Origin of the sequence: Micromonospora sp. NPDC023956, from assembly GCF_040639195.1 — a bacterium.
Lineage (GTDB): Bacteria > Actinomycetota > Actinomycetes > Mycobacteriales > Micromonosporaceae > Micromonospora.
In genome coordinates this window covers 230,687-288,047 of sequence record NZ_JBEZZN010000008.1, presented here as the reverse complement: position 1 = coordinate 288,047, position 57,361 = coordinate 230,687, and the positions used below count along the sequence as shown (strand labels likewise).

The 57,361-nt window shown below is 74.1% G+C and carries 49 protein-coding genes, 1 pseudogene and 1 riboswitch (2 of these 51 cut by a window edge); of the genes and pseudogenes, 15 read left to right on the top strand and 35 right to left on the bottom strand.

All coding sequences use genetic code 11. The annotated features are described in order from the left end of the window. From AB0F58_RS18180 to AB0F58_RS18165, 4 genes and pseudogenes are all read right to left on the bottom strand, one after another. A pseudogene (locus AB0F58_RS18180) lies at window positions 1–1,083 on the bottom strand (MFS transporter) (its annotated part extends 230 nt beyond the left edge of the window); the annotation flags it as partial. 72 nt (window positions 1,084–1,155) lie between these two features. After that, window positions 1,156–2,298, bottom strand: a complete 1,143-nt coding sequence (locus AB0F58_RS18175) for an acyl-CoA dehydrogenase family protein (protein WP_357143748.1) — start codon at window positions 2,296–2,298, stop codon at window positions 1,156–1,158. Between the two features lie 130 nt (window positions 2,299–2,428). Beyond that, on the bottom strand, window positions 2,429–3,136 hold the full coding sequence (locus tag AB0F58_RS18170; protein WP_357143745.1) for a UdgX family uracil-DNA binding protein: 708 nt from the start codon (window positions 3,134–3,136) through the stop codon (window positions 2,429–2,431). A 121-nt stretch (window positions 3,137–3,257) separates the two neighbouring features. Then, window positions 3,258–4,598, bottom strand: coding sequence for an aminotransferase class I/II-fold pyridoxal phosphate-dependent enzyme (locus AB0F58_RS18165; protein ID WP_357143743.1), 1,341 nt, complete (start codon window positions 4,596–4,598; stop codon window positions 3,258–3,260). A 38-nt stretch (window positions 4,599–4,636) separates the two neighbouring features. Here AB0F58_RS18165 and AB0F58_RS18160 point away from each other — a divergent pair, with 38 nt between their 5' ends. Together AB0F58_RS18160 and leuE are read left to right on the top strand one after the other, a co-directional pair. After that, window positions 4,637–5,881, top strand: a complete 1,245-nt coding sequence (locus AB0F58_RS18160) for a bifunctional pyridoxamine 5'-phosphate oxidase family protein/GNAT family N-acetyltransferase (RefSeq protein ID WP_357143741.1) — start codon at window positions 4,637–4,639, stop codon at window positions 5,879–5,881. 10 nt (window positions 5,882–5,891) lie between these two features. Beyond that, a complete protein-coding gene (gene leuE / locus AB0F58_RS18155) occupies window positions 5,892–6,551 on the top strand; it encodes a leucine efflux protein LeuE (RefSeq protein WP_357143739.1) in 660 nt (219 codons plus the stop codon). Window positions 6,552–6,625: 74 nt separating this feature from the next. Here leuE and AB0F58_RS18150 read toward each other — a convergent pair whose 3' ends face one another. The 10 genes from AB0F58_RS18150 to AB0F58_RS18105 all read right to left on the bottom strand — a co-directional run bounded on the left by AB0F58_RS18150 (window position 6,626) and on the right by AB0F58_RS18105 (window position 16,809). Then, the gene (locus AB0F58_RS18150; RefSeq protein ID WP_357143816.1) at window positions 6,626–7,564 is read right to left on the bottom strand and encodes a sporulation protein; all 939 of its coding nucleotides are present in this window, start codon (window positions 7,562–7,564) and stop codon (window positions 6,626–6,628) included. A gap of 7 nt (window positions 7,565–7,571) precedes the next feature. After that, entirely contained in the window at window positions 7,572–8,636 is a 1,065-nt protein-coding gene (locus tag AB0F58_RS18145; RefSeq protein WP_357143737.1) for a hemolysin family protein, read from the bottom strand. Continuing rightward, window positions 8,633–9,976: a hemolysin family protein gene (locus AB0F58_RS18140; RefSeq protein WP_357143735.1), complete on the bottom strand. Its 1,344-nt coding sequence runs from the start codon at window positions 9,974–9,976 to the stop codon at window positions 8,633–8,635. Before AB0F58_RS18140 ends, AB0F58_RS18145 begins: the two co-directional genes overlap by 4 nt. A gap of 148 nt (window positions 9,977–10,124) precedes the next feature. Next, entirely contained in the window at window positions 10,125–10,460 is a 336-nt protein-coding gene (gene mnhG, locus AB0F58_RS18135) for a monovalent cation/H(+) antiporter subunit G (RefSeq protein WP_357143733.1), read from the bottom strand. Next, entirely contained in the window at window positions 10,457–10,720 is a 264-nt protein-coding gene (locus AB0F58_RS18130; protein WP_357143731.1) for a monovalent cation/H+ antiporter complex subunit F, read from the bottom strand. Before AB0F58_RS18130 ends, mnhG begins: the two co-directional genes overlap by 4 nt. After that, window positions 10,717–11,298 (bottom strand): Na+/H+ antiporter subunit E, encoded by a 582-nt coding sequence (locus AB0F58_RS18125; RefSeq protein ID WP_357143729.1) that lies wholly within the window; start codon window positions 11,296–11,298, stop codon window positions 10,717–10,719. Before AB0F58_RS18125 ends, AB0F58_RS18130 begins: the two co-directional genes overlap by 4 nt. 41 nt (window positions 11,299–11,339) lie before the next feature. After that, the gene (locus AB0F58_RS18120) at window positions 11,340–12,836 is read right to left on the bottom strand and encodes a Na+/H+ antiporter subunit D (RefSeq protein ID WP_357143727.1); all 1,497 of its coding nucleotides are present in this window, start codon (window positions 12,834–12,836) and stop codon (window positions 11,340–11,342) included. Then, a complete protein-coding gene (locus AB0F58_RS18115) occupies window positions 12,833–13,459 on the bottom strand; it encodes a Na(+)/H(+) antiporter subunit C (protein ID WP_357143725.1) in 627 nt (208 codons plus the stop codon). The genes AB0F58_RS18120 and AB0F58_RS18115 overlap by 4 nt, the downstream gene beginning before the upstream one ends. After that, window positions 13,456–16,290: a Na+/H+ antiporter subunit A gene (locus AB0F58_RS18110; protein WP_357143723.1), complete on the bottom strand. Its 2,835-nt coding sequence runs from the start codon at window positions 16,288–16,290 to the stop codon at window positions 13,456–13,458. Before AB0F58_RS18110 ends, AB0F58_RS18115 begins: the two co-directional genes overlap by 4 nt. Before the next feature lie 108 nt (window positions 16,291–16,398). Further along, entirely contained in the window at window positions 16,399–16,809 is a 411-nt protein-coding gene (locus AB0F58_RS18105; protein ID WP_357143721.1) for a hypothetical protein, read from the bottom strand. Window positions 16,810–17,005: 196 nt separating this feature from the next. Here AB0F58_RS18105 and AB0F58_RS18100 point away from each other — a divergent pair, with 196 nt between their 5' ends. Continuing rightward, the gene (locus tag AB0F58_RS18100; protein WP_357143814.1) at window positions 17,006–21,598 is read left to right on the top strand and encodes an ATP-dependent helicase; all 4,593 of its coding nucleotides are present in this window, start codon (window positions 17,006–17,008) and stop codon (window positions 21,596–21,598) included. Window positions 21,599–21,628: 30 nt separating this feature from the next. On the opposite strand, the gene AB0F58_RS18095 is transcribed toward AB0F58_RS18100, so the two are convergent. Beyond that, the gene (locus AB0F58_RS18095) at window positions 21,629–22,228 is read right to left on the bottom strand and encodes a hypothetical protein (RefSeq protein WP_357143719.1); all 600 of its coding nucleotides are present in this window, start codon (window positions 22,226–22,228) and stop codon (window positions 21,629–21,631) included. A gap of 170 nt (window positions 22,229–22,398) precedes the next feature. Here AB0F58_RS18095 and AB0F58_RS18090 point away from each other — a divergent pair, with 170 nt between their 5' ends. The 4 genes from AB0F58_RS18090 (at window position 22,399) to AB0F58_RS18075 (ending at window position 28,281) form a co-directional block, all read left to right on the top strand. Continuing rightward, window positions 22,399–23,184, top strand: coding sequence for an SAM-dependent chlorinase/fluorinase (locus AB0F58_RS18090; RefSeq protein WP_357143716.1), 786 nt, complete (start codon window positions 22,399–22,401; stop codon window positions 23,182–23,184). Between the two features lie 48 nt (window positions 23,185–23,232). Beyond that, window positions 23,233–23,475, top strand: a complete 243-nt coding sequence (locus AB0F58_RS18085; RefSeq protein ID WP_357143714.1) for a CPCC family cysteine-rich protein — start codon at window positions 23,233–23,235, stop codon at window positions 23,473–23,475. A gap of 135 nt (window positions 23,476–23,610) precedes the next feature. After that, window positions 23,611–24,453: a DNA-formamidopyrimidine glycosylase family protein gene (locus AB0F58_RS18080; protein WP_357143712.1), complete on the top strand. Its 843-nt coding sequence runs from the start codon at window positions 23,611–23,613 to the stop codon at window positions 24,451–24,453. 129 nt (window positions 24,454–24,582) lie between these two features. Further along, window positions 24,583–28,281: a hypothetical protein gene (locus AB0F58_RS18075; RefSeq protein ID WP_357143710.1), complete on the top strand. Its 3,699-nt coding sequence runs from the start codon at window positions 24,583–24,585 to the stop codon at window positions 28,279–28,281. Here the strand turns inward: AB0F58_RS18075 and AB0F58_RS18070 are convergent. The 7 genes from AB0F58_RS18070 to AB0F58_RS18040 form a co-directional block, all read right to left on the bottom strand. Then, window positions 28,278–29,063: a hypothetical protein gene (locus AB0F58_RS18070; protein WP_357143708.1), complete on the bottom strand. Its 786-nt coding sequence runs from the start codon at window positions 29,061–29,063 to the stop codon at window positions 28,278–28,280. The genes AB0F58_RS18075 and AB0F58_RS18070 overlap by 4 nt on opposite strands. A gap of 23 nt (window positions 29,064–29,086) precedes the next feature. After that, window positions 29,087–29,950: a PspA/IM30 family protein gene (locus AB0F58_RS18065; protein ID WP_357143706.1), complete on the bottom strand. Its 864-nt coding sequence runs from the start codon at window positions 29,948–29,950 to the stop codon at window positions 29,087–29,089. A gap of 189 nt (window positions 29,951–30,139) precedes the next feature. After that, window positions 30,140–30,574 carry a helix-turn-helix transcriptional regulator gene (locus tag AB0F58_RS18060; protein WP_357143704.1) on the bottom strand — a complete coding sequence of 145 codons (435 nt, stop codon included), beginning with the start codon at window positions 30,572–30,574 and terminating at the stop codon, window positions 30,140–30,142. A gap of 159 nt (window positions 30,575–30,733) precedes the next feature. Beyond that, window positions 30,734–31,288 (bottom strand): CinA family protein, encoded by a 555-nt coding sequence (locus tag AB0F58_RS18055; protein WP_357143702.1) that lies wholly within the window; start codon window positions 31,286–31,288, stop codon window positions 30,734–30,736. A gap of 49 nt (window positions 31,289–31,337) precedes the next feature. Continuing rightward, window positions 31,338–31,928, bottom strand: a complete 591-nt coding sequence (gene pgsA / locus AB0F58_RS18050) for a CDP-diacylglycerol--glycerol-3-phosphate 3-phosphatidyltransferase (protein WP_357143700.1) — start codon at window positions 31,926–31,928, stop codon at window positions 31,338–31,340. A gap of 68 nt (window positions 31,929–31,996) precedes the next feature. Next, entirely contained in the window at window positions 31,997–33,490 is a 1,494-nt protein-coding gene (gene rimO / locus AB0F58_RS18045) for a 30S ribosomal protein S12 methylthiotransferase RimO (RefSeq protein ID WP_357143812.1), read from the bottom strand. Between the two features lie 232 nt (window positions 33,491–33,722). Beyond that, a complete protein-coding gene (locus AB0F58_RS18040) occupies window positions 33,723–34,649 on the bottom strand; it encodes an ornithine cyclodeaminase family protein (RefSeq protein ID WP_357143698.1) in 927 nt (308 codons plus the stop codon). 107 nt (window positions 34,650–34,756) lie between these two features. After that, a riboswitch (guanidine-III (ykkC-III) riboswitch) is annotated at window positions 34,757–34,824 on the top strand. A gap of 60 nt (window positions 34,825–34,884) precedes the next feature. Between AB0F58_RS18040 and AB0F58_RS18035 the strand changes: the two genes are divergently transcribed. Together AB0F58_RS18035 and AB0F58_RS18030 are read left to right on the top strand one after the other, a co-directional pair. Then, window positions 34,885–35,199: an SMR family transporter gene (locus AB0F58_RS18035; protein ID WP_357143696.1), complete on the top strand. Its 315-nt coding sequence runs from the start codon at window positions 34,885–34,887 to the stop codon at window positions 35,197–35,199. Between the two features lie 99 nt (window positions 35,200–35,298). Continuing rightward, the gene (locus tag AB0F58_RS18030) at window positions 35,299–35,541 is read left to right on the top strand and encodes a hypothetical protein (protein ID WP_357143694.1); all 243 of its coding nucleotides are present in this window, start codon (window positions 35,299–35,301) and stop codon (window positions 35,539–35,541) included. 126 nt (window positions 35,542–35,667) lie between these two features. On the opposite strand, the gene AB0F58_RS18025 is transcribed toward AB0F58_RS18030, so the two are convergent. Then, on the bottom strand, window positions 35,668–38,148 hold the full coding sequence (locus AB0F58_RS18025; protein WP_357143692.1) for a DNA translocase FtsK 4TM domain-containing protein: 2,481 nt from the start codon (window positions 38,146–38,148) through the stop codon (window positions 35,668–35,670). Window positions 38,149–38,272: 124 nt separating this feature from the next. Between AB0F58_RS18025 and AB0F58_RS18020 the strand changes: the two genes are divergently transcribed. Together AB0F58_RS18020 and AB0F58_RS18015 are read left to right on the top strand one after the other, a co-directional pair. Then, complete coding sequence (locus tag AB0F58_RS18020) at window positions 38,273–38,743, top strand: YbjN domain-containing protein (RefSeq protein WP_357143690.1); 471 nt, start codon at window positions 38,273–38,275, stop codon at window positions 38,741–38,743. Continuing rightward, complete coding sequence (locus tag AB0F58_RS18015) at window positions 38,740–40,419, top strand: YbjN domain-containing protein (RefSeq protein WP_357143688.1); 1,680 nt, start codon at window positions 38,740–38,742, stop codon at window positions 40,417–40,419. The genes AB0F58_RS18020 and AB0F58_RS18015 overlap by 4 nt, the downstream gene beginning before the upstream one ends. Before the next feature lie 79 nt (window positions 40,420–40,498). Here the strand turns inward: AB0F58_RS18015 and AB0F58_RS18010 are convergent, their stop codons facing one another. The 5 genes from AB0F58_RS18010 to AB0F58_RS17990 all read right to left on the bottom strand — a co-directional run bounded on the left by AB0F58_RS18010 (window position 40,499) and on the right by AB0F58_RS17990 (window position 45,928). Then, window positions 40,499–42,187, bottom strand: coding sequence for a ribonuclease J (locus AB0F58_RS18010; RefSeq protein WP_357143686.1), 1,689 nt, complete (start codon window positions 42,185–42,187; stop codon window positions 40,499–40,501). 55 nt (window positions 42,188–42,242) lie between these two features. Beyond that, on the bottom strand, window positions 42,243–43,166 hold the full coding sequence (gene dapA, locus AB0F58_RS18005) for a 4-hydroxy-tetrahydrodipicolinate synthase (protein WP_357143683.1): 924 nt from the start codon (window positions 43,164–43,166) through the stop codon (window positions 42,243–42,245). 101 nt (window positions 43,167–43,267) lie between these two features. Next, a complete protein-coding gene (thyX, locus tag AB0F58_RS18000; protein ID WP_357143810.1) occupies window positions 43,268–44,011 on the bottom strand; it encodes an FAD-dependent thymidylate synthase in 744 nt (247 codons plus the stop codon). A gap of 110 nt (window positions 44,012–44,121) precedes the next feature. Then, window positions 44,122–44,652 (bottom strand): DUF2752 domain-containing protein, encoded by a 531-nt coding sequence (locus tag AB0F58_RS17995; RefSeq protein ID WP_357143808.1) that lies wholly within the window; start codon window positions 44,650–44,652, stop codon window positions 44,122–44,124. A 46-nt stretch (window positions 44,653–44,698) separates the two neighbouring features. Further along, a complete protein-coding gene (locus tag AB0F58_RS17990; protein ID WP_357143681.1) occupies window positions 44,699–45,928 on the bottom strand; it encodes a crosslink repair DNA glycosylase YcaQ family protein in 1,230 nt (409 codons plus the stop codon). A 115-nt stretch (window positions 45,929–46,043) separates the two neighbouring features. Here AB0F58_RS17990 and AB0F58_RS17985 point away from each other — a divergent pair, with 115 nt between their 5' ends. Next, window positions 46,044–46,598, top strand: a complete 555-nt coding sequence (locus AB0F58_RS17985) for a GNAT family N-acetyltransferase (RefSeq protein WP_357143679.1) — start codon at window positions 46,044–46,046, stop codon at window positions 46,596–46,598. Here the strand turns inward: AB0F58_RS17985 and AB0F58_RS17980 are convergent. Further along, a complete protein-coding gene (locus tag AB0F58_RS17980; RefSeq protein WP_357143677.1) occupies window positions 46,494–47,780 on the bottom strand; it encodes a glycosyltransferase family 87 protein in 1,287 nt (428 codons plus the stop codon). The two genes, AB0F58_RS17985 and AB0F58_RS17980, sit on opposite strands and share 105 nt — an antisense overlap. A 35-nt stretch (window positions 47,781–47,815) precedes the next feature. On the opposite strand from AB0F58_RS17980, the gene AB0F58_RS17975 reads away from it, so the two are divergent. Continuing rightward, entirely contained in the window at window positions 47,816–48,397 is a 582-nt protein-coding gene (locus AB0F58_RS17975) for a GNAT family N-acetyltransferase (RefSeq protein ID WP_357143675.1), read from the top strand. A gap of 116 nt (window positions 48,398–48,513) precedes the next feature. Further along, on the top strand, window positions 48,514–48,891 hold the full coding sequence (locus AB0F58_RS17970; RefSeq protein WP_357143673.1) for a VOC family protein: 378 nt from the start codon (window positions 48,514–48,516) through the stop codon (window positions 48,889–48,891). A gap of 48 nt (window positions 48,892–48,939) precedes the next feature. Here AB0F58_RS17970 and AB0F58_RS17965 read toward each other — a convergent pair whose 3' ends face one another. From AB0F58_RS17965 to AB0F58_RS17950, 4 genes are read right to left on the bottom strand one after another with little or no spacing between them, the layout of a single operon-like run. Beyond that, window positions 48,940–49,839, bottom strand: coding sequence for a carbohydrate ABC transporter permease (locus AB0F58_RS17965; RefSeq protein ID WP_357143671.1), 900 nt, complete (start codon window positions 49,837–49,839; stop codon window positions 48,940–48,942). Window position 49,840: 1 nt separating this feature from the next. Then, entirely contained in the window at window positions 49,841–50,962 is a 1,122-nt protein-coding gene (locus AB0F58_RS17960) for a sugar ABC transporter permease (protein WP_357143668.1), read from the bottom strand. A 4-nt stretch (window positions 50,963–50,966) separates the two neighbouring features. After that, window positions 50,967–52,211, bottom strand: coding sequence for an extracellular solute-binding protein (locus tag AB0F58_RS17955; RefSeq protein ID WP_357143666.1), 1,245 nt, complete (start codon window positions 52,209–52,211; stop codon window positions 50,967–50,969). Between the two features lie 36 nt (window positions 52,212–52,247). Continuing rightward, complete coding sequence (locus tag AB0F58_RS17950; RefSeq protein WP_357143664.1) at window positions 52,248–53,243, bottom strand: LacI family DNA-binding transcriptional regulator; 996 nt, start codon at window positions 53,241–53,243, stop codon at window positions 52,248–52,250. 140 nt (window positions 53,244–53,383) lie between these two features. On the opposite strand from AB0F58_RS17950, the gene AB0F58_RS17945 reads away from it, so the two are divergent. Continuing rightward, window positions 53,384–55,504 (top strand): glycogen debranching N-terminal domain-containing protein, encoded by a 2,121-nt coding sequence (locus AB0F58_RS17945; RefSeq protein WP_357143662.1) that lies wholly within the window; start codon window positions 53,384–53,386, stop codon window positions 55,502–55,504. A 104-nt stretch (window positions 55,505–55,608) separates the two neighbouring features. On the opposite strand, the gene dapB is transcribed toward AB0F58_RS17945, so the two are convergent. Both dapB and AB0F58_RS17935 read right to left on the bottom strand, forming a co-directional pair. Then, a complete protein-coding gene (dapB, locus tag AB0F58_RS17940) occupies window positions 55,609–56,373 on the bottom strand; it encodes a 4-hydroxy-tetrahydrodipicolinate reductase (protein ID WP_357143660.1) in 765 nt (254 codons plus the stop codon). 85 nt (window positions 56,374–56,458) lie between these two features. Next, window positions 56,459–57,361: the 3' portion of a pitrilysin family protein gene (locus AB0F58_RS17935; RefSeq protein WP_357143658.1), read on the bottom strand. The gene runs 507 nt beyond the window's last position; only the last 903 of its 1,410 coding nucleotides appear in the window; the start codon falls outside the window, past its right edge — the gene reads right to left on this strand; it ends in the stop codon at window positions 56,459–56,461.

Below are 57,361 nucleotides of genomic sequence, written 5' to 3'. Positions count from 1 at the left end.
ACCGGCGACCATGGTGGCCGACCAGCCCAGCCCGAGCAGGACCAGGCCGACCGAGAGCAGCACCGTGTGGTGCCCGGCGGAGCCGGCCACCGCGCAGGCGGCCAGCAGCAGGGCGGTGCCGGCGAGGATCACCGGCCGGCGACCGAACCGGTCGGTGAGCCAGCCGACCACCGGGGCCAGCGCGTACATCCCGGCGATGTGCAGGCTGAGTACGACGCCCACCACCCGCAGCACGTCGGCGTCGCCGTGCGACTCACCGAGGTGCACCGGGGTCATCGCCATCACCCCGACCATGACCAGGTGGCCCATGGCGACCGCGGCCATGCCCAGCCGGGCGGCCGGCCGCTGCCGCACGACCCGCCAGGCCGACCACATACCGGCGGCGCGAGGTCGGACCGGCACCCGCCCGCCGCCGGGCTCCGGGACCGCCTCGTCCGCCGCGAGCCGGCGGGCGGTGAGCAGCGGGTCGGGACGGAGCAGCGTGAAGATCACCACGGCGGCGCAGGCGAAGGCGACGGCACTGAACGCGAACGGTCCGGCCAGCGTCGGCACGCCCCAGCGGCCGGTGGTGGCGTCGGCGAGATCGGCGAAGTTCGGCGCGGCCACCGCCCCGATCGTGGTGGCCCAGACGATCAGGGAGAGCTGCCGGCCCCGGCGGGCCGGTTCGGCGAGGTCGACGGCGGCGTACCGGGCCTGGAGGTTGGCCGCGCTGCCGCCGCCGAAGAGGAGCATGCCGAGGAAGAGCAGGGGCACCGAGCGGGAGGCCGCGGCGGTCACCACCAGCAGTCCGCCCAGCGCGCCGGTCAGGTACGCCAGGACCAGGCCGGGGCGGCGGCCGTGCCCGGTCATGATTCGGGTGATCGGGACGGCGAGCAGCGCGCCACCGACCACTGCGGCGCTCTGCGCCAGGCCGGCCACGGCCGCGCCCGCGATCCGCTCGGCGAGCAGCGCGCCCACGGAGATGCCGATGGTGACCCCGACGCCGCCGATGATCTGGGTGGCGAAGAGCAGCCGCAGGGTGCGCCGCTGGATCGGGGCGACGTCCGGGCGCAGAGCGACCGGGGCGGTCAGATCGGTGGTCATCCGCGAACTCCTCGGGAGGGGGCGGCCACCATCCTGGCGCACCCGTCGCGGTGGCCGACGCCCGCCGTCCCGCTACAGGCCGAGGCCGCGACCGATGATCTCCTTCATGATCTCGGTGGTGCCGCCGTAGATGGTCTGCACCCGCCCGTCCAGCCAGGCCCTCGCCACCGGGTACTCCAGCATGTAGCCGTACCCGCCGTGCAGTTGCAGGCAGCGGTCGGCGACCCGGTTCTGCAACTCGGTCGTCCACCACTTGGCCTTCGCCGCGTCGACCACGGTCAGCCGGCCGGCGTTGAACTCGGTGACGCAGTGGTTGACGAAGGTCCGCGCGATGGTGACCTCGGTGTCCAGTTCGGCGAGGAGGAACCGGTTGTGCTGGAAGGAGCCGATCGACCGGCCGAACGCCTCCCGGCCCCGGACGTGGTCGAGGGTGATCGCGAGCAGCCGCTCGGCGGCGGCGACCGCGGCGACCGCGATGCCGAGCCGCTCGCGGGGCAGGTTCGCCATCAGGTGGTAGAAGCCGTGGTTCTCGGTGCCGAGCAGGTTCGCCACCGGCACCCGGCAGCCGTCGAAGAAGAGTTCGGCGGTGTCGCTGGCCTTCAGACCCACCTTGGCCAGTCGGCGGCCCCGGTCGAAGCCGGGCGTGCCGCTCTCCACGGCGATCAGGCTGACCCCGTGCGCGCCCTGCCCGGGTGCGGTCTTGGCGACCACGACGACCAGGTCGGCCTGCTCGCCGTTGGTGATGAAGGTCTTCTGCCCGTCGAGCACCCACTGGTCACCGTCGCGGACCGCGGTGGTGCGGATGCCGGCCAGGTCGGAGCCGGCACCCGGCTCGCTCATCGCGATGGCGGTGACGATGTCGCCGGAGCAGAAGCCGGGCAGCCAGCGCCGGCGCTGCTCCTCGGTGGCCAGCTCGCAGAGGTACGGCGCGACGACGTCGTTGTGCAGGCCGAAGCCGAGCCCGGAGCAGCCGGCGGCGACGACCTCCTCGGCCAGCACGGCGTTGAACCGGAAGTCCCGCTGACCCCCACCGCCGTACTCGGGGTCGACGTCGGTGCCGAGCAGCCCGGCGGCGCCCGCCTTCCGCCACACGTCCCGGTCGACGATGCCGTCGGCCTCCCAGCGGTCGTGGTGCGGTACCGCCTCCCGGGCGAGGAACTCCCGGCAGAGGTCCCGGAACTCTTCGTGCACGGGCTCGTAGAGATGCTGCTCCATGGCGGCCAGTGTGGCACCGGCCCGCGGTCCTGCCCAGGGCCGACCGGGGAGGCGTCGACACCGGCCGGCGGCCGGGTCGGGTGCGGGTCGACGGCGGGTGGGCGCGGCGGCGGGGCCGACCGGGGAGGCGTCAGCCGGGCAGCAGGGCCCGGGCGGCGACGGTGAGGTCGGCGACCAGTCCCCGGTAGGCGATCTCCTGGTTGTCGGCGCGCAGCACGGCGGAGGGGTGGATGGTGGCGAGGAGTCGGGCCGGTGGCGCGTCGGCGACCCGGCCGGCGGAGTCGACCGGCACCCGGGTGAAGTCCTCGGGGTGCTGCGCCGAGGCCGGCCAGGGCAGCAGTTCACCGCGCTGGCGGGTGACCCGGAACGCCGGGCCGAGCAGGGCCTTCGCGGCGGTGGCCCCGAGCACCACCACGATCTCCGGACGGAGCCGGGCGAACTCGGCGACCAGCCAGGGCCGGCAGGCGGTGATGTGCACCTGGTCGGGCGTCTGGTGGATGCGTCGTCTGCCGCGTACCTCGAACCGGAAGTGCTTGACCGTGTTGGTGAGGTAGAGCCGGGTGGGGTCGAGACCGGCGTCGTCGACCGCCCGGCGGAGCACCCGACCGGCCGGTCCGACGAACGGGAGGCCCTTCTGGTCCTCCAGGTCGCCCGGCTGCTCGCCGACGAGGACCACCCGGGCGTCCGCACCGCCCCGGCCGAAGACGGTCTGCGAGGCGTCCCGGTAGAGCTCACAGCCCTGGCAGTCGGCTGCGGCGGTCCGCAGTTCGTCGATCGTGTCGGCTCGGGGTGGAATGAACCGCTGGGCACCCGGGGCGGTCTCGGTCTGCTCGGACATGGCGACTGTTCTACCCGCACGCGTCCCGGTCACGCGGTGTTCCCTGGTCGGCCCGGCGCGTCGCTCCCGGTCGGTCAGCCGGTGAACGGATCAGGCGCCGGCCGGTCAGGCGGTGGAACGGTCAGGCGGTGAAACCGGCCGGCCGGGCGGGCCGGAGCGCGTGGGCGACCGCGTCGGCGAGGGCCGGGATCTCCGCGTCGTCGAGAGGGCTGACGGTCAGCCGGACGGCCGGGGGCGCGCCGATCCGGAAGAGCCCGCCGGGGGCGACCGCCCAACCGGCGTCCCGCAGGGCGGTCACCGCGCTGGTCTCGTCGGGCACCGGCACCCAGACGTTGATGCCGCTGCGGCCGTGAGCGGGGAGGCCGTGCCCGGCGAGCGCGGCGAGCAGAGCGACGCGCCGCCGCTGGTAGCTCTCCTCCGCCCGAGCGACCAGGTCGGTGGTCGCCGGGTCCTCCCAGAGCGCCAGCACCAGGCGTTGCAGCAGGGTGGAGACCCAGCCGGGACCGACGCTCATCCGGCCGGCCACCCGGGCCACGGTCGTCTCGTCCCCGGCGAGCAGGGCGAGTCGCAGATCCGGGCCGTAGGGCTTGCTCACCGAGCGGACGAAGGCCCAGGACCGCGTCGCCCCGGCCAGCGTGTGCAGCGGCCGGCGGGCCAGTTCGGCGGCGTGGTCGTCCTCGACGAGCAGGACGTCGGGACGGCCGGCGAGCAGGGCGCGCAGCGCGGCGGCCCGGCCGGCGGAGACGGCGGCGCCGGTCGGGTTCTGCGCCCGGCTGGTGACGATCAGGGCCCGCGCCCCGAGGGCCAGCGCGTCCCGGACCCCGGCCTCGGTCGGGCCGTCGTCGTCGAGGGGCACGGAGACCGGCCGCAGGCCCAACGCGGCGACCAGGTCGAGCAGGTTGGCCCAGCCCGGGTCCTCCACCGCGACCGGGTCGCCGGGGCGCAGGTGGGCGGCGAGCAGGCGCTCGATGCCATCCAGCGCCCCGCTGGTGACGGTGAGCCCGTCGACCGGTACCCCGTCGGCGGCGAGCCGACGGCGGGCGGCCCCGGCCAGCTCGGGCAGGACACCGGCGGTCGCGTAGTCGGCGGGTGGGCCGATCCGGTCGGCGAGCCGGGCCAGATGCGGGCCGAGCGGCGGCAGCAGCCGGAGGTCGGGTTGCCCACGGGAGAGGTCGCGGACGCCGGGGCCCGGGACCGGATACCGGTCGGCGCGGCGGGTGGCGACCGGCGGCCGGGGGCGGACCCGGGTGCCGTGCCGGCCGGCGGTCGCCACCAGGCCGCGTTGGCGCAGCTCCTGATAGGCGCGGGCGACGGTGGCCGGGCTGACCGCGAGGGCGGCGGCCAGGGCGCGGACCGGGGGCAGGGCGCTGTCCGGCGGAAGCGCTCCGCTCCGGACGCCCGTCTCGACGCTCGCCGAGATCTCGGCGGCCGTACCGCCGGTGATCTGATAACGTACTGCCACAGTTCGGAGATTGTACTAGTACGAAGGCGGGATGTCACATGTACACGCCGACCGCCCGGACCATCCCCCACCGCTCACGGGAGCGGATGAGCTACGACCGGGCCGCCGCGCACGCCGTGCTCGACGAGGCGTACCACTGCACGCTCGGCTTCACCGTCGACGGCGAGCCGCGCCTGCTGCCCACCCTCCACGTCCGCCTGGGCGACACCCTCTACCTGCACGGCTCCACCGGCAGCCGGCCCCTGCTGGCCGCCCGGGGCCCGGACGGGCTCCCGGTCTGCGTCGGCGTCACCCTGCTCGACGGGCTGGTCTACGGCCGCTCCCAGTTCCACCACAGCGCCAACTACCGCTCGGTGGTCGCGCACGGCGTCGCACGTACGGTCACCGACCCCGGGGAGAAGTCCGCGGTGCTGACCGCGCTGGTGGAGAAGGTCGGCTCCGGCCGCAGCGCGGAGAGCCGCCCACCGAGCCGACGGGAACTGGCCGAGACGACCGTCCTGGCCCTGCCCCTGCGCGAGGTGTCGGTCCGGGCCCGCACCGGCGGGGTCCGCGACGACCCGGCCGACCTGACCCTGCCGTACTGGGCCGGGGTGGTGCCGCTGCGGCTGACGCCGGGGCTGCCCGAGTCGGACGACGGGGTCACCGCACCGGTCCCGACGTACCTGCGTCCGCCCCGCTCGCCGTGGCGCGAGGCGGCTTCGATGCGCGGCGCGCACGTGGTGCTGGAGGCCCTCGACGTCTCCCATGCCGACGGACTCTTCGAGGCCACCGACGACCCGGAGGTCTGGCGACACCTGGGCGGCCCCCGGCCGACGGGCGTCGCCGACGTACACCGGCTGGTCGCGGAGGCGCTGTCTGCCCACCACCGGGGCGAGCGGGTGCCCTGGGTGCAACGCTGCGCGGTGACCGGGGCGGTGATCGGCACCACCTCGTACTACGAGATCGACCCCGGCCGGGGGACGGTGGCGATCGGCTACACCTTCCTCGGCCGGCCGTGGTGGCGCACCGGGGTCAACACCGAGGCGAAGCTGCTCCTGCTCACCCGGGCGTTCGAGGAGTTGGGGGCTCACCGGGTGGTCTGGCACACCGACGTCCACAACGAGCGTTCCCAACGGGCCATCGAACGGCTCGGCGCCACCCGGGAGGGGGTGCTCCGGATGGACCGGCAGCGCGCCGACGGTTCCTGGCGGGACAGCGTCCAGTATTCGATGATCGTCGACGAGTGGCCGGAAGCACAGCGCCGATTGCGGGAAAAGCTTCGCTCGGGGGCGCCGATGACGTGATGATGGCCGCGTGCTGGGCATCACCGACTTCTGGACGTTTGTGCTGGGTACCGTGGCGATCGTTCTGCTGCCCGGACCCAATTCGCTCTTCGTGCTCTCGGCCGCGGCGCGGCGCGGGGTGGGTGCCGGTTACCGGGCCGCCGCCGGGGTGTTCGTCGGCGACGCCGTGCTCATGGTCCTCTCTGCGGCCGGGGTGGCCTCGCTGCTCACCGCGTACCCACCGCTCTTCCTGGTGATCAAGTACGTCGGGGCGGCGTACCTCGGCTACGTGGGGCTGAGCATGCTGCGCGGTGCCTGGCGGCGGTGGCGTACCCGGCACGATCCGACCGCACCGCGTCTGGTCGACGCCGCGGAGCCGGCGGCGGTCCGCGCGCCGTTCCGGCGCGCCCTGGTGGTGAGCCTGGTCAACCCGAAGGCGATCCTCTTCTTCGTCTCCTTCTTCATCCAGTTCGTCGACCCGACCTACCCCTGGCCGGCGCTCTCCTTCCTGGCACTCGGCCTGGTCGTGCAGGTGACCAGCGTGCTGTACCTGACTGCGTTGATCTTCGCCGGCACCTTCCTGGCCGGCCAGTTCCGGGCCCGCCGCCGGCTGGCCGCCACCGCCACCACCGGGGTCGCGGCGCTCTTCCTCGGCTTCAGCGTCAAGCTCGCCACCGCCACCGCCGGCTGAGGTCGGGGGCCACGGTCCGCGCCCACCGGAAGCACCGGCGGCGGCGCGCGCCCTCGCCGGAGCCACCGGCGGTGTCAGGTGCCGTCGCCGGATCCGCCGCCCGAACTGCCGCTGCCGCTGCCGTCACCGCCGGTGCCGCCACCCAGCCCCTCGGTCGGGTCCACCGGGTGCTCGGGCGGGCGGCTGACGTGGGCCGACCCGGTGATGTGGGCCGACCACTCGGCGTGCGCCGCCGTCTGGGCGTGCCGGTCGATCGCCGCCCGCAGCCAGCCGTCCACCAGGCTGGCCCAGTCCCGCTGACCGGCGTCGACGTGCCACACCTTGAACCGGCTGATGCTCTGGTGGGTCACGCCGGCCAGGGAGAGGCGGCGGTCCATCCAGAGGACCACCTCGAGGGCCGCCGGGTCGGCCACGAAGATCAGTTCCAACTCGGTGACCGGACCGGCGTAGAGCGGACCCACCCAGTAGTTGATCCGCTGGTGCACGGGGAGGGTCTGGGTGACCCCGGGCAGCCGAGCGGCCTGGAGTCCCACCTGGCGCAGGGTGAAGCCGAGGGTGTCGAGGGCGGCCAGCACGTGCTGCTGGGTGGGGAGGGGATGGACGAAGACCGGCACCATCGCGCCCTGGTCCAGCAGGCCGTCCAGCGCGACCTCGGTGCGCAGCCCGGTACGGAGACTGAGCAACGGCACCCCGCCGAAGACGGTCACCGGCGTCTCCCACGGCAACGGCAGCGCGAACGTCACCGACCGTCGCCGACCGGCCGGCAGGACGAACCCGCCGGCCACCGCCGCCTGGTGGAACTGCACCAGACGGCGGGGCTGGTCCGGGTCCTCCGGCTCGGCCGTGCCGACCAGTCCCAGCCGGATGTGCCCGACCGGCACGTCGGTCGGCCCGGCGGTGAGCGTCACCCGCCCCGGCAGACGCAGGCCGGGGCGGGTGCTCGGGTTGGTCACGGAGGTGTGCACGGTCAGCCCGGTTCCGCCGGACGCCGGTGACACCCCCGTGAACCGCACCATGGCCCTACCGCATCCGCCGCCCGCGGGGCACCGGGTCGGTCTCGTCGTCGAACTCGCCGATGACCTCCTCCAGGAGGTCCTCCAGCGCGACGAACCCGATCGGCCGGGTCGGGCCGCCACCGTTGCGCACCAGCGCGAGCTGTGCCTGGACCCCCCGCATCGCGGCCACCGCCTCGGTGACCGACGCCGTGGCGGGCAGGGTGAACGCGTCGGTCATCAGCTCACCGGCGGTCGCCGACCGGCCGGTGGTGGTGACCCGGACGGCCTCCCGTACGTGCACCAGTCCCACCACGTCGCCGGCGGGGTCGACCACCGCGAGACGGGACCGGCCGCTGTCCCGGCAGACCGCCTCGATCCGCTCGGCGGGGTCGTCCCGGCGGACCGTGACGATCTGCCCGAAGGGTTCCATCACGTCGGCCACCTTGGTGCCCTGCAACTCCAGCATGCTGGTGAGCATCTGGTGCTGGTCGGCACCGAGCAGCCCGTGCTCGCGGGACTGTTCCAGCAGCATGCGCAGTTCCTCCGGCCCGTGTACCTGGGCGAGCTGGTCCTGCGGGTTGACCCGGACCAGCCGGAGCATGGCGTTGGCCACCGCGTTGAGCACGGAGAGCACCGGACGGGCCACCCGGGCGAAGGCCCGGAACGGCAACGCCAGCAGCAGTGCCGACCGCTCCGGATCGGTGATCGCCCACGACTTCGGGGCCATCTCGCCGACCACCAGGTGCAGGAAGGTGACCAGGCTCAGCGCGATGACCAACGCGATGACGTGGCTCGCCGTCGTCGGCAGGCCGACCAGGTGCAGCAGCGGACTGAGCAGGTGCTCGATCGCCGGTTCGGCGAGCGCGCCCAGGCCCAGCGTGCAGAGGGTGATGCCGAGCTGCGCACCGGCCAGCATCAGGGACAGCTCGCGGACGCCGTCGAGCGCCGCGCGGGCCGCCCGGCCGCCACCGGCCGCGGCGTGTTCCAGCCGGTACCGCTTGCTGGCCACCAGAGCGAACTCGGCGGCCACGAAGAACGCGTTCAGCGCCAGCAGCACGACCGAGGTGAGCAGCGCGAGTTGGGTGCTCATGCCGCCACCTCACTCGTGCCGATGACCCGCAGCCGGACGGAGTCGGCGACGTGCCGGTCCACCGCGAGCACCTCGACCAGGGCCCGGGGAGCGGGCTCGCCGTCCTCGGCGGGCAGCCCGATCTCCAACAGGTCACCCACCTCGGGGACCCGGCCCAGCTCCCGCATCACCAACCCGGAGACGGTGTCGTACTCGGGCCCCTCGGGCAGCGCGATGCCGGTGCTGTCGGCCACCTCGTCGATCCGCCAGCGGGCCGGCACCACCCAGGACCCGTCGTCCTGCCGGGCGGGCGCCCGCTCCGGTGGGTCGTCCTCGTCCCGGATCGGACCGACCAGTTCCTCGGCGATGTCCTCCAGCGAGATCACGCCCGCGAACCCGCCGTACTCGTCGACCACGCAGGCGAGCTGCCGGTGCCCGACCCGCAGCCGGTCGAGCACCGTCGGCAGCGGCAGCGTCTCCGGCACCAGCAGGGGCGGTACGGCCACCGCGCTCACCGGCGTCGACCCGCGCTCCGCCGGGGGCACGCCGAGCACGTCGGCGATCCCGACCACTCCGACCAGGTCGTCGACGCCCTCGGCACCCCGCACCGGGAACCGGGAGTGGCCGGTGTCGAGCAGCTCGACCACCCGGCTGATCGATTCGTCGGCCCGGACGGTGTGCACGTCGACCCGGGGCACCATGGCCTCCCCGGCGGTCAGCTCCCGGAAGTCCAGCCCCCGGTCGAGCAGGTCGGACATGGCCGCGTCGAGGTGTCCCTCCTCGCGGGACTCGGCGATGATCTGCTCCAGGTCCTTCGGGGTCGCCCCGCTGGGCAGTTCCTCGATCGGCTCGATGCCGACCCGGCGGAGCAGTCGTACCGCGGCCCGGTCGAAGAGTTTGATCAGCGGACCGGCCACGGCGAGGTAGATCAGGGTGGAGCGGCTGAGGGACCGGGCCAACGGCTCGGGCCGGGCGATGGCGAGGTTCTTCGGTGCCAACTCACCGAGGACCATCTGCACGACGGTCGCGATGGTCAGGGCCAGGGCCACCGACAGGGGAAGGCTGACCGCGGTGGAGATGCCGGCCAGTCCGAGCAGCTCGGCCAGTCCGGCACCGAGGAAGGGCTCCGCGACGTACCCGACGAGCAGGGCGGTGACGGTGATGCCGAGCTGGGCGCCGGAGAGCATGAAGGAGAGCCGGCTGGTGACCTGGAGGGCACGGGCGGCGGCGGGGTCGCCGTCGTCGGCCATCTGCCGCAGTTTGCCGCGGTCGACGGCGACGTAGCCGAACTCCTGGGCCACGAAGTAGCCGGTGGCGGCGGTAAGAAGGATGATCAGGGTGAGTCCGACGACGATCAACACGGGAGGCTCAGGGCTCCCGACATCGCCGACAGGGGAAGCCGGGTCGTACCCGGCCGGCTACTGCTGCCCTCCGGGGCAGAAGAGTCGATCATGCGGGTCATTTTATCGGCCCCGGCTGTGCGCCGCCCGGAGGTCGGAGGAAGCGATCTCACTCGTCGGCGAGCTCGTCGACGTCCAGAAGGTCCCGGTCGAAACGGCCGGACCGGTAGACGGCCCGGCCGATCATCTGCGCGGTGACCGGCGCGGTGGCCACCTGGAAGAGTCCGACCAGCAGGATCATGCCCAGGTGGGTCGGGCTGCGCAGGCGTAGCGCGAGGCCCAGCAGGATCAGCAGCACCCCCAGCACCTGCGGCTTGGTGACCGTGTGCATCCGGTCGAGGGCGTTCGGCAGGCGCAGCACCCCGATCCCGGCGGCCACGCTGAGCAGCGCACCGGCGAGCAGGCAGGCGGAGGCGAGCAGGTCGGCCAGCCCGGCGACGTTCACGATTCCTCCCCGACGGCGAACCGGACCAGCGCCACCGAGCCGAGGAACCCCAGCAGTGAGAGCACCACCAGCACCGGCAGGGTCGTGGTCTGCCGGTGCACCGCCGCCTCGGTGCCCACCGCGGCGATCATGGTGGCCAGCAGCAGTTCCGTGGCGGCCAGCCGGTCGAGCAGGGACGGGCCCCGCACGATCCGGACCAGCGCGAACAGCGCGGTGGCGGAGAGCAGGACGGTGAGAACGACGATCACGGCCAGGTTCATGGTGCGGTTCCCTTCTCGACGGGGGTGGTCTCCAGCAGCCGGACCTCCGCGGGAGAGCCGACGGCACGGACGATGCGCCGCTCGACGTCTCCGATCCGTCGTCGGGCGAGGGACAGGTCCTGCGGTCCGCGGACGTCGAAGACATGGACGTAGAGCAGGCCGGCGTCCCGGTCGACATCGATGATCAGGCTCCCCGGCACCAGGGAGATCACCTCGGCGGTGAGGGCCAGGTTCAGGTCGGTCCGCACCCGCAACGGGACCGCGATGATCGCGCTGCGCGGCCGGTACCACGGGCGGACGGCGACCCAGGCGACGTGGATACTCGCGCCGACCAGTTGCCCGGCGAACCGCACCGCGAAGCGCAGCAGCGGGCCGGGGCGGAGCCGGCTGTCCAGGGTGACCGGGGGCAGCGGGAAGAACACCAGCACCACCACCGCGGCAGCCACCCCACCGAGGAGGTTGCCGACGGTGAACCGTCCCCAGAGCAGGTTCCAGATCAACACCATCCACCCGGCGGCGATCAGCCGTTCCCGCCAGCGCGCGGCGCGGGCACGACCGGGGGCCGTCCCGGGGACCAACCGCCGACGGGGGCCGGACGCGGGCGTCGACGGGTCCGGGTTCACGGGGCGCCCTCGGGCAGGACGGCCCGGACGTAGGGGGTACGCCGGGTGAGATCCTCCGCCGCGTTCCCGGTCACCGCGAAGAGCGGCCCGGCGGCCAGGCTGAACGCCACGCCGAGCGCCACCAGGGCCACCGTCGTGCCGACCATCAGGCGGGGCAGGGGGGCGGTCTCGCCGGTGGGCCGGGGTGACCGCCAGAACGCGATGTTCCACACCCGGGAGGCGGCGTAGAGCGTGCACAGGCTGGTCACCGCCCCGGCGGCCACCAGAGTCCAGGGCAGTGCCCCGCCGACCGCCGCGCCGGCCTGGAAGAGGCCGAGCTTGCCGAGGAAACCCGGGAACGGAGGGATACCGGCGAGGTTCATGGCCGGGACGAAGAACAGCACGGCGACCAGCGGGCTGACCCGGGCCAGCCCGCCGAGACGGCGCAGGTCGGTGCTGCCGGCGCGCACTTCGATCAGGCCGGCCACGAGGAAGAGCGTGGTCTGGACGGTGATGTGGTGCATCACGTAGTAGATCGCGCCGGTCAGTCCGGCCACCGTGCTCAAGCCGATCCCGAAGATCATGAAGCCGATGTGGCTGACCAGGGTGAAGGAGAGCAGCCGTTTCAGGTCCGACTGGGCCACCGCGCCCAGGATGCCGACCAGCATGGTCAGCCCGGCCACCACCATCAGCAGTGCGTCGGCCTGCCCGCCCGGGAAGAGCAGCGTCTCGGTCCGGATGATCGCGTACACGCCGACCTTGGTGAGCAGGCCGGCGAAGACCGCGGTGACCGGGGCGGGTGCGGTCGGGTAGCTGTCCGGCAACCAGGCCGACAGGGGGAAGACGGCGGCCTTGATGCCGAAGGCCAGCAGCAGCATCAGTTGCAGTGCCAGCCGCAGGTCCGCCGGCAGGGTGTCGAGCCGGCCGGCGAGCTGCGCCAGGTTCACCGTGCCGGTCGCCGCGTAGACCAGCCCCACCGCGCTCAGGAAGATCATCGACGCGAGGATGCTGACCACCACGTACGTCGAACCGGTGCGGATCCGGACGTCCGTGCCGCCCAGGGTGATCAGCACGTAGCTCGCGGTCAGCAGCATCTCGAACCCGACGAAGAGATTGAACAGGTCGCCGGCGAGGAACGCGTTGGTGACACCGGCGGTCAGCACCAGGTAGGTGGGGTGGAAGATGCTGACCGGGGTGCCCTCGCCGAGGTCGGACTGCCCCTGGCCGATGGAGTACAGCAGCACGCAGAGCGTCACCGCCGTCGAGATGGTCAACATCAGCGCGGCGAGCTGGTCGGCGACCAGCACGATCCCGCCCGGTGGCGCCCAACCACCGATCCGGACCACCAGCGGCCCCTCGGCGTACACGTCGACCAGCAGCACCGCCGAGACGGCGAGGGTGGCGGTCAGGACGCACACGCTGACCGCCCGCTGCGCCCGCGCCCACGGCAGCACCAGGGTCAGCGCCGCGCCCAGCAGCGGCATCAGCACCGGCAGGGGGACCAGGGCGGTCATCGGCGAAGCCCAGGATCGCCCGGCGCGCCGCCGTCGGTGTCGGTGTCGGTGTCGGTGTCGGTGTCGGTGTCGGTGTCGGTGTCGGTGTCGGTGTCGGTGTCGGTGTCGGTGGGAGTGTCGCCGTCCGCGCGGCGGGGGTCGACCGCGCCGCGCCCGGCCGGGTGCGACGGTTCGGGCGCGTCCGGTGAGTGGTCCCCCCGCTCGGGGCCGTCCCCCGGGCCCTCTCCGCCCTGGTCCGCCACCGGCGGGGCGCCGCGGTCGGCGAGCCCTACGAGCTGCCGGTCCTCCGGGTCGTCCCGGACCTCGTCGTGCGCGGTGAGCAACCAGCTCCGGTACGCCACGGCCAGCAGGAACGCGGACAGCCCCAGGGTGATCACGATGGCGGTGAGGATCATGGCCTGGGGCAGCGGGTCGCTCATCTGGTCCGCCGGGGTGGTGTCGGCCAGCGGCGCCTCGCCGGCCGGGCTGCTGAGCAGGATGAGCACGTTGATCCCGTTGCTGAGGAGGATCACGCCGAGCAGGATCCGGGTGAGGTTGCGCTCCAGCAACAGGGTGACACCGGTCGCGGCGAACACCCCGACGACGAGCGCCAGCACCAGTGTGGGTCCGTCCGAGTCGGTCACCCCTGCCCTCCCCGCCGGTCGGCCGCCAGCCCCCGCGCCGACTGACCCGCGTTCTGGATCTGGCGGTCCACCTCGGCGCCGAGGGTGCGCAGGGCGTCCAGTGCCAGGCCGATGACGACGAGGTACACACCGATGTCGAAGACGAGCGAGGTGATCAGGTAGAAGTCGCCGATCACGGGCAGGCTCAGGTCGACCCGGACGCTCTCCAGCAGATTTCCCGTGGTCAGCAGGGCGACCGCCCCGCTGCCCACTGCGGTCCCCAGCCCCACGCCGAGCACCGAACCGGCTCCCACCGGGGCGGCGTCCTCCAGCTCGTACCGGCCGCCGGCCAAGTAGCGCAGGGTCAGCGCCAGCGCCGCCACCAGGCCGCCGACGAAGCCGCCCCCGGGCGCGTTGTGGCCGGAGAAGAGGAGGAAGAGGGAGAAGAGCACCACGCTGTGGAAGATCAGCCGGGTGACCACCTCGAAGACCAGCGAGCGGCGGCGTTCGTGCAGCGTCGGCCCGCCCCGGAGCCAGACCCGTTGACCGGGCTCGGGGCGGACGGTGGACGGGCCCCGGCGACGCGGGCGGGGGTCGGTGCGGGACCGTTCGAAGATCAGACTGGCCACACCGGTCGCCGCCACCACGAGTACGGAGATCTCGCCGACGGTGTCCCAGGCGCGGATGTCGACCAGGATCACGTTGACCACGTTGTTGCCGTACGCCTCCTCGACGGCGAGCCGGGGGAAGTCCACCGAGACCGGCGGCAGGCGCCGGCTACCGGAGGCCGCGACGGCCAGGCCGGCGAGGACCGCGCCGACGGCCACCCCGATCCCCCGGCGGACCCACCGGCCGCGCCGTCGCGGGCGGACCGAGAAGCGGGGCGGCAGCCGGCGCAACGCCAGCACGAAGAAGGTGATCGTCGCGGTCTCGACGAGGATCTGGGTCAGCGCCAGGTCGGGGGCGCCGTGCACCACGAAGATCATCGCGGTGCCGTACCCGGTCACGCCGACCAGCAGCATGGCGGTCAGCCGGGTCCGGGCGGCCACGGCGAGCACTGCCGCCACCGTGATGATCAGGCCGACCAGCGGTTGCATCGGGCTGTCCCAGAGCCGGGTGGGAATCGGCCAGGGCCGGACCAGCAGCATCGCCCCGCCCGGGAGCACCACCAGCACGACGAGGATGGTGCCGAGATACTGCGGCAGTGAGCCGCGCTGGATCCGGCCGGTCAGCATGATCGCGAACCGGTCGAAGACGTGGGTGATCCTCTCGTAGGGCTCCGGATCGAGGACCGGGAACCGAACCCGGGCCAGCACCGGGGCGAGCGGGGCGCGCAGCAGGAAGAGCAGCCCGCCCGCGGCCAGCACCGACAGGGACAACCACAGCGCGGGCTGCGGTCCGGACCAGAGCGCCAGCGGGTGATCACCCCCGGGGAACGCCTCGGCGTACGGGACGAGCAGGGCATCGACCGGGTCGGCGAGCGGCCCGAGGAGGAGCCCGGTCAGGGCCAGCAGTGCCGGGGGGAGCACGAGCGCGCCGGCCGGCCGCGTGACGGGCACCGGGTCGACGCCGGGCTTGTCCCCGAACGCCCCCCACAGGAACCGGGCGCTGTAGGCCACGGTGAGGGCCGAACCGGCCAGCACGACGCCGAGGGCGAGTGGGTCGTGGAGGAACGCGTACAGCACGGCTTCCTTGGCGACGAAACCGACCAGTGGCGGGGCCCCGGCCATCGACGCGGCGGCCAGGAGCGCGACCGCCCAGAGCACCGGCAGTCGACGTCGCAGCCCGGTCAGCTCACGCAGGTCCCGGGTCCCGGCGACGTGATCGACGACGCCGACGACCAGGAACAGCGTCGCCTTGAACAGGGCATGCGCCAGGAGCAGCGCGAGCGCGGCCCGCGCCGCCTCCCGGGTGCCCGCTCCGGTCACCGCCATCAGCAGCCCGAGCTGGCTCAACGTCCCGTACGCCAGCAGCAGCTTCAGGTCGGTCTGGCGCAGCGCCGCCCAGCCGCCGACGACCAGGGTCGCGAGCCCGGCCACGGCGGTGACCGGCCGCCAGGGCGGGGTCTGGGCCAGCACCGGGGCGAGCAGGCCGACGAGGTAGACGCCGGCCTTCACCATGGCCGCCGCGTGCAGGTAGGCGCTGACCGGGGTGGGCGCGGCCATCGCCGCCGGCAGCCAGGCGGTGAACGGCAGGACAGCCGACTTCGTCAACGCCCCGGCCAGGACGAGCAGGACCGCGACGGTCAGGTACCCGCCGCCGGGCGGTGCGGCGACGATCTCCGACCAGCGGTACGTGCCGGCCCGCTGCCCGATCATGACGAACCCGACGAGCATCGCCAGCCCGCCCAGCGTGGTCACGGTCAGCGCCTGGGCGGCGGCCCAGCGGCTCGCCCGCCGCTCCGGATCGTGCCCGATCAGCAGGTACGAGAAGACCGTGGTGAGTTCCCAGCAGACATAGAGCAGGAGCAGGTTGTCGGCGAGGACGACACCGAGCATCGCCCCGGCGAAGGCGACGAGGACGCCGACGAAACGGCCGAGGCCCGGTTCGTCCGGGGCGAGGTAGCCGGCGCAGTACACCAGCACCAGCGCGCCGATCCCGCCGACCAGCAGGGTCATCAGCCAGGACAGGGTGGTCACCCGCAACGCCAGGTCGAGGTGGAGTTGACGGATCCAGGGATAGTTCTCGGTCAGCGCGCCGCCGTCGCGGACCGTCGGCGTCCGCGCGAGCGCCCAGGCGAAGGCGGCGGCGGGGGCCAGCGCCAGGGGGTAACAGGCCCGGAGCCCCCACCAGCGCACCAGCAGCGGCGCGAGCAGGGCCGCCACGAGGTGGAGGATCAGCAGTACGAGCACGCGTCCTCCCGGTAGGTGGCAGCACCCGGTGGGGCGCTCTCCGGCTACCAGGGATCACACGTCAGGAGGTGGGCCGTCTGTGGGGTTTTGCGAAAAACACCCGGTTTTCTACCCGGTCGGTGGCCAACCCCCGAACCGGTCGACGGGACGACCGCCGGCCGGGACGGGCGACTCGCGCAGCGCGCGGTCGCGGCGCGACTCCACCAGCAGGTCCGGGCGACCGAGCTGGACGGCCACCTTGTTGACCAGACGCTGCGCCGCAGCGAGGGACCGCACGGCGAGCAACTGACCCCGGCTCTCCCGCCGCAGGACGAAGTAGTGCACGGCGGCCCGCACCTGCGCCCGGTCGGCGGCGCTGGCCTGCGCGGTCTGCACGACCAGCTCCCGCAGGCACCGGGCGAGTCGCTCGGCCAGCTCCAGCTCGGCGCCGTGCAGGCCGGCCCGAACGGTGGTGAGATGACTGTCGACCTTGCGGATGAGCACGTCGGTGCCGGCCTCCGAGCCTCGCTCCACGGCCATCCGGCCCCCTCCCGACCCGGCGATGCGGGAAAAGTTACTGTATGTTTCCGGTCACTAGCAAGCAGTTAAGTAAGACTTAACGCGCAACCAGCCCATCTTGCCCCGTACGCGCCCAGCCGGACACCGTCCCCCGCCCGGGGCGCGCGGTGGACGTGGGGTTGTCGCACCCGCGCGGCAGGATGGGGACGTGACGGAGATGCTGGCGGGGTTCGGGGCACCGACCCGGGAGTGGTTCAGCGCCGCCTTCGCCGCGCCCACTCCCGCGCAGGCGGGTGCCTGGCGGTCGGTCGCCGCCGGCCGGCACGCGCTGGTCGTCGCCCCCACCGGCTCCGGCAAGACGCTCGCCGCGTTCCTGTGGTCCCTGGACCGGCTGGCCCGGGAGCCGGTCCCGGACGACCGGCGACGACGCTGCCGGGTGCTCTACGTCAGCCCGCTCAAGGCGCTGGCGGTGGACGTCGAACGAAACCTGCGCACCCCGCTGGCCGGAATCCGGCAGGCGGCCACCCGGCTCGGCGTCACGCCCCCCGACGTCACCGTCGGCATGCGTACCGGTGACACCCCGACCGACGAGCGCCGGGCCTTCACGCGCACCCCGCCGGACATCCTCATCACCACCCCGGAGTCGCTGTTCCTGCTGCTCACCTCGGCCGCCCGGGAGTCCCTGCGCGGGGTCGAGACGGTGATCGTCGACGAGGTGCACGCGGTGGCCGGCACGAAGCGCGGCGCCCACCTGGCGCTCTCCCTGGAACGTCTCGACGAACTCCTGCCCCGTCCGGCGCAGCGGATCGGCCTGTCCGCCACGGTCCGCCCGATCGACGCCTGCGCCCGGTTCCTGGGCGGCTCCCGACCGGTCGACGTGGTGCAGCCACCGGCCGCCAAGACCATCGAGCTCAGCGTCCAGGTGCCGGTGGCGGACATGGCCCGGCTCGACGAGGTCGAACCGACCGGGGACGACCTCGGCGGGCCCGGTCCCCGCCGGGCCTCGATCTGGCCGGCGGTGGAGGAGCGGGTCCTCGCCCTGGTCCGGGCACACCGTTCGACGATCGTCTTCACCAACTCGCGGCGCAGCGCCGAACGGCTCTGCGCCCGGCTCAACGAACTGGCCGCCGAGCCCTCGTCGGCCGGCGATCGGGCAGCCGACGGACCGGCAGTCGACGGACCGGCAGTCGACGCCGCGTCCGACCGGAGCGTCCCGCCCTCCCGACGGCTGCCGGCCGAGATCGTCGCCCAGTCCGGCACCGCCGAGGGGGTCGCGCCGGTGATCGCCCGCGCCCACCACGGCAGCGTCTCCCGGGAGGAGCGCAAGCACATCGAGGAGGCGCTCAAGTCCGGGCAGCTGCCCTGCGTGGTCGCCACCTCCAGCCTCGAACTCGGCATCGACATGGGCGCGGTCGACCTCGTCGTGCAGATCGAGGCGCCGCCGAGCGTGGCCGCCGGTCTGCAACGGGTCGGGCGGGCGGGGCACCAGGTCGGCGCCGTCTCCCGGGGCGTGGTGTTCCCCAAGCACCGGGGCGACCTGCTCTCCTGCGCGGTGGTGGCGGACCGGATGGCCGCCGGGGCGATCGAGGAGCTGCACCATCCGCGTAACCCGCTCGACGTGCTCGCCCAGCAGGTCGTCGCGATGGTCGCGATGGAGCCGTGGCCGATCGGCGACCTGGCCGCCGTCATCCGCCGGGCCGCGCCCTTCGCCGAGCTGCCCGACTCGGCCCTGCACGCGGTGCTGGACATGCTCTCCGGCCGTTATCCGTCCACCGCCTTCGCCGAGCTGCGCCCCCGGCTGGTCTGGGACCGCGCCGCCGACGTGCTGACCGGCCGACCGGGCGCGCAGCGGCTCGCGGTGACCAGCGGCGGGACCATCCCCGACCGGGGGCTGTTCGGCGTCTTCCTGGCCGGGGCGGAACGCGCCGCCCGGGTCGGCGAGCTGGACGAGGAGATGGTCTACGAGTCCCGGGTCGGTGACGTCTTCCTGCTCGGTTCCTCGTCCTGGCGGATCGAGGAGATCACCCCCGACCGGGTGCTGGTCTCCCCCGCACCCGGGCAGGCCGCCCGGATGCCGTTCTGGAAGGGCGACCAGGCGGGCCGCCCGGTCGAGTTGGGCCGGGCGATCGGCGCCCGGGTGCGGGCCCTGCTGCGGCAGGACGACGAGGCCGCGGTGGCCGCGCTGCGGGCCGGTGGACTGGACGACTGGGCCGCCGGCAACCTGATGGCGTACCTCCGCGAGCAGCGGGCCGCCACCCGGTCCCTGCCGGACGACCGGACGGTGGTGGTCGAGCGCTTCCGCGACGAGCTGGGCGACTGGCGGCTGGCCGTGCACAGCGTGCTCGGCGCCCGGGTCAACGGGCCGTGGGCGCTGGCCATCGGCCGCCGGCTGGCCGAGCGGTACGGCGTGGACGCCCAGGTGATGCCCTCCGACGACGGCATCGTGGTCCGCCTGCCGGACACCGCCGAATCGCCCCCCGGTGCCGACGTGGTGGCCTTCGACCCGGACGAGATCACCCAGCTCGTCGAGGAGTCGGTCGGCACGTCGGCGCTGTTCGCCGCCCGGTTCCGCGAGTGCGCGGCCCGGTCCCTGCTGCTGCCCCGCCGGGACCCGCGCCGCCGCCAGCCGCTCTGGCAGCAGCGGCAGCGGGCCGCGCAACTGCTCGACGTCGCCCGGGAGTACGCCGACTTCCCGGTCACCCTGGAGGCGGCCCGGGAGTGCCTCCAGGACGTCTTCGACCTGCCCGCGCTGACCACGCTGATGCGGGAGCTGACCACCCGCCGGGTCCGCCTGGTCGAGGTGGAGACGTCCCAGCCGTCACCGTTCGCCCGCTCGCTGCTGTTCGGGTACGTCGGCGCGTTCCTCTACGAGGGGGACGCCCCGCTGGCCGAGCGGCGGGCCGCTGCCCTGGCCCTGGACTCCGGCCTCCTCGGCGAGCTGCTCGGCCGGGTGGACCTGCGCGAGCTGCTCGACCCGACGGTGCTCGCCGAGACGGACCGGCAGCTGCGCTGGCTGACCGAACAGCGCCGGCCCCGGGACGCCGAGGACGTGGTCGAACTGCTCCGGGTCCTCGGCGACCTGACCGACGCGGAGCTGGCCGAGCGGGGCGTACCGGCGGACTGGTTGACCGGGCTCGCCACCGCCCGTCGGGTGCTGCGACTGCGCATCGCCGGCCAGGAGCGCTGGGTCGGTGTCGAGGACGCCGCCCGGCTGCGGGACGCGCTCGGCGTGGCACTGCCGGTCGGGGTGCCGGAGGCGTACCTCTCCCCGGTCGCCGACCCGCTCGGCGACCTGATCGCCCGGTACGCCCGGACCCACGGGCCGTTCCCGGCGGCGACCTGCGCGGCCCGCCTCGGACTCGGGGTCGCCGTGGTGGAGCAGGCGTTGCGCCGGCTCGCCGCGACCGGCCGGGTGGTCTCCGGCGAGTTCCTACCGGAGAGCGCCGGCACCCAGTGGTGCGACGCGGAGGTGCTGCGTCTGCTGCGCCGCCGTTCCCTGGCCGCGCTCCGCCGGGAGATCGAACCGGTGCCGCCCCGGGCCCTCGCCACCTTCCTGCCGCGCTGGCAGCAGGTCGGCGCGACCGCGCGCGGGGTGGAGGCGCTCGCCGCCGCGCTCGAACAGCTTCAGGGCGTGGCGGTGCCGGCGTCCGCCCTGGAACGGCTGGTCCTGCCGGCCCGGGTGGCCGACTACTCGCCCGCCTTCCTCGACGAGCTCTGCGCCAGCGGCGAGCTGGTCTGGGCCGGTTCGGGGGCGATCTCCGGCGGGGACGGCTGGGTCACCCTGGCGTACGCCGACGCCGCGCCCCTGCTGCTCCCCCCGGCCGACGAGGCGCTGACCTTCACCCCGGCGCACCAGGCGGTGCTGGACGCACTGGCCGACGGGCAGGCGCTCTTCTTCCGTTCGCTCTCCGACCGGGTGGGTGCCACCGACGACGCGGCGCTCACCGCCGTGCTGTGGGATCTGGTCTGGGCCGGTCACCTCACCAACGACACGCTCGCCCCGCTGCGCGCGCTGCTCGGCGGGGGCGGGGCGCACCGGGCCCGACCCACCGCCCCGCGCACCCGCTACCGCCGTCCCGGCCGGGTGGCGCTGCCCGCCCGGAGCGGTCCCCCGACGGTGGCCGGGCGCTGGTCCCGGCTGCCCGACCGGGACACCGACCCGACCCGGCGGGCCGCCGCCCTGGCCGACCTGCTGCTGGAACGGCACGGGGTGCTCACCCGGGGCGCGGTCGTCGCGGAGCAGGTGACCGGCGGGTTCGCCGCGGTCTATCCGGTGCTGTCGGCGTTGGAGGAACGCGGGACAGCCCGGCGGGGGTACTTCGTGGAGGGGCTGGGGGCGGCGCAGTTCGCGGTACCCGGCGCGGTGGACCGCCTGCGTGCCCTCGCCGACACCGCCGACGCCACCCGGCCGCGCGGTGCGGTGCCGGTGGTGCTGGCGGCGACCGACCCCGCCAACCCGTACGGGGCGGCGCTGCCCTGGCCCGAACGGGTGGTCGACTCCGGCGACGGCTCCGCCCCCGCGACCGGTCACCGGGCCGGCCGCAAGGCCGGTGCCCTGGTCGTGCTGGTCGACGGGGAGCTGGTCCTCTACGTCGAGCGCGGCGGGCGGACGATCCTGTCGTTCAGCGCCGAGGCCGAGGCCCTCACCGGAGCGGCCAAGGCCCTGGCCGACGCGGTGCACTCCGGCGCGCTCGGCGCGATCTCGGTGGAGCGGGCCGACGGGGAAGCGGTGCACGCCTCACCCCTGTGCGACGCGCTCACCGCCGCCGGCTTCCGGACCACCCCGCGCGGCCTGCGCCTGCGCGGTTGACACCGGGCCCGCCGGACCCGAGCCGGCGGCTCAGCCCAGGGCGGCGAGCGCCGCGTTGTAGCGTTTCCGCTGCTCGGCGCTGGTGGTGGTGCCCAGGTAACCGAGCACCACGGTGCCCTTGCGGTAGGCGTCGGCGCCCCACATGTCGGCCCGGTTCACCGCGTTCGCCTCGTCCGGGAAGACGTACACCGAGACGGCGTCGGTGACGAGCAGCTCGGCGCAGCCCAACCCGGCACCGTCCGGTCCGCAGTCGACCGAGCGGTCACGGACGCCGGAGACGGGCAGTTTCGCGGCCCGGAACGCGTCCACCACCTGTCGGGCGCCGGGCGCGCCGGCCGAGCGGGTCGGCATGACGAACGGCGGGGTGCTGGACCGACCGGGCTCGCCGGGGGCGACCGGCGGCGGGGTCGGTCGACCGGACCGGGGCGGACCGCTCGGGGTCGCTCCGGCGTTCGGGGCCGCCGACGGGGCCGTCGCCGACGGGGTGCCCTCCGCCGGGGTGGCCCACACGGGCGCGTCCGCCGAGGCGGCGCTGTCGGGCCGGTCGTCGGTGTCGTCACCACAGCCGGTGAGGGCGGTGGCGAGCACGAGCAGGGCGGTGACGGTCAGGGTACGGGGTCCGGGGCTCACCCCTCGTAGTCTGCCGAACCGTTCCCGGCGGTGCGAGGGCCGGTCGGTCGACACCCGGCCACCAACGGCCCCGGCCGCCGCCCCGCACCCCCCGGCCGGCGGGGCTGCCGCCACGACGACGGGCCGGACCGGGGCGCCGCGGGTCGGACGGAAGGATCTAGGGTGGAGCCATGGGCTTCGGGTGGGTGTCGTTGACCACGGACTACGGGCTCTCCGACGGGTTCGTGGCTGCCTGCCACGGTGTGCTCGCCCGCCTGGCGCCGCAGGTCCGTGTGATCGACGTGACCCACCTGGTGCCGCCGGCCGACGTCCGGCACGGGGCGGCGGTGCTCGCCCAGACCGTGCCGTACCTGCCGGCGGCCGTGCACGTCGCGGTGGTCGATCCCGGGGTCGGCACCAGTCGACGCGGCGTCGCCCTCGAGGCGCCCGGCGGGCTGCTGGTCGGGCCGGACAACGGGCTGCTGGTGCCGGCCGCCGAGGCGCTGGGCGGCGTCCGCGCGGCGGTCGAGCTGACCAACCCGGACTGGCTGGCCCCGGGGGTGTCCCGCACCTTCCACGGCCGGGACGTCTTCGCTCCGGTCGCCGCCCGGCTGGCCGAGGGGGCGGCCCTGGCCGGGGCGGGCCCGCAGATCGACCCGGCCGACCTGGTCCGGCTGCCGGAGCCGGTGCTGGAGGTGACCACGGCGGGATTCACCGCCGAGGTGCTCACCGTCGACCACTTCGGCAACGTCCAGCTCACCGCACCCCCGTCGGTGCTGGCCGGCCGGCCGGGGACGCTGCGGGTGGGTGGACACGAGGCGGTGCACGGACGGACCTTCGGCGACGCGGCCCCGGGCCAGCTGGTGATCTACGTCGATTCGGCCGACCGGGTCGCGGTGGCGGTGAACGGGGGTCGGGCGGCGGACCGGCTGGGGGTACGCCCCGGCGATCCGGTGCTGGTCCGCCATCCGGACTGAGCCGGTCCCCGCCTGCGCCGGTACCACCCACTGTGGAATGCTCGGAGGGTGGGCGAGCAGTGGGTTCCAGCGACCTGTCCCTGCTGCGGGTTCCGGACCGGTGGCGGCACCTGTCCGGTCTGCTTCTGGACAGACGACGGTCAGGGCGACGCGGACGCCGAGACGGTCCGGGGCGGCCCCAACGGCGACCTGAGCCTGTCCCACGCCCGACTCAACTTCGCCATCTACGGCGCCAGCCACCCCCGGTACCAGGAGACGGTCCGCCCGCCCCGGCCGGACGAGCACCCCTGACCCCCCGCCCCGGCTGACGTCCGGCCCCGAGCCGCGGCCCGGCCGCCGTTCCCGGCCGGGCCGGACAGCCGGCGCGTGCCCGGCCCACCGGCCCGTCCCCGTGCCCGGGGCGGCACGCCGAGGCAGGATGGACGGGTGCCCGAGGGTGACACCGTCTGGAACACCGCCCGCGTGCTGGACCGCGCGCTGGCGGGCGGCCGGCTGACCGGATCCGACTTCCGGGTGCCGCAGCTCGCCACCACCGACCTCACCGGCGCGGTGGTGAACGGCTGCGCCAGCCGGGGCAAGCACCTGCTGCTCCGGCTGACGTCTCCCGGCACCGGAGGGTCCGGGAGCCGGGACACGGCCTGGACGCTGCACTCGCACCTGCGGATGGACGGCGCCTGGCGCACGTACGCGCCGGGCGAGCGGTGGACGGGACGCCCGGCGCACCTGATCCGGGTGGTCCTGCGTACGGCCGAGGCGGTCGCCGTCGGCTACCACCTGCACGAGGTCGCCCTGGTGCCCACGGCCGAGGAGGACGCGCTCGTCGGTCACCTCGGCCCGGACCTGCTCGGCCCGGACTGGGACGCCGCCGAGGCGGTCCGCCGGCTGGCGACCGATCCGGGCGCCCGCGTCGGCGAGGCCCTGCTCGACCAGCGCAACCTCGCCGGGGTCGGCAACCTCTACAAGTGTGAGCTGCTCTTCCTGCGCGGCATCTCCCCCTGGACCCCGGTCGCCGAGGTGCCGGACCTGCCCGGCCTGGTCGACCTCGCCCAGCGGCTGCTCGCCGCCAACCGGGGCCGGTGGACGCAGAGCACCACCGGTTCGCTGCGCCGGGGCGAGACCAGCTACGTGTACGGGCGCCGCGCCCAGCCGTGCCGGCGCTGCGGCACGGCCGTCCGCAAACGGGAACTGGGCGACCGGGTCACCTACTGGTGCCCCAGCTGTCAGCCGGACCGCCCACCGGCGCACCACCAAATCGACACGATTGGGTAATTCCCCCGCCCGGGGCACCTGTCGCATGCTGCGATGAAGCGCTTACCCATCGTCAGCGCCGCGCCACGGGTACGACTCCCGGCCACACCGGGGTGACGGTCGTCGTACCCCCGTCCCCGGGGGGACACCATGGCCATCTTCCGCAGACTCCGCCCCGCCCGGACGGCGCCCGGCACGGTTCCGGCGGCCCGGAGCGCCCCCACCCCGCCCCCACCCGACCCGGCGGTCCCGCCGGCCACCGGGGCCGGCTCCGTAACGGTTCCGGACGCCGTACCGGTCCCGGACGCCGTACCGGTTCCGGACGCCGTACCGGTCCCGGACGCCGCGCCGGGTCCGCCGGCCGCCCTGGACCCGGCGGCCGTCCCGCGCTGTTTCGGTCCGGAACCGAACGTCGCCACCAGCCCTCGCCCCCGGCATGACGGCACCGGGCGGGTGATCACCGGCAGCGGGCTGCGCAAGTTCGTCGACGCGCTGCCCGGGGCGGGGCCCGGCCGGGCCAACGCGCTGGGCGGCTACCTGCCGGTGGCGGTGCCCGACACGATCAGCCACCCGGGCTGCGACTACTACGAGATCGGCCTCCAGGAGTACGTCCAACGCCTGCACCGGGACCTGCCGCCGACCCGGCTGCGCGGGTACCGCCAGCTCAACCTCGGCACCGACCGGCACGGGCACAACACCGTCGCCCCGCCCGCGCGGGCGTACCACCTGGGGCCGATGATCGTGGCGCGTCGGGACCGGCCGGTGCGGATCAAGTTCATCAACCAACTGCCCACCGGGCGGGCCGGTGAGCTGTTCCTGCCGGTCGACACGAGCCTGCCCGGGGCGGGTACCGGTCCACTGGACGGGCCGGCACCGTACTCGCAGAACCGGGCGGTGCTCCGCCTCCAGGGAGCCCGGACCGCCTGGATCAGCGCCGGCAACCCCACCCAGTGGATCACGCCGGCCGGGGAGATCACCCCGTACCCGACCGGCCCCGGGCTGACCCCCGTACCGGACATGCCGACGCCCGGCCCGGGAGCCACCACGCTGTACTACCCGAACGACCAGAGCGGCCGGCTGATGTGGTTCCACGACAACACCCTCGGCCTGTCCCGGCTCACCACCTACACCGGCCAGATCGCTCCCTACCTGCTCGTCGACCCGGCCGAGGAACGGTTGGTCGCCGACGGCGTCCTCCCGGCCGACCAGATCCCGCTGGTGGTCACCGACCGGACCTTCGTCCCGGACGACGCACAGCTCGCCGCCGAGGACCCGACCTGGGACCGGGACCGGTGGGGGGCCTGCGGCAGCCTCTGGTACCCGCACGTCTACCAGCCCCGGCAGAACCCGTTCCACCCGGACGGACGCAACCCGACCGGCCGCTGGGACTACGGCCCCTGGTGCCGGCACCCGGAGGGCGCGGCGGTCCGGCACGGCCCGATGCCGAACCCGTACCACGACCCGGTGACCGCCCCCGAGCAACCGCCGCTGGCGCCGGGTGTGCCGCACCCGTCGGCGGTGCCGCAGGTGTACGGGGACACCCCGCTGGTCAACGGCGCCGCCTACCCGTACCTGACGGTCGAGCCGCGCGCGTACCGGTTCCGGATCCTCAACGCCTGCCCGGACCGGAGCCTGAACCTCCAGCTCTACCGGGCCCGCTCGGACCAGCCGATGTGGCACGTCGACGGCAGCCTCGCCGACGCCGGGGCGGGCGAGGTGCCCATGGTGGCGGCGGTCCGTGGCCCCGACCACCCGGCGTGCTGGCCGACCGACGGGCGGGACGGGGGCGTCCCGGACCCCCGAGCCGCCGGCCCGGACATCATCCGGATCGGCAACGAGTGCGGCCTGCTGCCCGCCCCGGTGGTGCTGGCCAACCGTCCGGTCGGCTACCGGTACGACCGGCTCGACGCGACCGTGCTCAACGTCGACGGGCACACCCTGCTGCTCACCCCCGGCGAGCGGGCCGACGTGGTGGTCGACTTCGCCACCGTGCCCCCGGGCAGCACGCTGATCCTCTACAACGACTGCCCCGCCCCGCTCCCCGGCGGCGACCCCCGGTACGACCACCACACCGGCTCACCCGGCGCGGTGCCCGGGTACGGCCCGGACACCCGCACCCTGCTCCAGGTCCGGGTCACCGGCACCCCGGCCGGACGGTACGACCTGGACCGGCTGCGGGACCGGCTGCCCGCCGCCTACGCGGCCAGCCAGCCACCGCCCATCGTGCCGCAGCCGGCGTACGACCGGGCCTTCGGCACCCGGACCGAGCGGGAGACGACCGTCCCGGTGCACGCCACCTCGGTCAGCTTCACCCCGGTCGGCGCGGCCGGCCCGGTCACCCTGCCGGTGGCCGACCGGGCCGTCCGGGAGGTCTTCGAGCCGGGCCACGGTCGGCTGACCGGTCGGCTCGCCGCCCCGCTCCGCCGCTCGGAGGCAGCCGCCGCGCCGCCGGCCGGCTCCGCACCGGCCGACCGCCTCCCGCTCCCCCGACCCGGCCTGCCCGGCGGCGACCCGGTGCCCCGGGAGCCGGACGACCCGCCCACCGAGATCCTGTACGCCACCGATCCGGCCGTGCCGGTCGGGTCACCCGGTGACGGCACCCAGCTCTGGCGGATCCGGGGGGAGGGGCGGCTGACCCAACCGTTGCACCTCGGCGGCGGCGACGTGCAACTGGTCAACCGGGTCGCCCGGGACGGCACGGTCCGCTCCCCGGCGCCGGACGAGCGGGGCTGGAAGGAGACCGTCCGGGTCGATCCGCACGAGGACGTGGTGGTGGCGGTACGGCCCGTCCCGCCCGGCCTGCCGTTCACCGTCGGCGACTGCCGCCGTCCCCTCGATCCGGTCGGCGCGAACGCCGCCCCGATCGGCCTGGGCTGGGAGTACCGCTGGCACAGCCAGCTCGCCGCCCACCGGGATCAGGGCATGGACCGTCCCCTGGTGGTACGGGTCTCCCCCCGGGCGCCCACCGGACTGAACGCCACCCCGGTGCCGGGCTCGGCCGTCGCACTGCCCGCGATCGCGCTGGCCTGGACCGACAACGGCGATCGACCGCCGGCCACCCGGCACCGGCTGGAGCGGGCCACCGACAGCACCTTCGCCGGGCCGGTCACCGTGCTGGCCGTGGCCGCCACCGCGACCCGGTACGTCGATGCCACCGTGACGCCGGGCGTCACCTACCACTACCGGATCCGGGCGGAGAACGCGGTGGCCTGTTCGGCGTGGTCCAACGGGGTCCTCGCGGCGGTCCGGCTCGCCGCGCCGACCGGACTGGGCGCGGTGCTCGCCGCCACCGCGCCACTGCGGATCGCGGTGCGCTGGACCAACCGGTCCTTCGCCACCGGCGTCGACGTGCAGCGGGCCACCAACCCGACCTTCACCAGTGGTCCCGGCACCACGGCCGTCGGAGTCACCGACCAGTACCTGGACCTGACGGTCGCCCCGGAGACCACCTACTACTACCGGGTCCGCACCACCTACCTCGGTACCGCCTCACCCTGGTCCACCGTCGGCGTGGTCACCACCCCGCCCGTGCCGAGGACCCCGACCGCGGTGATCGCCACGACCTGCGCGACGGCCCCGGAGAGCGCGACGGTGATCCTCCGATGGACCCCCGGCACCGCCTCCGGGGTGGGCTGCGGCTTCGTCGTCGAACGCGCCGCCGACCCGGCCTTCTCCCAGGAGCTGACCACCTTCACCGTTTCCGGGCGTGGCTTCACCAACACCGGGCTGGGACGCGGGGTCACCTACTGGTACCGGGTGCGGGCGTTCAACGTCGTCGGCAGTTCGGCGTTCACCGGAGCGGTGCCGGTCACCACCCCCGGCCGGGCCGGCGACGCGGAAGCGGGCTAGTGGCTGGGGGCCCGCTGCGGCTCGCCGATCCCGCGCAGTTCCGCCAGGGCGGAGGCCACCCCGTGCAGCAGGTCGGTCGCCTCGGTCAGCCGGGACGCGGCCGGGTTGCCGGCACCGGGGCGGGCGTCCTCGGCGACGTACCCGGCGGCCGCGACGACGAGCCGCTCGTACGCGGCCACCCCGTCGCTGAGCTGCCCGAGCAGGATCCGGTGCGTCTCGGCCAGCGACTCGCGGGCCGGTGACGGGGCGAGCCGCACCGTCCGTTCCACGCTCGCCACCCGCTCGGCCAGGTCCCGCAGGGACCGGTCGGCCGCCGCCGCCTCGAGCACCGCCGGGTCGGCCAGCCCGGTGAGCCGGCCGGCCATCCCGGCGAGCGTCAACGCGGCCCGGTCCAGCCGGGCCCACGGCTCGGCCGCGGCGGTGCCGCGCAGCGCCATCCGGGCCCGAGCCCGACGCACCTCGGCGAGCACGTTCGGACCGGCCGGGAGGCGTTCCACGGCGGCGACCAGCCGGGCCCGGGAGCGGGCGGCGGCCTCGGCCGGGTCGAGCGGGGGTGGGGCCGGCCGTGCCGCGTGGGCCCGCAGGTCGATCCACCGCCAGGCGGCCAGCATCAGCGCACTGCCCGCCGCGCCGGCCCAGGCCGCGTCGGGCAGACCGAGCCCGGCGTACGGGGTGAGGACCGCCGCCGCGCCACCGAGCCCGCCGGCCGTGACGCTCCACCGTCGGGCGGACCGGCGCAACCGGTCCAGCCGTCGGAAGTACCGCGCTCGCTCGTCTGCCACGCCTACCTCCTCGCCCCGGCCGCTCAACCGGCCGCGGTGGTGTCCCCGGTGCCCCGGTCACGGCCCATGCTGGCCCGGATCTCGTCCAGGCGGGCCGCCGCAGCCGGGTCGGCGGCCGGTGCCGCCTGCTCGCGGCCGGGTTGCTGCTGCCGGCCGGCGAGCTGCTCGCCGGACATGCTCGCCCGGATCTGCTCCAGCCGGGACGACCCGGCCGAGTCGAGCGTGGACTTCTGGATCTCCAGCATCCGGCCCTCGACCGAGTTCCCGGCCAGTTCGGCGCGGCCCATCGCGTTGGCGTACCGCCGCTCGATCCGGTCCCGCACCTCGTCCAGGCTGGGCGTGTTGGCCGGTGCGGTGAGGGCGGACATCGACTCCAGCGAGCGGGCCACGCTCTCCTGCATCTTGGCCTGTTCGAGCTGGCTGAGCAGCTTGGTGCGCTCGGCCAGCTTCTGCTGGAGGATCATCGAGTTGTTCTCCACCGCGCGCCGGGCCTGGGCCGCCGCGCTGATGGCCTGGTCGTGCAGGGTCTTCAGGTCCTCGGCGGCCTGCTCCGCCGAGACGAGCTGGGTGGCGAGGGTCTGTGCGGACTGCTCGTACCGCGTCGCCTCGGCCTCGTCGCCCTTGCCCCGCGCCTGGTCGGCCAGGACGAGAGCCTGCCGGGCCATCCCCTGAAGGCGCTCGACCTCGGACATCTGCCGGGAGAGCTTCATCTCCAGCTGACGCTGGTTGCCGATCACCGCTGCGGCCTGCTGGACCAGCGACTGGTGCTGGCGCTGCGCCTCTTCGACGGCCTGCTGGATCTGCACCTTCGGATCGGCGTGTTCGTCGATCCGGGCGCCGAAGAGCGCCATGAGGTACTTCCAACCCTTGACGAACGGGTTCGCCATCTCCGCGGTATCCCCTCAGTCGCTTCGCTGCGCCCGGTGACCTGTGCCGGACGGACCGCCCGGCACGCCGGCGGCGTATCCATCCTCGCAGCCGGGCGCCAGTGCCGGCAGCCGTGGCGCGGACCGGACGACCTGCTGATCAACCCTACGTGGCCGACGCCAGGTCGACCACGTGACGACCCGGGCCGGTCAGGCGGCGCAGACCACGTCCCGTTCGGCCGGGCGGACCCGGGTGGTGCGCAGGGTGGCCTTGAGCGGGGAGTCCTGTCGGACGGCCACCGGAACCGGACCGTCGGCGGTGACCTGCCGGACCCCCTGCGGAGCGACCTTGCGGACCGACGGGCGGCCCACCGGCTCCTCGGCGACCGGCACCAGCACGCCCGGCATCTGCTCGGCCAGCGCCACGGTGTCGCTGACCTCACGGAGGACCTCGGAGAGGCGGGCACCGAGCGCGTCGCAGATGGCCGCCAACAGCTCGCTGGAGGGCTCCTTCTGGCCGCGCTCGATCTCGGAGAGGTAGCCCAGGCTGACGTTCGCGGACGAGGAGACCTCGCGCAGGGTGCGGTGCTGTCCCTGCCGGCGTGCCCGCAGTGCGTCACCGATCACCCGACGTAGCAGGATCATCGCACCTCCCTTGACGGGACCTCTGCCCGGCGACCGGATCACGCCGGAGACCGTCAGCCGTCCCGACACCGATACCGTACCGTCGGAGCCTTCCCGCAACCGTACCCGTTACGGGCCCCCGCGACATACCACCCCGCCCGGACTCCTGGCCCGCAGCGGTCAGCGGGGAGCGCTGGCGGCGGCCTCCCCGGCGGCGATGATCTGCTCGGTGAGCAGCCGCAACGCCTCGTCCACGGCGGTCGACCGGATCCGGTCGCGGCCCCCGTCGAGGTCGAGTTCGCGGACCGCCGTCCCGTTCGGTCCGGCGACCGCGACGAAGACCATCCCCACCGGCTTGCCGTCCTGCGGCTCCGGGCCGGCCACCCCGGTGGTGGCCAGCCCCCAGTCGGCGACGCAACGCTGGCGTCCGCCCTCGGCGAGGGCGACCGCCACGTCCGGGTCGACCGGTCCGCGGTCGTCGAGCAGCCCCTCGGGTACGCCGGCCAGCCGGGCCTTCAACTCGGTCGCGTACACCACCAGCCCGCCCCGGAAGATCCCGCTGACCCCGGCGATCTCGACGATCGAGGCGGCCAGTGACCCCCCGGTCAGCGACTCGACCGTGGCCAGGGTCTCCCCCCGTTCGGCGAGCCGGTGCACGACCCCGGCCGCCGGATCGGTCACCGACCGCCCGCCCCCGCCGTGCCGCCTCGTCGCTTGATCACTACGTACCACCATGCCCGCGTTCCTTCCCCCGGCCCGGCCGGATGAACCACCGGAGGACGATTCACCGCGGGGTACGCAGCCGCAGCGCGCGGGCGACGTAGTCGAAGCCGGTGAGCACCGTCACGGCCACCGCGGCGGCCATGATCCACGGGGCGGCTCCGGCCGCGTCACCCGGCACCGGCCAGAGGTACCAGACGATGGCGAGGATCTGGAGCGCGGTCTTGGCCTTGCCGCCCCGGCTGGCCGCGATGACGCCGTGCCGGATCACCCAGAACCGGATCAGGGTCACCCCCAGTTCCCGGGTGAGGATCACCACGGTCACCCACCAGGGGAGCACCGCGTACCAGGAGAGCAGCAGCAACGCGGCTCCGGTGAGGGCCTTGTCGGCGATCGGGTCGGCCACCTTGCCGACCGAGGTGACCAGGGCGAACCGGCGGGCGATCCAGCCGTCCACGAAGTCGGTCGCCGAGGCGAGGGCGAAGACCAGGCAGGCCGCCACCCGCCAGCCGGTGTGGGTCATCTCCGAGACGACCACCAGCGCCATGAAGACCGGCACCAGCAGCAGCCGCAGCGCGGTCAGCGCGTTGGCCGCGTTGAGCACCGGCACCGGCGCCACCACGGCCGCCGGCGTCGAGTCGGCCGTCCCGGTCACGTGGGCGCTCCGATCCGGTGTTCCCGGTACCGCACCACCTGGCTCCCCCGCTCCGTCAGAGCCCGCCGTCACCGTGCCGCGCCGGGCGCCGCCGAGATCATCTCATCCGGGACCGCGATCAGGTCCACCCCTTCGGTGCCGGTGACCGTCGCCCGGACCAGGTCGCCCGGACGCAGCGCGGCGAGGTCGACACCGCCGCCGGACGGGGCGACCAGCGTGGTGGAACCGTCCACCTCGGGGGCCTGGTGGGCGGCCCGGCCCTCGACCACCGCGCCGTCGACCGAGTCCACCAGGACCTCGACGGTTGAGCCCAGCCGGTCCTCGGCGCGCTGCGAGCAGAGCTCGTCGGCGAGTGCGCTGATCTTGTCGTACCGCCGCTTGACGGTGGCGGCGGAGACCTTGCCCGGCAGTCCGGCGGCCTCGGTGCCGTCCTCGTCGCTGTAGTCGAACACGCCGATCGCGTCGAGCCGGGCGGCGGTGAGGAACCGGACCAGTTCCTCGACGTCGCCCCGGGTCTCGCCGGGGAAGCCGACGATGAAGTTGCTCCGGGCCCCCGCCTCCGGGGCCAGCGCGCGGGCGCTGGCGAGCAGTTCCAGGAAGCGGTCCGTGGAGCCGAAGCGGCGCATCCGGCGCAGCACCGGCTCGCTGGAGTGCTGGAAGGAGAGGTCGAAGTACGCGGCCACCCCGGGGGTGGTGGCGATCGCCTCGACCAGGCCCGGACGCGTCTCGGCCGGCTGGAGGTAGCTGGCCCGCACCCGGACGATGCCGTCGATCGCGGCCAGCTGCGGCAGCAGCTTCTCCAGGGCGCGGGGGTCACCCAGGTCCTTGCCATACGAGGTCGAGTTCTCGCTGACCAGCACCAGCTCCCGCACCCCGGTCTTGGCCAGCCACTCCGCCTCGGCGAGCAGCTCGTCCGGGGTGCGCGAGACGAAGGCGCCCCGGAAGGCGGGGATGGCGCAGAACGCGCAGCGCCGGTCGCAGCCGCTGGCCAGCTTCAGCGAGGCCACCGGACCGGTGTCGAGCCGGCGGCGGAGCACCTGGCGCAGGTGCGCCGGGGTGTGCGCGTCGGTCACCGGGGCCTCGGGGCGGACCGGGGCGCCGTGGCCGGGCAGCGACACCGCGCTGTCCCGCCGGGCCACCGGAGTGAGCGGCAGCAGCTCGCGCCGGTCGCGCGGGGTGTGCGCGTCGACGGCCTCACCGTTGACCACCGAGGTCAGCCGGGCGGAGATGTCCGGGTAGTCGTCGAAGCTCAGCACGGCCTGCGCCTCGGGCAGGCTGTCGGCCAGCTCCCGCCCGTACCGCTCGGCCATGCAGCCGGCGGCGACCACCCGGGCACCGCTCTCCGCGGCGGCCAGCAGGGTCTGGATGGAGTCCTGCTTGGCCTTCTCCACGAAGCCGCAGGTGTTGACCACCACCACGTCGGCCCCTTCGCCGTCGGTGGTCACCTGCCAACCGTCGGCGTGCAGGCGGGCGGCCAACTCCTCCGAGTCGACCTCGTTGCGGGCACAGCCCAGGGTCAGCAGGGCGACCCGACGACCGTCAGCGGGGGACGACGGCTCCAGGTCCGGGCGTGACGCCGGACGCGCCGAGCGGGAACCGTCGGTGGGGGAGGTGGCAGACACCACCCGAGGGTACCGGGCCGGGCGGGATGGCCCGTTGACGCCCGGTGCCGCGACGGGCCCGACCCGACGCCGCGCCGCCCGCCCCGGCCCGGCCGGTCGTCGCCCCCACCGGCCGCCACCGACCCGGCACCGGGTCACCGCACCACGGGCCGGACCCGAGGTCAGCCACCGGTCACGCCACCACCGGGGCGGCGAGCCGGACGAGCCGGTCCAGGAGGAAGACCTCGGTGCCGCTCAGGCCCACCGAACAGAAGACGGTGACGTCGTCCCGGTCGAGCCGACCGCCCGCCGCGCCGGCCAGCACCGCGCCCAGCTCGGCCAGCCGGGCGGCGTACGGCGGCCGGGCGGCGAGCATCGGCGGGTCGTACGCGCCGGCCTGGGCGGTCGAGTCGGTGACCAGCACGTCGGCGGCGTCCAGCAGGTCGGTGCCGAACTCGGCGCGCCCGTGCTGCTTGAACCCGACGGTGTTGACGTGGGTGCCCGGCGCGAGATCCCGGACGTCGAGCACCGGTGTCGGACTGGTGGTGGCGAGCACCACGACGTCGCGGTCCCGCACCGCCTCGGCGGCGGTGGACACCGGGCGGGCCGGCACACCCAGCTCGGCCCGGACCCGGGCGGCGAACCGTGCCCGGTCGGCCGGGGTACGGCAGTACACCGTCACCTCCCGCAGCGGACGCACCGCGGCGGAGGCCCAGACCTGGGTCCACGCCTGCCCGCCCGCCCCGATCACGCCGAGGGTGGAGGCGTCCGGCCGGGCCAGCGCGTCCACCGCCACCCCGCCCAGTCCCCCGGTCCGCCGGGACCCCAGCTCCGCCCCGACGGCGACCGCCCGGACCGCGCCGCTGCGCCCGTCGTGCAGGACCACCAGCTGCTCCGCCTCGGGGTGGCCGAAGGTGTCGTAGGAGCGGAAGCCGTACCACTCGCCGGTGAGGTGGCCGGCGGTGAGCACCATCCGGCCCCCGCCCAGCGGGGCGGACGCCCGGGGCGGGGCGACCAACCGTCCCTCGTGCGCGGCCAGCAGGGCGGCCCGCATGGCGTCGACCGTGCCGGGCGCATCGAGGACGGCGGCCACCTCCCGGTCGGTGAAGAGCAACGTCATACCGACAATCCTCGAACATGAAGGCACCTTCAGGTCAACCCCGGGGACGAATCGCCCACCCCCGGCGGCGCCGGTCCGACCCCCGCCAGCCGGTGCTACGGTCGACCTCGACCCCGGCGAGCCGGGTGTCCCGGACGAGTGGTGGGCGTACCCGGTAACGCGAAGACGCCCCCGGACAGTGGTGGTCCTCGACTCGTCCGGGCCGGTCCCGGGCGCCTGTGACAGGGGTGGCGTGATGGCCTGGCTCGTACTGGTGGTGTCCGGAATCCTGGAGACGGCATGGGCGATCGCCCTCGACCGGAGCGCCGGCTTCAGCCGCCCCGCCCCCACCGCGGTCTTCGCGGTCACGCTGGTGCTCAGCATGGCGGGGCTCGCGTACGCACTCCGGGAGATCCCGGTCGGCACCGGGTACGCCGTCTGGGTGGGCATCGGGGCGGTGGGCACCGCCGCCGTCGGCATCCTGGCCCTCGGCGAGTCGGCCAGTCTCCCCCGGCTGGCCTGCCTGTTCCTGGTGGTGGCGGGAGTGGTGGGGCTGAAGGTCTTCCACTAGGCCCACCCGGCGGCCGGCCGGCGCGGAAGCCACGCGTAACGGGCGGGCGGGGTGGGTAGAGACGGGTCGACAGCAGAGCTCTCGTACCCGGAGGACGACATGGCGAACATGCACAGCACCGCCCGCCCGCGCAGCAACGCCGCCCGGATCTGCACGATCCTGGCCTTCATCTTCGCCGTGCTCGCGGTCTTCCTCTCCCCGCTGCTGTTCGGGGTGGCGGGCCTGGTGCTCGGCATCGTCGGCGCGGTGCTCGGCGACAAGCCGCTCGGCTGGTACGCCGCCATCGCGAGCGTGGTCGGGGCGCTCGTCGGCGCCCTGCTCGTGGCCGCCCTGCTCAACTGAGCGTCGTCCCGCCGACCGAACACACCCACGGGCCCGCCGGTTTCCGGCGGGCCCTCGCATGTGCCGAACCGGGAGCCACCCACCCCGGCCACCCGCAGCCGGCAGGGGACGGCGACCGGGGGCGGGTCAGTTGTCGGCGGTCTGGAGGGCGGCGAGGGCCTCCTCCAGTTCGTCCGGCTTGACCAGCACGTCGCGGGCCTTGGAGCCCTCGGAGGGGCCCACGATGCCCCGGGTCTCCATCAGGTCCATCAGCCGGCCCGCCTTGGCGAACCCGACCCGCAGTTTGCGCTGGAGCATCGAGGTGGACCCGAACTGCGAGGTGACCACCAGCTCGATCGCCTGGACCAGCAGGTCGAGGTCGTCGCCGATCTCCTCGTCGACCTTCTTCCTGTTGTCCTGCGCCGGGGCGAGCACGTCCGGCCGGAACTCCGGCTCGCGCTGGTCCTTGCAGAACTTGACCACGTCGGCGATCTCCTGCTCCGTGACCCAGGCGCCCTGGATCCGGATCGGCTTCGACGCGCCCATCGGCAGGAAGAGGCCGTCGCCCCGGCCGAGCAGCTTCTCCGCGCCCGGCTGGTCGAGGATGACCCGCGAGTCGGCCAGCGACGAGGTGGCGAAGGCCAGCCGGGACGGCACGTTCGCCTTGATCAGACCGGTGACCACGTCGACCGAGGGACGCTGGGTGGCCAGCACCAGGTGGATGCCGGCGGCTCGGGCGAGCTGGGTGATCCGGACGACCGAGTCCTCCACGTCGCGCGGCGCCACCATCATCAGGTCGGCCAGCTCGTCGACGATCACCAGCAGGTACGGGTACGGCTTCATCTCCCGCTCGCTGCCGGGCGGGGCGGTGATCTCGCCGTTGCGGACCTTGCGGTTGAAGTCGTCGATGTGCCGGACCCCGTTGGCGGCGAGGTCGTCGTAGCGCATGTCCATCTCGCGGACCACCCACTCCAGCGAGTCGGCGGCCTTCTTCGCGTTGGTCACGATCGGCGTGACCAGGTGCGGGATGCCCTCGTACCCGGTCATCTCGACCCGCTTCGGGTCGATCAGCAGCAGCCGGACCTCGTCGGGGGTCGCTCTGGTCAGGATGGACACCAGCAGTGAGTTGAGGCAGCTCGACTTCCCGGCACCGGTGGCGCCCGCGATCAGGATGTGCGGCATCTTCGCCAGGTTGGCCACCACGTAGCCGCCCTCGATGTCCTTGCCGAGGGCGACCATCATCGGATGGAGGTCGCTGGTCGCCGTCCGGGACCGCAGCACGTCACCGAGGGACACGTTCTCCGGGTCGGTGTTCGGGATCTCCACGCCGACGGCGCTCTTGCCGGGGATCGGGCTGAGGATCCGGACGTCCGGGGACTTGACCGCGTAGGCGATGTTGCGGGAGAGCTGGGTGATCCGTTCGACCTTGACGCCGGGGCCCAGCTCGACCTCGTACCGGGTGACCGTCGGGCCCCGGGTGAAGCCGGTGACCTCGGCGTCCACCCCGAACTGGTCGAAGACCCCGGTGAGGGCGGCGATCACCTCGTCGTTGGCCTTGCTGCGGGTCTTCGGCGCGGCCCCGGCGTTGAGCAGGTTGGCCGGGGGCAGGGTGTAGTCGCCCGCCAGGCCGGTGAGCGCGAGCTGTTCGGCCCGGGTCGGCGGCGTCGAGTGCTCCGGCGGCTCGGACCGGCGGCGGGCGGCGGGCACCCGGGCCGGCGGCTTGCGCGGCAGCACCAGGGTCTCCTGGAGGTCGACGTCGTCGGCGTAGGCGTCGTCGACCTCGGCCGGGTCGACCGGCTCGGGGGCCGGCGCGGGCCGGCGGGTCGGGCGGCGGCGGGCGGGCTTCTCGACCACCTCCACCACCTCGACCTCCTCCACGGCCGGGGCCGGCGGTACGCCGAGCACCCCACCGGTGAGCAGGCCGAGTCGCTCGGGGACCTTGTTGATCGGGGTCGCGGTCACCACCAGCAGGCCGAAGACCAGCAGCAGGATGAGCAGCGGCACGGCCACCCAGGCGGTGATCGCCCGTTCCAGCAGCCCACCCACGCCCAGGCCGACCAGGCCGCCCGCGTAGTCCCGCTGGACCTGGTCGACCGGGTCCTGTCCGATGTGCAGCATCGCGGCGGTGGCGATGATCATGGATCCCCAGCCGACCAGCCCACGGCCCCGATGGGCCGGGTCGGCGGGTTCCCGCATCATCCGCCAGGCACCGATGGTCAGCAGTACGGGCACCACGACGGAGATCGCGCCGAGGAAGAGTCGGACGCTGTCCGCCAGCCGGGCTCCGACCGGCCCCGCCCCGGAGAACCAGATCGCCACCGCGCTGAGGATCGCGAGCCCGAACAGGAGCAGGCCGGCGCCGTCGCGCCGGTGCTCCGGGCCCACCTCGCGGGCGGTGGCGGCCTGCCGGCCCGCAGCCCGGACGGTCCACCCGACACCGTGCGCCAGCCCCATCCAGGCACTGGTGATCGCACGTCCCAGGTAGGCGCCCGGCGCGGGCCGGGCCGCCGTGCGGCGGCTCCGGGCGGGGGCACGGGTCTTCTTGGTCGGCTGGCGGGCACGGCTGTTCGTGGTACCGCGCGGCGACGCGCCGCGTCGCCGGCTCGCCTGAGAGGTACGGCCCGCCATAGAGTCACGGTAACGGCGCGGCCCGGAGATTCGCCGCTTTTACCGTCGTGTCCGTGCGTCGCAGCGCACTTTCGGCACTCGGTCGTGATATTCGCCTCAGGAACCTCAGGGAGGGGTGCCGCCGATGGTGCCGCCGGAGTTCGAGGACGGTCCGTTGGGCGGACACCCGCACACCCTGCGTCCGCTGACCGGGGACCTGGTGGCGGCGGTGCTGGCCACCCGGGGGTACACCTGCCGTCCGGACGCCGACGGGAACCTGGTCGGCCGCTGGGGAGCGAGTCTGGTCTGGTTCCGCCGGCTCGGCGGGGCCGGAGAGGTGCTCCAGGTACGGACGGTCACCGCGCCGCTGTTCGGAATCGAGCACGTGCCGGCGCTGCGGGTCTTCTGCAACGACTGGAACCAGGGGCGGTACTGGCCGAAGGCGTTCGTCGAGGTCGACGACGACGGGCGGGCCAGGGTCTGCGGCGAGGTCATCACCGACCTGGAACGGGGGGTCACCCCGCACCAGCTCGACCAGCTTCTCGACCGGGGCATCTCCGCCGGCTGCCGGCTGGCCGCCGCCGTGGCCGAACTGACCGACGGGGTCCGGGCGTGAGCGGCGGCACCTGGCGCGACACGCTCGACGCGGCGCGGGACCTGCCCGACGGGGAGGGCAGACTCGCCGAGCTGGAACGGATCGCCGCCCACGCGGACGCCGCCGGGGACGTCCGGCTCGGCGTCGACGCCCGGCTCGCGCTGATCGAGACGCACCACCACCGGGGGGAACGGTGGCGGTTGCTCGAACCCCTGCACCGCTGTCTCGCCGCCGTGGACGAGCACCCCGCCCTCTTCGACGCCGAGGACGTCGCGGCACTGCTGCGCGGCGAACGCGCCGCCGTGGAGGCGCTGCCGGGCAGCCCCCGGGTCGGGCTGGACCAGGCCCGCGTCCTGCTGGACGACCTCGACCGTCGGCTCTCCGGGGCGGAGCCCGGCGCGGTGGCCGAGCTGCGCTGTCGGCTCGCCGACCATCTGGGGGACGAACCGGCCGCCCGAGCGTGGTTCGCCCGGTGGCGGGCCGCCGGTCCGGGTCACGGCTGCGCGGCCTGCGCGGCGGTACGCCAGGCCGAGCTGCTGACCGGATGGGGCGAATGGGCCGAGGCGGTACGGATGCTGGAACCGCTGACCACCGATCCCGGCGACTGCACCGAGCAGCCGGAGGCCGCCCTGGCCGCCCTGCTCCTGCCGTACCTGCGGCTGGGGCGGCACGACGACGCGGGGCGGGCGCACGTGCACGCGTACCGCCGGCACCGGCGGGAGTGGACGGCCTTCGGGCACCTTCCGGCGCACCTGCTGTTCTGCGCGCTCGGCGGGCACCCGGAGCGCGGGCTGGAGATCCTCGTCGCGCAGCTGCCCCGGCTGGCCCGGCCGGTGGACGAGCGGTCCGCGATGGAGTTCACCGCCGCGGGCGCCCTGCTCTGCCGGCTGGCCGCCGAGGCGGGTCTGGGCCATCCGGCCGGACCGGTCGATCCGGCCGTCCCGACGCCGGGGCGGACGCTCGGCCTGGACCACGCGAACCGGCTGGCCGAGGCGTTCGGGCTGCTCCAGGTGCCCCCGGCGAACGGTGGGCCGAGCCTGGCGGTGCTCGGGGCGGAACTCCTCGCCGCCGCGACCGACCTCTCCGGCCGGTTCGACGCCCGCAACGGCACCGGGCACCAGTCCGGTCGGATCGCCGCCCGGCTGGCCGAACGGCCGCTGACCACCGCGCCTCCCCCGCTGCCGGACGAGCCGGTGACCGACGGGCCGGTGACCGACGACCCCGCGGTCGACGCCGGCAGCGGGTCGCCCCCGGCGGACGGGGATCCGGACGGCGGCGGCCCGCCGGACGAGCCCGCCCCGCTCACCGTCGCCATGATCGTTTCTGCGGTGGAGCGCCGGGGCGACCGGTGTGCCGTGGAGCCGGGCGGCACCGTGGTCGGCCGCTGGGGCGAGGCGGTGATCCGGTTCGAGCGGGCCGGCACCCGGGCCGAGATCCTGCACGCCCGGGTGGTCGCCACCCGTCGGCTGCCGGTCGACCGGCGGGCCGAGGCGTACGAGTTCGTCAACGCCTGGAACCGTGACCGGCTGCTGCCCAAGGCGTACGTGCACGAGGTGGCCGACGGTGAGCTGGTGCTCGCCGGGGACGTCACCACGGATCTGGCGTACGGGGTGGCCCCGGTACAGGTGGAGGTGCTGGTCGAGGCGGCGGTCAGCACCGGGACCGCGTACGCCGACGCGGTGGCTGCCCTGCCCTGATCCGTGGGGGCCGGAGACACGCTGACGTCGGAACCCGGCTGCCCGGGTGGTCCGGCGGGCCGCCGGACCACCCGGGTGGTCAGACCTCGACCACGGTCGGGACGATCATCGGCCGACGCCGGTACGCGTCGTTGACCCACCGACCGACCGTCCGCCGGACGATCTGCTGGAGCTGGTGCGGGTCGGTGATCCCGTCGGTGGCGGCCCGGTTGAGCACCTCGGTGATCAGCGGCACGACCGGGTTGAACGCCGCCGGGTCCTCGGAGAAGCCCTTGGCAGAGACGGTCGGCCCGCCGACCACCTTGCCGGTGACCGAGTCGACCACCACGGTGCAGGCGATGAAGCCACCGTCGCCGAGGATCCGCCGCTCGGTCAGCAACGACTCGCTGACGTCCCCGACGGCCAGCCCGTCGACGTAGACGTAGCGGCTGGTCACGTGCCCGACCAGGCTGGCCCGGCCGTCGACCAGGTCGACCACGTCGCCGTCCTCGCAGAGCACCACCCGGTCCGGGTCGACGCCGGACTCGATGCCCAGTCGGGCGTGCGCCCGCAGGTGCCGCCACTCGCCGTGCACCGGCATCAGGTTGCTGGGCCGGACCACGTTGAGCAGGTAGAGCAGTTCCCCGGCGGGTGCGTGACCGGAGACGTGCACCTTGGCGACGTCCTTGTGCACCACGACCGCGCCGGCCCGGGCGAGGCGGTTGATCACCCGGTAGACCGACGTCTCGTTGCCGGGGACCAGGGAGCTGGCCAGGACGACGGTGTCACCGGGGGCGATGGTGATGTGCCGGTGGTCGCCGCTGGCCATCCGGCCGAGCGCGCTCATCGGTTCGCCCTGCGAGCCGGTGGACATGAGCACGATCCGCTCCGGGGGCAGGGCGGTCGCCTCGTCCAGGCCGACCACCAGACCGGGCGGGATGTTGAGCAGGCCGAGATCGCGCGCGATGCCCATGTTGCGGACCATGGACCGGCCGATCAGGGCGACCTTGCGGTCGTGCTCGGCGGCCGAGTCGAGCACCTGCTGCACCCGGTGCACGTGCGAGGCGAACGAGGCCACGATGATCCGGCCCTTCGCCTTGGCGAAGATCGAGTCGAGGACCGGGCCGATCTCCCGCTCCGGCGTGACGAAACCGGGGATCTCCGCGTTGGTGGAGTCGGAGAGGAGCAGGTCCACCCCCTCCGCGCCGAGCCGGGCGAAGCCGGCCAGGTCGGTGATCCGTCCGTCCAGCGGGAGCTGGTCCATCTTGAAGTCACCGGTGTGCAGGACCAGTCCCGCCGGGGTGCGGATGGCCACCGCGAGCGCGTCCGGGATCGAGTGGTTCACCGCGAAGAACTCGCACTCGAAGGGGCCGAGGCGCTCCCGGCCACCCTCCCGCACGGTCAGGGTGTACGGCTCGATCCGCCGCTCGGCGAGCTTCGCCTCGACCAGGCTGAGGGTGAACTGCGAGCCCACCAGCGGGATGTCCGGCTTGTGCGCGAGCAGGTACGGCACCGCGCCGATGTGGTCCTCGTGCCCGTGGGTGAGCACGATCGCCTGGACGTCGGCCAGCCGGTCCAGGATGGGGGCGAAGTCGGGGAGGATCAGGTCGACCCCGGGCTGCTCCACGTCGGGGAAGAGCACACCGCAGTCGACGATGAGCAGCTTGCCGTCGTATTCGAAGACGGTCATGTTCCGCCCGATGGCGCCGAGCCCGCCGAGCGGGATGATCCGCAGACCACCCTCCGGAAGCGGCGGGGGAAGGCTCGCTTCGATGTGCGCCTCGGTCACGCGGCCACCTCATTCTGCGGGGCCGGCACCCGGCGCCCGCCGTGTCGTGTTGTCATCAGGGTAGGTCCAGGCCCGCTGCCGTGCAGTCGGCGCGGAGCTGGGCGATCTCGTCGGCGGTCGCCTCCACCAGCGGCGACCGGACCGGGCCGGCCGGCAGCCCCGACGCCGCCAGGCCCGCCTTCACCAGGATCGTGCCCTGGGTGCGGAAGATCCCGGTGAACAGCGGCAGCAGCCGCCGGTGCAGCGCCAGCGCGGTGGCGGTGTCGCCCGCGTCGTACCGCTCGATCATCTGCTTGGCCAGCGCACCCGTGAAGTGGGTGGAGGTGCCGACCAGGCCGACCCCGCCGACGGCCAGCGTCGGCAGGGTCATCGCGTCGTCACCGCTGTAGACCGCCAGGTCGCAGCGGCTGGTCACCCAGCTCGTGGCGGTCAGGTCGCCCTTGGCGTCCTTGACCGCCACGATCCGCCCGTGCTCGGCGAGGCGCACCAGGGTCTCGGTGTCGATGGCCACCCCGGCCCGGTGCGGGATGTCGTAGAGCATCACCGGCAGCCCGCTGGCGTCGGCCACCGCGGTGAAGTGCCGCAGCACGCCGGTCTGGGGCGGCTTGTTGTAGTACGGGGTCACCACCAGCAGCCCGCTGGCCCCGGCCTTCTCCGCCGCCGCGGCCAGCTCGACGGTGTGCCGGGTGTCGTTCGTGCCGACCCCGGCGACCACCTGGGCCCGGTCCCCGACCGCCTCGGCCACGGCCCGGATCAGGCGTTCCTTCTCGGCGTCGGTGGTGGTCGGCGACTCGCCGGTGGTGCCGTTGACCACCAGCGCGTCGTTGCCCTCGGCGTCGACCAGGTGGGTCGCGAGCCGGGCGGCGCCGTCGAGGTCGAGCGCGCCGTCGGAGGTGAACGGGGTCACCATGGCGGTGAGCAGTCGCCCGAAGGGACGCGACAACGCCCGCTCGGCGGCGTCAGGGTGGTCGTGGTTCATGGTGACAACCTAGCAACCGACCCGGACGCCCCCGGCGGGGAAGGGCTCAGCGGCGCCCGGTGGACGGACCCCGCACGGCGGAGGTCGCTACGCGTACCGATTCAGGAGCGCTCGGCGTACGGGCTGGTGGCGACCTCGGTGCCGTCGGGCAGGGTGGAGACGACGAAGTCACCGAAGACGTTCGGCGCGACCCGCTGGAGCTGCCGCAGGCACTCCACGGCCAGCTCGCGGATCTCGACGTCGGCGTGTTCGGTGGCCCGCATCGCGACGAAGTGCCGCCACGCCCGGTAGTTGCCGGTCACCACGATCCGGGTCTCGGTGGCGTTCGGCAGCACCGCGCGGGCCGCCTGCCGCGCCTGCTTGCGGCGCAGCGTCGGGTTGGGCTCGTCGACGAACCGCTGTTCGAGGCCCTCCAGCAGCTCGGTGTACGCCCGCACGCTCGCCTCGGTCGCCTCCACGAAGCGCTTGTGCAGTTCCGGGTCCTCGGCGATCACCCGTGGCTCGACCATCGCCGCGTCCCGCTCCGGCACGTACCGCTGGGAGAGCTGGGAGTACGAGAGGTGCCGGTGCCGGATCAGCTCGTGGGTGAAGGAGCGCGAGACGCCGGTGAAGTAGAAGGTGACCGAGCCGTGCTCGAGCACCGACAGGTGGCCGACCTCGAGGATGTGCGCCAGGTAGCCGGCGTTGGTGGCGGTGGCCGGGTTCGGCTTGCGCCAGCTCTGGTAGCAGGCCCGACCGGCGAACTCGGCGAGGGCCTGACCGCCGTCGGCGTCGGTCGACCACGGCACGTCGTCGGGCGCCTCGAAGTGGGTCCACGCGACGAGCTTGACTCCAGGTTGCACCATCTCCGGCATTCCTCGGACTGTAGCCGGGGCGTTCCCACCGGCTGACGCCGGCCCACCGGCTGCCACCTGCGGATTCACCGCCGGCCGCCGCAGGACGGGCCGGCCGTGGTTCAGACGTAGAGCGAGGTGAAGGGGGCCCAGGGGAGGTTCCGCGCCACCGAGAAGACCAGCCAGGCGACCAGGAAGCCACCGATCATCTTCGGGCTGATCCGCAGCTCCGGCAGCCGCCAGCCGAAGGCCTGCTTCGTCCCCCAGGCGACGAAGAGGTAGGCCAGGAAGGGCAGCGCGAAGACGAAGAGGAAGTGGTGCCGGGCGGCGGCCGGCAGGTCGGCGTGGAGCACGTACCAGAGGGCCCGGGTGCCGCCACAGCCCGGACAGTCCAGCCCGGTGGTGAGCTTCAGCAGGCAGGTGGGCAATGCGTCGGGCGCGGACCGGGTCGGGTCGCTGATCATGGCGTACGCCACGCCGAGGCCGACGCAGCCGAGGGCGGCCAACGGCACCGCCCAGCGGGGCGCGCGCTCGTAGAGGCGGACCACGAAGCGGGTGAACCGGTCCGGCTCGGCGACCTGGACGACCGCGCCCGCCGGCCAGTGCGGGTGCGGGTGCCCGTGCGGCCCGGGTGGCGGGGCGTCCGGTGGAATCGGCGGGGCCGGCTGGGCGGCCGGGCCGTCAACGCTGGTCACGTGCTCACGGTACACCGGCCGTGCCGGCCAGCGCGGCGGCGAGCGGCCCGGCCAGGTCCCCGGCGGCGGGCGGGGCGACCGCGTCGAGCCCGAGCCAGCCGGCCAGCCGGTACAGCTCGGCGGCGAGGGCGAGCGCGGTCTCGCCGACGTCGACGCCGGGTTCGGCCCAGGCCGCCGGCACCAGCAGCACCCCCGCCTTCCGGTCGGCCTTCAGGTCGACCCGGGCGGTGAACCGGTCCCCCTGAAGGAACGGCAGCACGTAGTAGCCGTACACCCGCTTCGGTGCGGGCACGTAGATCTCGATGCGGTAGGTGAAGCCGAACAGCCGCTCGGCGCGGGCCCGCTCCCACACCACCGGGTCGAAGGGGCTGACCAGGGTGTTCGCCCGGATCCACCGGGGCAGCCGGGCCGGCGCGTGCAGGTATGCCGGCTGCCGCCAGCCCTCCACGGTGACCGGGGTCAGCTCCCCCGCCTCGACCAGCTCGGCGACCGCCTGCCGGGTGGCGGCGGCCGGCAGCCGGAAGTAGTCGCGCAGCTCCGGCTCGGCGGCCACGCCCAGGCAGCGGGCCGCGACCGCGACCAGGGTGCGGTGCGCGTCCGCGTCGGAGGGCGTCGGCGCGTTCAGCACCTCGGCGGGGAGCACCCGCTCCGGCAGGTCGTACCGGCGGGCGAAGGCGGTCGTCCGGTCGGCGGCGGTGACCTCGCCGGCCCAGAAGAGGTATTCCAGGGCCTGCTTCACCACCGACCAGTTCCAGCCCCAGTTGCCGGTCTCCCGGGGTGCGTCGTACTCGATCTCGGCGGCGGTCACCGGCCCTCGGGCGGCGACCTCGGCACGCACCCAGGCGACCAGCTCGGGCTGCTCCTGGACCACCCGTCGCATGCCACCCCAGGCCTTGTCCCGGGCGAGGGCCATCCGCCAGCGCAGCGCCGGGTGCAGGGACACCGGCACCAGCGACGCCTCGTGCCCCCAGTACTCGAAGAGGTCCCGGGGCGGGCGGTAGGCGGCCCGGTCGAGCAGCTGGGTCGGGTACGGCCCGAGCCGGCTGTAGAGGGGCAGGTAGTGCGCCCGTTGCAGGACGTTGACCGAGTCCATCTGGATCAACCCGACCCGGTCGAGCACCCGGCGCAGGTGCCGTCGGGCGGGCACGCCGGTGGGTGCCGGGTCGGCGAAGCCCTGGGCGGCGAGCGCCACCCGCCGGGCCTGGGCGAGGGAGAGCGATTCCGGTGCGGCCATCGCCGGGCACCCTAACCGAGCGGTACGACACCGTGATACGCCCCGGGGACACGACACGGCGGTACGACACGGCAGAGCACTGGACCCGGGGGCCGTTCCGGCATAGAACGGTCACATGCTCACCATCCGCCGCGAGGAACCCGACGACGCCGAGGCGGTCGCCCGGGTACACGTGCGGGGCTGGCAGGCCGGCTACGCCGGGATCATGCCAGCGGAGGTGCTCGGGCGGCTCAACGTCGCCGCCTGGGCGCAGCGGCGGCGGGACATGGCCACCGCCGACCCGGAGAACCCGTTCACCACCCTCATCGCCGAGACCGGCGGCCGGGTGACCGGCTTCGCCACCTTCGGCCCGTACCGGATCAACCAGAGCCGCGCGGAGCTGGACCCGACCTGCGGCGAGGTGGTGGGGCTCTACGTCGACCCGCCCTGCTGGGGCGACGGGACGGCGGTCGCGCTGCTGGCGGCGGCGCGGGCCGGGCTCACCGACCGGGGGTGGTCGACGTACCGGGTCTGGGTGCTGGCCGACAACTCCCGGGCCCGCCGGTTCTACCTGCGGGCCGGGCTGTCACCGGACGGCGAGGAGTCGACCTATCCGGTACCGCTGTCCGGTGGCCGCGCCCCGCTCGCTCTCGCCGAGCTGCGGTACGTCGGCCGGGTCGACGGCGGCTGAGCCCGCCCCCGGGCCCGCCGCGTCCCGGCGCAGCGGCAGGGCCACCAGGAGCGCGAGGCTGACCCAGACGTAGAAGTTGCTGAACACGAAGCCGTCCACGCCGCCGAACCCCCGCTCCCAGTGCCAGACCAGCCGGCTGATCAGCACGAGGTACGCGACGGCGGCGAAGGCGAGCAGCCCGCGCCGACGGCGACCACCGGCCGGGGCGGCCATCGCGTTGTCGACCAGCAGGATCAGCGCCGGGATCAGCCAGACCAGGTGGTGCACCCAGGTCACCGGGCTGACCAGGCACATCACCACGCCGGTCAGGGCGAACCCGGTGGCCTCGTCGCCGACGGACACCGCCGCCCGGCAGCGGCGCGCCCAGACCAGCAGGGTGACCGCGACCAGCAGCAACCAGAGCAGGGTGCTCGGGTGCCCGGGGTCGAGCCGGGCGACCACGCCCTGCAACGACTGGTTCGAGATGAAGGCCAGCTCGCCGACCCGGTCGGTGTTCCAGAACGCCTGGGTCCAGTACTCGCGGGAGGCGTCCGGGAAGAGCCCGGCGGCCAGCAGGGTGGCTCCGGCGGCGACGGCGGTGGCGGTGACCGCCGCCCGCCAGCGCCCGGTGACCAGCAGGTAGACCAGGTAGATGCCGGGGGTCAGTTTGATCGCGGTGGCCAGCCCGATCCCCACCCCGAGCCAGCGGCTGCCACGCGGGGCGAGCCAGAGCAGGTCCACCGCGACCAGGAAGAGCAGCAGCATGTTGACCTGGCCGAAGTTGACCGTCTCGCGCATCGGTTCGAAGGCGGCGGCCAGGCAGAGCGCCACCGCCAGGGTGAACCAGCGGGTCCAGCCGGCCCGGACCGCGACCGGGTCGAGCAGCCACCAGATCACCACGGTGCTGGCCAGCGCGCTCAACGCCACGCTGACCAGGATCGCCCCGTTCCAGGACACGTACGCCATCGGCAGCATGACCAGGGCGGCGAACGGCGGGTAGGTGAAGCCGTACTTGCTGCGCGGCTTGAGGTAGTCGTAGACCTCGCCGCCGTCGTGCACCCAGTACGACAGCGCCCCGTGGTAGACCTCCAGGTCGAAGAAGCCGTGCCGCTCGGCTGCCACGGAGAGGAACCACGTCACCGCCACGGCGAGCACGACGACGAAGCCGACCTGCCCGACCGTCCGTCTGGCACCCTGGGGCACCGTCGCCTCCCTCGCCCTGCGTAGGCTTGCGTCCCATGGCTCTCGGGTACGTCCGCCCGGCGCGTCCCGAGGACGCCGGCGAGATCGCACGCATCCAGCTCGCGACCTGGCGGGTCGCCTACCGGCGCATCCTGCCACGGCACGTGCTGGACAACCTCGACGAGGCGTACCTTGCCCGACGGTGGACCGCCGCGGTGCAGGAGCCGCCGTCGGCCGCCCACCGGGTGCTGGTCGCCGTCGAGCAGGCCGAAGCATCGTATCTGGTGGGCTTCGCCGCGTCCGGTCCGGCCGACGCGGAGGCCCTCGCTCCGGAGGAGCCCGCCGAGTCGCTCGGCCCGGAGGTCGCGGCCGTCACCGACCTGCTGGTCGAGCCGCGCTGGGGGCGACGGGGGCACGGCAGCCGGCTGCTCGCGGCGACGGTCGACCTCTGGCGCACCGACGGCTTCACCCGGGCGGTCGCCTGGGCGTTCGACGGCGACGCGGCGACCCGGAAGTTCCTCACCGGCACCGGCTGGGAGCCGGACGGCGCGGCCCGCGCCCTGGACGTCGACGACATGCTCGTGCCACAGGTACGCCTGCACGTCGCGGTGCCGACGGAGCCGGTCCCGCAGGATTGACGGATCACCGCGCCGGGTACGCCGGCCGGGACGTGCCCACCGGACGTGCGACGCCGGACGGGCCACGGTGCCGTTCGACCGGACGAGCGGCGGAACCCCGGCGGAACGGAGACGACATGTTCAGGGACACGGTGGCGTTCAGCGGGTTCTCGGTCGACGACACCGACCGCGCCCGCGAGTTCTACGAGCACACCCTCGGCCTGCGGGTGTCACAGACCGGCGGTGCGGGCGGGCTGCTGACGCTGCACCTCGCCGGGGACCGGGACGTCCTGGTCTACCCCAAGGAGGACCACACCCCGGCCACCTTCACGGTGCTCAACTTCCCGGTCGCCGACGTCGACCGGGCGGTCGAGGAGCTGACCGCGAAGGGCGTGCGGTTCGCCCGCTACCCGGGGATGCCGCAGGACGACCGGGGGATCATGCGCGGCAACGGGCCGACCATCGCCTGGTTCACCGACCCGGCCGGCAACGTCATGTCCGTCATCGAGCAGTAGTGGTCCGGTGGTGGTTCCGGACCCGGGGTCGGGAACCACCACCGGACCTCAGCCCTTGTCCGCGCCGTCGTTGGCGTCCCGGACGAAGTGACGCTGGAAGATCACGAAGACGACCGCCACCGGGATGGTGGCCAGCAGCGCCGCGCCCAGCTTGAGCGGGTACTGCGTGCCCACGCCGAGCGAGCCGCTGACCAGGTCGGCCAGCCCCCGGGGCAGGGTGAACAGGTCCGGGTCCTGCACGGCGACCAGGCTGTGCGGGAACTCGTTCCAGGAGCCCTGGAAGGAGAGGATGGTCAGCGTGATCAGGGCCGGTTTCGCCATCGGCAGCACCACCGACCAGAAGATCCGGAACGGGCCGGCCCCGTCGACCCGGGCGGCCTCCTCCACGCTGACCGGGATCGACTCGAAGAACTGCTTCATGATGAAGACCCCGGCCGCGTCGGCGAGCAGCGGCACCACCAGCGCGGCGTAGCTGTCGTACATGCCGAGCTGGTTGAGCACCAGGAACTTCGGGATCAGCAGCACCACGCCGGGCACCGCCAGGACCGCGACGACCGCCGCGAACAGCCCGGCCCGGCCCCGGAACCGCAACCGGGCCAGGGCGTACCCGGCGAGCGAGTCGAAGAACACCCGACCGGCGGTGACCAGGACGGTGACCAGCACCGAGTTGCCCATCCAGAGCGGGAAGGCGGTCCCCTCGAAGATCCGCGTGAACCCGTCCAGGGCGACCGGGTCGGGCACCGGGGAGAGCGGGTCGGCCGCCGCGTCCGGCTCGGTCTTGAACGAGGTGGCGATCTGGATGACGAACGGGTAGAGGAACACCAGCCCGAAGAAGACCAGAATGGCGTACCCGAGGAAGGTGGTCGCCAGGCCGCGCGCGCCGCCGGGGCGGCGGTCCGGGCCGGCGGAGGTCGGCGGAGCGCCGGCCGCTCCGGTCGCCACGGCCATGTCAGGGCCTCCCCGCCACGCGTCGCCGCCCCCACCGCCGCCCGCCGTGGTCCCGGTCCCGCATCAGCCAGCGCTGTCCCAGGGTCAGCACGATGATGATCAGGAACAGGACGAACGAGATCGCCGCGCCCGAGCCGTACTCGAAGTCCCGGAACGCGGTCCGGTACGACAGGTACGCCGGGGTGAGCGTGGTCTTGGCCGGGTCGCCCTGGCTCATCACGTACACCTGGTCGAAGACCTGCCAGGTGCCGATCAGGCCGAGGGTGACCACCAGGAACGTGGTCGGCCGCAGCAGCGGCAGGGTGACGTGGCGCAACCGCTGCCAACGGCTCGCCCCGTCCAGGGTGCTCGCCTCGTCCAGGGCCACCGGCACGTTCTGCAACGCGGCGAGGTACATCAGCATGAACGTCCCCGAGGTGGTCCAGACCACCAGAGCGATGATCGAAACCATCGCCACGCTGGGGCCGGAGAGCCAGTCCCACCAGGTCAGGCCGAACGGGCCACCACCGGTGAGGGCGGCCGGCGGCTGGTCCATGCCGACCGCGCCGAGCAGGATGTGCAGCACCCCCCGGGCGTCGGCGAACCACTGCGGCCCGTCGACGCCGAACGCGCCGAGCAGCGCGTTCACCGCACCCGAGTTGGCGAACAGGAAGAGGAACACCACGCTGATCGCCACCGAGCTGGTGACCGAGGGAAAGTAGAACGCCGACCGGAAGAACGCCCTCCCCCGCAGCATCCGGTGGTTCACGACCAGGGCGAGGCCGAGCGCCAGCGCGGTCTGCGCCGGCACCACGATCGCCACGTAGTAGAGGTTGTTCCGGATGCTGGTCATGAAGTCCCGGCGGGCGAGCCCCTCCTCGGCGAACAGCCGGGTGTAGTTGTCCGCGCCCACGAAGGGCACCCCGGAGGTGAACGGGCTACCCTGGCCGTTCCAGCCGGTCAGGCTCACCCAGAACGCCATCAGGATCGGCAGCAGCAGGAACAGTCCGAGGATCGCCACCACGGGCGCCACGAAGAGCCAACCCGCCAGGTTCTCGTTGCCGCGTACGCCGCCGCGGCGCCGCCTGCCGAGCGGCGTGGCCGACCGGGCGGCCGGCGCGTCGATCGCCATCTTCTCTGCCACCCCCTCAGCCGCCGAGCGCCGCCCTGGCGTTCTGGTCGAAGCGGGCGAGGATCGCCTTCGGGTCACCCGTGGCCAGGGTGTTCAGACCGGTGTCCAGGTCCTTCAGCACGCTGTCCATCTTGGGGGCGTTCACCGGGCCCTGGGCGTACTCGGCCGCCTCGATGAACGGCCGATCGTCCGGGAACTGCTGGGTGTACTGGTCGCGGACCGACTGCCGGGACGGCATCACGCCGAACGCCTTGGCGAAGGCCATCTGCTGTTCGCCGGCCGTCATCGCCTCGACGAACCTGATCGCCTGTTCCTTGTGCGCGCTCTTGGCGGCGATGCCCCAGCAGGTGGTGAAGGAGAGGGTGCCCTGGCCCTTCGGCCCGGCCGGCAGCGGCACGACCTTGTACTTCACGTTCGGGAAGTCGTTCTGGAGGGCGCCCTTGATCCAGTTGCCCTCGATGGTCATGACCGCCTTGCCCTTGCCGAACGCCTCGCCGCCCCAGCCGGCGTCGAGCTGCTTCGGGTAGCGGGCCAGCCCTTCGGTGAGCAGCGTCCTGACATAGCTGAGGGCCTGTACGTTCGCCGGGGTGTCCCCGGTGGCCTGCTTGCCGTCCGGGCTGGTCAGCCAGCCGCCGGCCTGGACCATGAACGCGCCGATCCGGTCCCGGGTGTCCGCGACGACCAGCGGCACCTGCCCGGCCGCCTTGAGCTTGCGGGCGGTGGCGGTGAGCTGGTCCCAGGTGGTCGGGATGTCGGCGTCGGTGAGGCCGGCCTTCGCCCAGAGGTCGGTGTTGATCTGAAGGGCGAGGGTGGAGAAGTCCTTCGGCACGCAGTAGAGCTTGCCGTCGTAGGTGAACGTCTGCCGCAGGCTCCCGTGGAAGTCGTCGGACTTGCTGATCTTGTCACCGTACGGTTCGAGCGCGCCGACGCTGGCGTAGTCGGCGAAGCGGCTGGCGTCGACGTAGAAGACGTCCGGCGGGTCACCACCGGCGAGGGCCTGCCCGAGCTGCTGGGTGAGGTCCTGGGCCGGGGTGACCGTGGCGGTGTTGCCGGACTCGCCGGCCCACTTCGCCGCCGCCTCCCGCACCGCCCTGGTCTCCGCCTCGCCGGAGGAGCCGATCAGGATCTCCAGCTGGGCCGGTCCGCTGGACTGGGCCCCGTCGCCGGAGTCGTCGAAGCCGCTGCCGCAGGCGGCCGAACCGAACAGGGCGACGGCGGCGAGGCCGGCCACCGCCGCGCGGCGGATCGTTCGAGGGGGCATCTCAATCTCCTGGTGGTGGGGGTGCGGTCGGGGGGTTCACGCGGTCTGCCGGAGCACCAGGCGGGGCTTCAGCAGCACCTGGGGGTGGGGCTGTCGGGGAGTGGCGTCGAGCAGGCCGGTCAGCAGTTCCACGCACCGGACGGCGGCCTCGTGCAGGGGCTGGCAGACGCTGGTCAGCCCGAGGGCGGCGGCGACCGGGGTGTCGTCGAAGCCGATCACCGGGACGGCGGGGTCGGCGACGCGGACGGCCTGGAGGGCACCGAGGGCCAGCGAGTCGCTGGCACAGATCAGGGCGGTCGGCGGCCGGGCCGCGGTGAGCAGGTCGCGGGCGACCCGCTCGCCCTCGGGGATGCCGTCCTCGGTGCAGTGGTCCAGGCCGGTCGGGTCGACCCCGGCGGCGCGCAGGGTGTGTTCCCAGCCGAGCCGTCGGTCGTCGCCGACGCCGGAGCCGACGGGCCAGCCGACGAAACCGATCCGCCGGTGGCCGAGGGCCAGCAGTCTCCGGGCGGCCTGGGCGGTGCCGTCGGCACCGTCCACGTCGACCCAGGGGTGCAGGGTCGGGTCGTCCCAGGGCCGTCCGAAGGTCACGAAGGGCACGCCCCGTCCGGTGAGCCAGGCGGTCCGCGGGTCGCGCCGCGTGGTGCCGGTGAGCACGAACGCGTCGAGGTCGTACGTGCCGAGCAGGTCGTCGTACTCGCGGATCTCCTGCTCGTCGTCGACGGCGGTGTAGAGCATCACCCGGTAGCCGGCGGTGCTCGCGGTCTCGGCGAGGCCGTGCAGGAAGCGATCCAGGACGGAGCCGTTGATGCCGTCGCGGGTGGGTTCGATGCGGACGGCGATCAATCGGGACCGACCGGTGCGCATCTGCCGGGCGGCCTGGTTGGTGCGGTAGCCGAGCGCCGCGATCGCCTCCTGCACCCGCTGCCGGGTCTGCTCACGGACGACGTGCGGGGAGTTGAGCACGTTGGAGACTGTCTGACGGCTGACCCCGGCTCGGCGGGCCACCGTCGCGATGGTCACCTTCTGCGGCACGAGATCCCCTTCGCTTCTTGAACGTTCCAATCGACATGAGGCAGGATTGGAACGATCAAGTTCCTGGAATGTTTGGCACTTTGCACTCCCCGGAACAATCTGTCAAGAGATCGATGTTCCCTTACGACCTGGAGTCCCCTGTGACCGAACGGCACCTGCAACCCCTGCTGCACGAGCTGGTCGGCGTGGTCCTCGCCCCCACCAGCGCACTCGGTGACCCGGCCGGGCAGATCCGGCCGGTCGGGGTGCAGGGCGTCTTCCACGCCGACGCCCGGGTCCTCTCCCGGGCCGAGCTGCGGATCGACGGCCGGGAGCCGGAAGGGCTGGCCGCCGGCCCCGACGGCCCGCACGGAGCCCGGTTCGTCAGCACCGCCCGGTGGCTCGGCGACCCGCACCCCGATCCCACGGTCCGCGTCGACCGGATCCGCCGGGCCACTCCGGACGGCCTGACCGAGGAGGTGCACGTGGTCTCCACCGCCTCGGTCGGCGTCCGGGCCACGGTCAGCGTCGACCTCGGCTGTGACCTCGCCCCGATCGAGGTGGTGAAGTCCGGCGACGACCGGCCGGCGCTGCCGGCCCACCCCGGCCCGGACGGCGGATTCGGCTGGACGGCGGCGGGGATCACCGTGACGGTCCACGGCGAGGGCGCGACCGCGTACACCGACGGCACGCACGCCACCGCACCCCGGCTCGCCTGGCCGGTCGAACTGCCCGCCGGAGGTGGCAGCACCGTGCTGCGCTGGCGGCTGACCGTCACCGACCCCCGCGCCGTCGTGGCGGCCCCGGCACACGACCCCGACTGGGCCCACCCCGAGGTGCGCGCCGACGACCGCCGCCTGGCCCGGCTCCTCGACCGCTCCCTGGCCGACCTGCGCGCGCTGCGCCTGGTCGAACCCACCCACCCGGAGGACGTCTTCCTCGGCGCGGGCGTGCCCTGGTTCCTCACCCTGTTCGGCCGGGACAGCCTCTGGGCGGCCCGGATGATGCTCCCGCTCGGCACCGGGCTGGCCGCCGGCACCCTGCGGGTGCTCGCCCGCCGGCAGGGCAGCCGGGTCGACCCGGCCACCGGCGAGGCCCCCGGCAAGATCCTGCACGAGCTGCGCCGGCACGAGTTCGCCCTCTCCGACGCGGGACTGCGGCTGCCGCCCGTCTACTACGGCACGGTCGACGCCACCCTGCTCTGGGTCAACCTGCTGCACGACGCCTGGCGCTGGGGCCTGCCGGCCGGGGAGGTCGAGCCGCTGCTGCCGCACCTGGAGGCGGCGCTGCGCTGGCTCGGCGAGCACGCCGACGCCGACGGCGACGGGCTCGTCGAGTACGTCGACACCACCGGTCACGGCCTGGCCAACCAGGGCTGGAAGGACTCCGGCGACGCGGTGCGCTTCGCCGACGGCACCGTCGCGCGGGCCCCGATCGCGCTGGCCGAGGTGCAGGGGTACGCGTACGAGGCGGCGGTGAACGGAGCCGCCCTGCTCGACGCGTTCGGCCGCCCCGGCGGGGACGCCTGGCGCGAGTACGCCCACCGGCTCGCCGAGCGGTTCCGGGCCACGTTCTGGGTGGACGGCCGGCACGGCCCGCAGCCCGCCCTGGCCCTGGACCGGGACAAGCGCCCGGTCGACTCCCTGACCAGCAACATCGGTCACCTGCTCGGCACCGGCCTGCTCGACCACGCCGAGTCGACCCAGGTGGCGAAGCTGCTCGCCACCGAGGCGATGACCGGCGGGTTCGGGCTGCGCACGATGTCCCGGGCGGACGGCGGGTTCAGCCCGCTGTCGTACCACTGTGGCTCGATCTGGACCCACGACACCGCCATCGCGCTCGGCGGACTGGCCCGGTCGGGATTCGACGACGCGGCGCGCACCCTCGCCGAGGGGCTGCTCCGCGCCGCCGAGGCGTTCGACTACCGGCTGCCGGAGCTGTACGGCGGCGACGACCGGGACGCGCTGGGCCGACCGGTGCCGTACCCGGCGGCGTGCCGGCCGCAGGCGTGGTCGGCGGCGAGCGCGGTGCTGCTGCTCCAGGCCGCCGTCGGTCTCTACCCGGACGTCCCCAGCGGGCGGGTGGCGCTCCGTCCGCTCGCCGGCTCCGAACTGGGTGCCGTCGCGGTGAGCGGACTCCGGATCGCCGGCACCCCGGTCGACGTGACCGTCACCGGCTACGGCGAGGTCAGCCTGACCAACGCCCCCACCCACCTGGCCCCGGGGCACCTGCCGACCCTGCCCGTTCCGCGCGCCGACAGGGAGGCCCTCCCGTTCCGCTGACCGGGACGGTGGCGGCGACCGGGGTCACCCGACCGTGACGGTGGCGGCGACGGGGGGACACCCCACGGTCGCCGCCACCGTTCCGGGCACCGGGCCGGGAGAGGTCAGAGCAGGGGGTCGAGCCCGATGGTGAGGCCGGGACGGTGCCGGACCTCGCGGACGGCGAGCAGGACGCCGGGCATGAAGGAGGCCCGGTCGTAGGAGTCGTGCCGGATGGTCAGCGTCTCCCCGGCGGTGCCGAAGAGCACCTCCTGGTGCGCGACCAGGCCGGTGGCCCGGACCGCGTGCACGCGTACCCCGTCGACGTCGGCGCCGCGCGCGCCCGGCACCTCGCTCGCGGTGGCGTCCGGCGAGGGGCCCAGGCCGGCGTCGGCGCGGGCCTGCGCGATCAGGCGGGCGGTGTGCGTGGCCGTGCCGCTCGGCGCGTCCAGCTTGCGCGGGTGGTGCTGCTCGATGATCTCCACCGACTCGAAGTGCCGGGCGGCCCGCGCGGCGAACTGCATCATCAGCACCGCGCCGATGCCGAAGTTGGGGGCGATCAGCACGCCCACCCCGGGCCGGCCGTCCAGCCAGCCGCGCACCTGGTCCAGCCGCTGCCCGGTAAAGCCGGTGGTGCCCACGACCGCGCTGATCCCCCGGTCGATGAGCCAGTGCAGGTTCCCCATCACCACGTCGGGCGTGGTGAAGTCGACGACCACCTGGGCGTCGGCGACCCCGGACAGGTCGTCACCCTGGTCGATCGTCGCCACCAGGTCGAGGTCGGCGGCGGCGGTGACCGCCCTGCACACCTCGACACCCATCCGGCCCCGGGCCCCCAGTACGCCGACCCGGACCGGCTCGTCGCGTCGCGTCTCCTGCTCGTCAGTCACGGGGCACAACCTATCCCAACCCGGGCATGGTCCCGCCCGCGGAACGGCAGACCGCCCACCCTGCGGACGGTGCCCCGCCCGACGGTCAGGCTCCGGCGAAGTCGCCCCGGTCGAACGGGCCCACCACCGCCAGCGACATGGGCCGGGACAGCAGCTCGGCGGCGAGGGTGTTGACGTCCGCCACGGTGACCGCGTCCACCCGGGACAGCAGTTCGTCGACGGGCGCCAGGTCGCCGTAGAGCAGCTCCCCCTTGGCCAGTCGGCTCATCCGGGAGCCGTTGTCCTCCAGCCCGAGCACGAAGGAGCCCTTGGACATGCCCTTGCCCCGGGCCACCTCGGCCTCGGTCAGTCCGTCCGTGGCCACCCGGCGCAGCTCGGCGCGGGTCAGCTCCAGCACCTCGTCCAGTTTGCCCGGTGCGCAACCGGCGTAGACGGCGAACACCCCGGAGTCGGCGTACTGGCTGGCGTAGGAGTAGACCGAGTACGCCAGCCCGCGCCGCTCCCGGATCTCCTGGAACAGCCGGCTGGACATGCCGCCGCCGAGCACGTTGTTCAGCACCCCCAGGGCGAACCGCCGCTCGTCCAGCCGGTCGATGCCGGGACAGCCGAGGATCACGTGCGCCTGCTCGGTCTCCTTCGACTCGACCAGGGTGGTGGCGGACTTCGTCCGGACCGCCGGTCGGTTCGGCCGGGGTGCGGCCGGGGACGCCGACGCGGTGTCCAGCGGGGTGCCGCGCAACGCCTGCCGGACCAGCTTCACCACGGTCGCGTGGTCGAGGTTGCCGGCGGCGGCGATCACGATCTCCGGGGCGACGTACCGCCTCCGGTAGAAGTCCTGGATCTGCCGCCGGGTCATCGCGGTGACCGTCTCCTCGGTGCCGGAGATCAGCCGGCCCAGCGGATGCTCGCCGTAGACCGCCCGGGTGAAGAGGTCGTGCACCTCGTCGCCGGGCTCGTCGTCGTGCATGGCGATCTCTTCGAGGATCAC

What these genes read in the sequence shown, in the direction of transcription:
- AB0F58_RS18175 (WP_357143748.1), bottom strand. Translation starts at nt 2,298, where the DNA reads ATGGAGCAGCATCTCTACGAGCCCGTGCACGAAGAGTTCCGGGACCTC.
- AB0F58_RS18170 (WP_357143745.1), bottom strand. Translation starts at nt 3,136, where the DNA reads ATGTCCGAGCAGACCGAGACCGCCCCGGGTGCCCAGCGGTTCATTCCA.
- AB0F58_RS18160 (WP_357143741.1), top strand. Translation starts at nt 4,637, where the DNA reads ATGTACACGCCGACCGCCCGGACCATCCCCCACCGCTCACGGGAGCGG.
- AB0F58_RS18145 (WP_357143737.1), bottom strand. Translation starts at nt 8,636, where the DNA reads ATGAGCACCCAACTCGCGCTGCTCACCTCGGTCGTGCTGCTGGCGCTG.
- AB0F58_RS18130 (WP_357143731.1), bottom strand. Translation starts at nt 10,720, where the DNA reads ATGAACCTGGCCGTGATCGTCGTTCTCACCGTCCTGCTCTCCGCCACC.
- AB0F58_RS18120 (WP_357143727.1), bottom strand. Translation starts at nt 12,836, where the DNA reads ATGACCGCCCTGGTCCCCCTGCCGGTGCTGATGCCGCTGCTGGGCGCG.
- AB0F58_RS18105 (WP_357143721.1), bottom strand. Translation starts at nt 16,809, where the DNA reads ATGGCCGTGGAGCGAGGCTCGGAGGCCGGCACCGACGTGCTCATCCGC.
- AB0F58_RS18100 (WP_357143814.1), top strand. Translation starts at nt 17,006, where the DNA reads ATGCTGGCGGGGTTCGGGGCACCGACCCGGGAGTGGTTCAGCGCCGCC.
- AB0F58_RS18090 (WP_357143716.1), top strand. Translation starts at nt 22,399, where the DNA reads ATGGGCTTCGGGTGGGTGTCGTTGACCACGGACTACGGGCTCTCCGAC.
- AB0F58_RS18075 (WP_357143710.1), top strand. Translation starts at nt 24,583, where the DNA reads ATGGCCATCTTCCGCAGACTCCGCCCCGCCCGGACGGCGCCCGGCACG.
- AB0F58_RS18065 (WP_357143706.1), bottom strand. Translation starts at nt 29,950, where the DNA reads ATGGCGAACCCGTTCGTCAAGGGTTGGAAGTACCTCATGGCGCTCTTC.
- AB0F58_RS18060 (WP_357143704.1), bottom strand. Translation starts at nt 30,574, where the DNA reads ATGATCCTGCTACGTCGGGTGATCGGTGACGCACTGCGGGCACGCCGG.
- AB0F58_RS18055 (WP_357143702.1), bottom strand. Translation starts at nt 31,288, where the DNA reads ATGGTGGTACGTAGTGATCAAGCGACGAGGCGGCACGGCGGGGGCGGG.
- AB0F58_RS18040 (WP_357143698.1), bottom strand. Translation starts at nt 34,649, where the DNA reads ATGACGTTGCTCTTCACCGACCGGGAGGTGGCCGCCGTCCTCGATGCG.
- AB0F58_RS18035 (WP_357143696.1), top strand. Translation starts at nt 34,885, where the DNA reads ATGGCCTGGCTCGTACTGGTGGTGTCCGGAATCCTGGAGACGGCATGG.
- AB0F58_RS18030 (WP_357143694.1), top strand. Translation starts at nt 35,299, where the DNA reads ATGGCGAACATGCACAGCACCGCCCGCCCGCGCAGCAACGCCGCCCGG.
- AB0F58_RS18025 (WP_357143692.1), bottom strand. Translation starts at nt 38,148, where the DNA reads ATGGCGGGCCGTACCTCTCAGGCGAGCCGGCGACGCGGCGCGTCGCCG.
- AB0F58_RS18020 (WP_357143690.1), top strand. Translation starts at nt 38,273, where the DNA reads ATGGTGCCGCCGGAGTTCGAGGACGGTCCGTTGGGCGGACACCCGCAC.
- dapA (WP_357143683.1), bottom strand. Translation starts at nt 43,166, where the DNA reads ATGAACCACGACCACCCTGACGCCGCCGAGCGGGCGTTGTCGCGTCCC.
- thyX (WP_357143810.1), bottom strand. Translation starts at nt 44,011, where the DNA reads ATGGTGCAACCTGGAGTCAAGCTCGTCGCGTGGACCCACTTCGAGGCG.
- AB0F58_RS17990 (WP_357143681.1), bottom strand. Translation starts at nt 45,928, where the DNA reads ATGGCCGCACCGGAATCGCTCTCCCTCGCCCAGGCCCGGCGGGTGGCG.
- AB0F58_RS17985 (WP_357143679.1), top strand. Translation starts at nt 46,044, where the DNA reads ATGCTCACCATCCGCCGCGAGGAACCCGACGACGCCGAGGCGGTCGCC.
- AB0F58_RS17975 (WP_357143675.1), top strand. Translation starts at nt 47,816, where the DNA reads ATGGCTCTCGGGTACGTCCGCCCGGCGCGTCCCGAGGACGCCGGCGAG.
- AB0F58_RS17970 (WP_357143673.1), top strand. Translation starts at nt 48,514, where the DNA reads ATGTTCAGGGACACGGTGGCGTTCAGCGGGTTCTCGGTCGACGACACC.
- AB0F58_RS17965 (WP_357143671.1), bottom strand. Translation starts at nt 49,839, where the DNA reads ATGGCCGTGGCGACCGGAGCGGCCGGCGCTCCGCCGACCTCCGCCGGC.
- AB0F58_RS17955 (WP_357143666.1), bottom strand. Translation starts at nt 52,211, where the DNA reads ATGCCCCCTCGAACGATCCGCCGCGCGGCGGTGGCCGGCCTCGCCGCC.